We start from the raw sequence: 57671 nt of genomic DNA, 5'->3' as shown, positions 1-57671 counted from the left end.
GATGATAATACAAGCCCATTTGAGTTTCTTCAGGCATGTCTGCAATCAAGCGTAATTTGTAGTCTTCACCACGTGCAGTAAATTCTGCAATCACTTCATCACGAGGCGTCATTTTTTTAATGACGTCATAATCTTGATCGATGAGCTTTTTCATACGCTCTTCAATCGCAGCCATATCATCTAATGTAAATGGACGTGGCATCCAGATGTCATAGTAGAAACCTTCTTCAATGACAGGCCCAATCACCATTTTTGCTTCTGGGAAGAGTTGTTTTACCGCATGTCCAACCAAGTGAGCAGATGAGTGACGAATGATTTCCACACCTTCTTGATTTTTAGGTGTAATAATTTCTAAGGTAGCGTCTTCGGTAATTAAATCACTTGCATCGACTAAGCGACCGTTTACTTTTCCTGCAACTGTATTTTTAGCAAGCCCTGGCCCAATACTTTGAGCGACTTCCATAACAGAAACAGCTTGGTCAAAACTTTTTTGATCGCCATTTGGCAATGTGATAATCGGCATATTTAAAATCCTTAAGGAGTGATGCCCCGTACCATGGAGCATGTCACCGCGAGATTATGATCGAGGAAATTCCTCAAGATAAAATCGGTGGAACAAAATAAAAGTGTGAAAAATTTTACACCTTTGCTGAATATTTATAAACCTTTGTATTCAATTAATCGCTATAAACTTATTCCAAGCAACATTTTTTATATTTTTTACCGCTACCACATGGGCAAGGATCATTTCGTCCAATTTTTTCTTCCGTTCTTTGAAAGGGTTGATTCATTTCATACATGTTTAAAAATGCCGAATGCGGTCTTGGTGGCGGGCTATCTCGTAATCCGAATTCATACTCAATCTCTTCTATTGAGCCTGCATATTGTGGGTCAAAGCGTCCTTTTTGATTGAGCTCACGAATTAAGTCTATACGCTCAACAGCCTTCATATCCATCCATGCCATTAAAACCGCAGTTTCACCATAAAAAATCGCATTCGGATTAAACATTGTCTTTTCAAAACGTTCATGTAATTGATCTAAAGCACCTAAAATTTCTTGACGATAGTGTGGAAATTGAAGAGCTAAGTCACCTAAACACTCTGTAAATACATAAACAATATCTAATTTAATTGTCTGTAAGCCTTGAAGTAAATAAGGAATAACTGCTTCCCCCATGATTGAGAAAACATCTGAAAAGCTACATACCCACTCATCATCAAGATCATCAAGTCGGTAAAATTGAGTAAAAATTTTAGGACATGCTTCTACATACTTTAAGCCACCAAGTGCAAATAAGGCATAATGAACAGCAAAAAATTCAGAAGCTGTACCTGCTAATAAACTTTTATTGGTTGCAATTTCTACAAGCTCTTCAGCATCTGCAAGTGTAATCCCAAGTTGCTCTAATTGTGTTGGAAACTTCTTGAGCCGTGGATAATTCTCTTCAAGCGATGGTAATTGAAGCAACTTTTGCAATAGTGGCGAATCTTTTTTCATAATAAAATCGAATAACAAATATCTTTATTTCTGTGATTCTAACAACAAACAAATCATTCACCTAAATACATGTATGATTTTCTCTACTCTCTAAACGTCTCCCACGCTGCAAATGTCCCATTCTTATAGCAATACAATCTAGCAAACTGCGGAATAATCGCCTCACTTTGTGTCGGTCTTAAAAACACATAATCATCCACATCAATCTGTGTATGTTTTGGAACATTCACCATCTCTTGATTAGAACTGCGTCCATATAACAAATGCGGACGAATACCTTGCGGATAAACATAATCCGCCATCCAATAGCCTCCATAAATAAATAAAGCCTTAGATCGATGTGGAAGCTGATTCAATATTGGCAATCCGGGAAGTTGCGTATATGGCAAAACTTTCAATACTGGCGCTGCAATCCATAATGCTGTTTTGAAAGCACTTAAACGCTCACTGTCAAAATCACTCGGTTTCAATAACATTGAACCAAAAGAAAGATCATTACAGACACTATGTTTCACGTGAAAACTAAAACTGGGACTACCGCCCCCATTAAAACAAAGTTCATTGGTATAAAGATCAGGAAAGTGTTGCTGAATGACTGCAATATACTGTTGATAAATCGCTTGAGATTCTTGATAGGCAAGGTCTGCCTTTTTAATAATTGAAGGCAATTTGGTTACATGTGCGTCATAACCCATTAATCCTGAAAACTGTAAATATTCAGGATAACGACAAATTGTTTTAAGGAGTTGCGATAAATTTTGTAATGAATCTATACCGCCACGATGTAAGCCCACATCAATTTCTATATTAATTTTTAGCTTTAAAGACAAAAGCTTTGCGACTTCAAGATATTGCAATAAACGTTGTTGGCTATCCACCAACCATTGAATATTGGAATCTTGCCAATCTTGGTTGACCTCATAGAAATGCTGAACCGAAATCACTGGCATAGGCTTACCCAACAGCACATCTGCCTCTGAAAAATTTTCGAGAATCGGAAGCAATTGAGGTAAATGAAACACCATGAATCGTTGTGTCATAACTCTTTGGCTAATGCGTTTCAATAATTCCAAACAGGCTAATGATTTCACCACAATTCGAGGTTGCAAATGTGGTGCAGTTTTTAATTGAGTCACAACTGTTTGAAGATTATGTTCAAGTGCTTGATCATCCACAATCAAACGAGGTAAGGCATAAGCTTGCTGTTTCAAATCACGATTTAACTGCTGAAAAAAATGATCCATCTCCCTGCTCCCGATTCATCCTGAGTTTTTAGTGGTTTGATAAAAACAGTGTTTCTAAATACGGATTTAAAAACTTCCGTGTTAGATCAAGTTGTTCACGAATCTGCATAAATTCATCCCACTTTGGATAGAGTGGTTTTAGTTGCGCACTGGTCATGCTATGCATTTTCCCCCAATGCGGACGACCTTGATAACGTTGTAAAATTGGTTCAATCACATCAAAAAGTAATCGTGGTTCTTGTTTGTGGTATTGATGAATGGAAATTGAAATTGAATCCCTTTGATAGAAAGGGCTTAACCAAATATCATCACCTTTAACAAAGCGAAACTCCACAGGAAAAAAGGTCAGTGATTTAGCTCGCTTCATCGCAGCCAAAACCTCTTGTAAGCAAGCCACACCATATTCAGCAGGAATCTGATATTCCATTTCATTAAATCTGGTATTACGAACGGTTGGGAAAATGCGACTAGACCAATCCACACAAGTGGTCGGTTTAATAAATACCCCCAATAGCTTCTGTAATTGTGCATTCAACGCAGGAAATTTTCCTGTTAATTCACAACACATTGTCAATAAAGCATCTTCCGAAGGCCAACCTTCCTTTCGAGGTTGAACGTCTTCATCGGTAACATCTAATGTTTTCAACATGAGCTGCTTTGCATGTGAAAAAGCAAAACATTCAATATGACGATGTTGCGTTTTCCATTGCTCAATATTGTTAATAAAATCATCAACAGAACACAATGCAACATGTTCTTTCAGTTTGTAGCGTGGCTTATTTTGCATGGTGATTTTGGTCAGAATCCCCAAACTACCTAAAGACACACGTCCTGCATTAAAAATAGCGCTATTTTCCTGCGCATTACAACGCAAGATTTCACCTGAAGCGGTCAGCAATTCAATTTCTTCTACATATGCAGAAATACAATGTAAATCAATGCCTGTGCCATGCGTCCCTGTCGATACAGCACCTGCCAAGCTTTGCTGATCAATATCACCCTGTTGCATTAAAGATTGATTCACAGGTTGTAAATATTGATCCAAATTGAATAAACGAGTCCCTGACCAAATACTGGCCTGTGATAATTCAGCATTAACCGAATCCACACCGCTCAAATGATCCAATGACAGCAAAGTTGCATCCGTACATACCAACGGCGTAAAAGAATGCCCTGCACCGACCACTCGAATCTTTGCATGTTCTCGAACCAAGTGTTGTAATTGCTCAATGCTTTGTGGTTTTAGAATATGTTCAGGCTGTGCTGTTTGATACCCAGACCAATTATTCCACTGATTGTTTCCTTGTTGACTCATGTCATTATTCCTTTAACGTACTGCCGTTTTAATACTGCCAAAATTGGTTCTTAGATCGATTTCATGCTGAGGAATCTGTGCAGGCCGTGTGCTTTGATCATAACTTCGCATGGATTTTTCCAAACTGAGTTGCTGCGCCAAGTCTTGAAACTTGTATTGGATAGCGGCTTGCGTCCATTGACCATATAAAGTGTGCCCACCTTCATACGCCTGTTGCTGATATTCTTCATTGGTGGTGATATAACCCATATAATCATTGCAGTACGAAGCAATGCAGACATACTGAGATGACATGCTTGTTGAAGATTGATACACCGTTTGAATCACACGCTGTGCAGAAGTTGTGGTAATTTCCCCCGGACAGCAGACCAATAATAATTGTCCCAGTTTTAAAATCTGTAATGGCACAACACTCGGTACCAAAGGACTGTGTTGAATTGCACCTGCTTTGACTTGACGATTCATCTCCCGAATTAAAGGGTCTAAAAAGCTCGGTTGTACATCCAAGTCCTTCCCAAGTAATTGGTTATCAGGGCTTTCTAAAATAATGTCTTTGGGATGTTGCGAACTGTATAGGGCATGGTATTTGTCATAGTCAGGTGCATTTGGATTGGCCAAACGTTTTTTACGCACTTGCCTAGACAACAAAGACATAGCCATGGTGATGGGTTTTGCAGCACCTTTGCCATCAACAGGTGTTCCGCCAAAAAATGCCACACCATGACAGGCTGCACTGGTCTTGGCATTTTTGACACCTTGAGAAAATTCGACAGGAATATTAACCTGACTCAAATCAACATAAGACAATACGGCATCCAATGTGCCCTCTAATGGCTGGCTTGAAGATGACAAAGCTTGAAGGGCTAAATCACTTTGATAACGACCATTTTGTTGAGCGTATTGATATTCCGCTTCACCTTGAATTTTATTGCGAATTGCATCTTGCTTAGGTCCATGAAAATGCGGTGATACATCCCCCGCAGAAGCTTGAGCAAAAATGGTTACTGGCTGATCTACCCCTTGCTCAGCTAAATATTGTTCACTGATCGTTGCTGCATAGCCTTTATTATCACCATCATAGGCATTCAGTTGATTACTTAGACAGGTTGCATGAACGCCAAATAAAGAAATCAGTCCACAAAGCTGTTGCTGGCGATAGAATCCCAATAACTGCATTTCACGATTCAGTGCCAAATGTGTTTCGTGAATATCTCTTTGAATCACATCAGGATTACGATTGTAAGACTTTAAAGCTCGATTCCATGCAACAGGTGTATTTTCATCAAATTGCCCCGTGCTATAACGAATCTCTGTTTCGTGTTCTGTTTCTATGGCCAATAAAACACTCTGCACTACAGCTTCAACCACAGCACTTAAATGTTCAGGGACAAAACCAGGTGTCGGCATATTGTATAGAGCTTCATAAGCACATCCGCCCGGCCCTGAATGGGTATGTGTCGCCATCAATACCAATTGTTGTTCATCAAAATGCTCTGCTAATTTTTGTTTTAAAACATCTACCACACCGCTACGCATCGCATGGGTAATACAACCAAAATCAAGGCAGCAAATTAAAAGCGGTTGGGTTGCATTCATTTCACGAATAGAAAATGTACGTGCAAACAGTGCTGTCCGTTTTTCATAGGCACGGTGTGTCCACATACCATAACCAAACATGGCATAACCTTTGGGTTGAATAGGTATTTCTTGTTTGCTCCAACCAACCATATACATGTTCAATATTCCTATATTTAAATTTTCATTCTCATCATGAGAAGCACATTGAAAGTTAATCAAAAATATGCGATACCCACTAGGGTTAAACCAACAAAAATAAGGGGGGCTAAACGGACTTTATGCCTATTCAGCAAATGGAACTTGTCGATTCTCAGTTTTTTATTCCGCCGATGCTGCTCAGCAGCTTGATTCATTATGCAGAACAACAACAGTGGTCTTATCAATCATGGTTTGAAAATAATCATTTGAATATAGATCAAATCATTAACAATCAAGGGTTTGTTCATTTCTCAGATATTTGTAATGTCTTTCAACATGCGATCCATGATACTCAGCAACCCAATTTAGGGCTTTTGCTCGGAAGTAATGAAGGTCAAGTTGCGATGGGAATCCTCGGTTTTGCCATGCAAGCCTGTAAAAATGTGGCTGAAGCCATGCAAACAGCGCTACATTACCACCCTATTTCAGGTAGTGTTTTAGACTTAGCTGTGCATATTCAAACTGATTATTGCGAAGTGGAAGTTTTTGAACGCTATCCAAATGGTGCTTTAAATTCTTTAAATGCTGTTTTTTGCGATGAAATCTTTGCCAGTATGATCACCTGTTTAAACATGATGTTAGGTGATCATCAGCAACTGATCTGCTTAGAACTGAGCTATGATGGTTCAGCTTATTTAGCGGACTATCAACGTATTTTCAATTGCCCTATTCAATTCAACTGCGCCCGAAACTTAATCCGCTTTAACAAAACAATCTTATCCAGAACACTGAAAAATTACAGCCCTGCAAATTACCAAACGGCGATTAAAATCTGTGATTCGGCATTTGATCAATTTAAGCAAATCAATCAGCCCAGTTTGGTCAAAGTTTTACAGCATTTGATTGCAAGCCATCTTCCTGAACGCTTCGACATGCAACAAGCAGCTCAACATTTTCATTTAAGTGAAAGACATTTAAGACGTTTATTAATCAATGAAGGCGCAAATTTTCAGTTGATTAAGCAACAGGTTCTAGCAGATAAAGCCAAAAATCTTTTAAATGAAAATTACACCATCAGTGAGATCAGCCATATTTTAGGGTTTAGTGAGTTACGTGAATTTAGGCGAGCATTTAAAAAATGGACTGGATATTCGCCGACAACGTATAAGCAAATTGAAAGCGATAAAATTCAAAAAGAGAAAATTTAAATACAGAAGCTTTGCATAAACCCGAATTAAGCTCAATACTCGACTAAAGCATAACTGCATTCAATCTATGATATGCATATCTTTAAATCGAGAGATTAGAATAATAGACATGGAGTTAAAAATGGTAAGCGCATACGATGAGTTACCACGTACCCCCGCAAATTTTGTTGCTTTATCGCCATTGCGTTATCTGGAACGTGCTGCTTACATTTACCCAAACCAAGATGCCATAGTGCATGGTTCACGGCGTATTTCATGGCGTGAAACTTATATGCGTTGTCGCCAATTTGCACATCAGCTACAAAATTTAGGTATCCAAAAAAATGATACCGTCTCGGTTTTATTACCCAACATTCCAGCAATGATTGAAGCGCATTTTGCCGTACCGATGTCAGGTGCAGTTTTAAATGCACTCAATACACGTTTAGATGCCAAGACCATTGCATTCATGCTTGAACATGCTGAAACCAAAGTGCTTTTGGTTGATCCTGAATTTGCAACGCTAGCAGAAGAAGCTGTTGCCCTTGTACCTCAACAGATTTATATCATTGATGTTGCTGATGCAGAATATGAAAAAAATGACACGACGGCACGTATCGGTCAAATTGAATATGAAGACTGGATCAAGGGTGGTGATGTTAATTTTGAATGGCATTTACCCAATGATGAATGGGATGCCATCAGTCTAAACTATACTTCGGGTACGACAGGCAATCCTAAAGGTGTGGTTTATCATCATCGTGGCGCATATCTCAATGCTGCCAGTAATATCCTTGCCTGTGGCATGACACCTCGTTGTAAATATCTGTGGACACTGCCACTGTTCCATTGCAATGGTTGGTGCTTTGCTTGGACCATTGCAGCCAATGGTGGAACCAATATTTGCTTACGCAAGGTTGACCCTGCTTTGGTTTATCAACTGATTGATCAGCACAAAATTGATTATCTCTGCGGCGCACCGATTGTGTTATCGATGCTGATCAATACACCTAAAGATAAACAAATTAAATTTAATCATCATGTTGAAGTGATGGTCGCTGGTGCTGCACCACCAGCAGCGATTATTGAAGGAATGCATCACATTGGTATCCAAGTTAATCATGTCTACGGCTTAACCGAAACCTATGGTCCATCTGCTTTATGTGCATCTCAAGCAGGTTGGAGTGAATTGTCTATTCAAGAACAAGCGCAGTTACATTCACGTCAAGGTGTGCCATATCCGCTACAAGACAGTATGCGTGTGCTTGATCCTGAAACCATGCAACCTGTTCCAAATGATGGTACGACCATGGGCGAAATCATGTTCCGTGGCAATATCGTGATGAAGGGTTATTTAAAAAACACCAAAGCGACTGAAGAAGCCTTTAAAGGCGGTTGGTTCCACTCAGGTGATTTAGCTGTAAGTCAACCTGATGGTTATGCCAAAATTATGGATCGCTCTAAAGATATTATTATTTCAGGTGGTGAAAATATTTCGTCACTCGAAGTTGAGGAAGTGTTGTACACTCACCCTGCGATTATGACAGCTGCTGTGGTAGCAAAACCTGATACTCGCTGGCAAGAAGTCCCTTGCGCTTTTATTGAGCTTAAACAAGATGCTGAAACCACAGCAGATGAAGTTATTGAATTTTGTAAACAACACTTAGCACGTTTTAAAGTGCCTAAAGATGTGGTGATTTGTGAAATTCCAAAAACTTCGACAGGGAAATTACAAAAATTCATCTTACGTGATTGGGCGAAAGAACGTGCTGAAAGTGAATTAAGTTAAGTCACTCCAAAAATAAAATCCCCTCTCCTTTCTAAGGAGAGGGTCAGGGAGAGGTTTAAAATAAGTAACCTGAGCTCGGAATAAGATATATTCCCAACTATATGATACACGGAAACGTCAGTCGCATTGTTCGAGGCAGGACTACATCTGCAATATACTGTTTTTGCAAAATATTAGATACATGATGGTATCTGTCGAGTTGGCGACTGACAAATGGTTTTGCCTACTTTTCCCGAAAGAAAAGTAGGTCGAACCGAAGGTTAATCCTTATATCTGACTTTAAACGGTAAGACTCTGCTATGCCTGATCTATCTTTTCAATAACGTACATCAGAGTTTATCTCGAACTGACGTTAAATTACATTCCCTCTCCTTTCCAAGGAGAGAGTCAGGAAGAGGTTAAAATAAAAAAACGACCTATTTAGGTCGTTCTTATCATTACAGAATCAATTACTTCGAATTGTCAGAAATCAAAGCCACTTGCTGTGCATAATTCAATAACTTTAATTTAGAAGCAGCCAACTCTTCAGCAGATACCTCTTTGGCAATATCACGATGAATACGCAACACATGCTGACGTAGAGAATGACTTTCTGCTGCATTATAAGACTTACAAAACTCTTTAATCGCAGGGTCACGCTGTTCAATCATACGATCAACCCAACGATCGAGTTGTGCCAACTTCTTAATACCTTGCTTAGGTGTAAGATAAGACAAAATGACAGCCTCATCTTCATTACGCAATAATTTACCAATACGCTGAAACTGACGGCGACGTGCTTCAAAAGACGTAATTAACTGAACATCAAGCAATGCTTCAATCAAACGCTCTTCAACAGGTAAAGCTTCAATTTGTTTCTTTGACAACTCAGCGAGTTGCTCACCTAAAGCAGCCATGCGTTGCACAGCTTTCTTCTGTTCGGTTTTACTTGCACGCCCTTCTAAAGAATCAAAATCATCTTCAGTAAAACGTTGCGGACGACGTGCCACGATTATTCTGCCTCGTAAAATTTATCTGCGAATAGTGCAAGGACTTCAGATGAAGCTTTTTCTTCATCAGGACCATCAACCACTAGACGCAAGGTGGTTCCCTTACCAGCTCCAAGCATAAGTAAAGAAAGGATATTCTTGGCATCGACTAATTTATCGCCCTTACCAATTTGAATAGAACATTTAAATTTAGTCGTGACTTCGATTAGTTTTCCAGATGCACGCGCATGTAATCCTAATTTATTAATTACGTCAACAGTTGTGTCAATCATGACCAGTGCTTCATTTCTCTATGTAATACCTGAATAGGCCATTGAGACTCTAAAGCCTTCTTCAACCTATCCACGATATAAACCGAACGATGTTGACCACCCGTACAGCCGATAGACACCGTAATATAATGACGATGACCTTCTGCAAAAGCAGGCAACCACTTATTTAAAAACTGATAGATGTCTTGATACATCTCATTTGCTTGATCACTGGCTTCTAAAAATTTGCGTACAGGCTCATCCAAACCTGAAAACTTACGCAACTCTAAATCCCAATGTGGATTAGGCAAATGTCTGACATCAAAAACGAAATCTGCGTCTAATGGAATACCATGTTTATAACCAAAAGACTGTAAAATTAAAATGAGTTTATCGGACTGTCCCAATTTGGACAATAAGGTATCCTTTAAATCATGTACACTTTTATCTGTTGTATCAATATGTGCCGTTGCTCTCAGTTGAATAGGAAGCAATAAATTTTTTTCTTCTTGTATGCATTCATTCAAACTTTGAAAACGACTAGATAAAGGATGCGGACGTCTTGAAGCACTAAAACGAGAAATCAGTTCCTGATCTCGCGTCGTCAAATAAATAACGTCTACGCTACCATGTTTTTGCAACTGTTGAAAAACATCATCAAAACCATGTAAATCTTCTTTTGCACTACGAACATCAATCCCCAGTGCAAGTAACTCTAAATTATTTTCTTTATCTAATTTTTCAACGATTTCAGGAAGCAATGCCAAAGGCAGATTATCTATACAGTAATAACCCAGATCTTCAAGCACCTGCAAAGCAGACGATTTACCTGAACCAGATTGTCCTGTCACGATAAGTATGCGCTTCATGGCATGGCGATCCTAAAAAGCAAAGGTTTAAGCAGGAAGTTTAATCTGCAAATTATCAATTAAGCGTGTTTTGCCTAATTTTGCTGCAACAAACAATACAACATCTTGGTCAAACTGATCAACCTTTTGTAACATTGGGCTACGAGCTTCTACATAATCTACAACCAAACCAGCCTCAGTCAAACGTGTCCGAATTTGACTCAGCACATTTGATAAAACCTGACCTGCCAATAAATCATGTTCCGCAGTTTTTAAAGACTGATAAATCACAGGCGCTGTTTGACGCTCTTGCTCTGATAAATAACCATTACGAGAGCTTAAAGCCAAACCATCTTCTGCACGTGCAATTGGGACACCAATCACTTCGATTGGCATATTCAAATCACGAACCAACTGTTTAATCACAGCCAATTGTTGATAATCTTTTTGCCCAAAGAATGCAAAATTTGGTTGAACGATATTAAATAGTTTGGTCACCACAACTGCAACACCATCAAAGTGTCCAGGACGCTGTAAACCGCATAGGTCATTGGTGATATCGCTAACGCTGATATTGGTTAAACGTGTGTGTTTACCATACATTTGCTCAACAGAAGGTGCAAAAACAATATCACAACCGACTTCAGCCAAAAGATGACTATCCTGCTCCAAAGTACGAGGATAATTATCAAAGTCTTCATTCGGTCCAAATTGAATTGGATTCACGAAAATACTGACCACCACAACATCACATAGCTTACGTGCCTCACGAACCAGATTTAAATGTCCTTGATGAAGATTACCCATCGTCGGAATAAATCCAATACTTTTACGTGATGATCGAGCAGGACTAAGCGATGCTGTTAATCCTTGAATGGTAGTTTCTGTTTTCATGTTTACAGCTCGACTTGGAAAGTATGTTCTTGTGCAGGGAATGATTGATCTTGCACAGCAACATGATATGCCTTAAATGCGTCAACAATAGCAGTTTCACCTGCTTGTTCTTTCATAAAATTACGGACAAAACGTGCCACTTTACCGAAGGTCAATCCAAGCATATCTTGTACAACGAGAACTTGACCATCGGTTTCCACACCTGCACCAATACCAATCACAGGTACATGTGGGAACAATTCAGTAATTTCTTTACCTAATTGTGCAGGTACACACTCTAACAGAAGCACTGCTGCACCAGCTTCGACAACGGCTTTACAGTCAGCAATCAGCTGATCTGCTGCTTCACGTGTTTTGGCTTGAAGTTTATAACCACCAAATACATGAACAGATTGTGGCGTTAAGCCCAAGTGTACACACACAGGAATACCATTTCGTGTCAGCACCTGAACAGTTTCAGCCAACCAAGCACCACCCTCAATTTTAATCATTTGAGCGCCAGCTTGCATCACAATTTTAGAATTTGACAACGCATCATTGAGCGTTGCATAACTCATAAAAGGTAAGTCACAAAAGATAAATGAATGCTGATTTGCACGACGCACCGCAGCGGTATGATATGCCATATCAGCTACAGTCACAGGCAAGGTAGAATCATGCCCTTGAATGGTCATCCCCAAAGAATCGCCAATTAAAATAGTATCAATTTCAGCAACTTCCATACCTTTTGCCATACTTGCATCATAGCAAGTTAGACATGAAAATTTACGGTTCTGAGCTTTAAACTGTCTTAAATCACTTAGACTAATCATGACGATATTCCTCTATCGATAAGAGTTCTGGCATATTCAAAAAATCAATCAGCCCAAGTCTGATCTGCAAGAGCGCTGAGTGTTGAATGTTGCACGAGATCTAAACTTTGCAATGACTGCCCTTTCACTTGAAGTGTAGGATCGAGATCTAATAAAGGGATCACCACAAAATCACGCTCTAAAATACCTATATGCGGTACTGTGAGTCGCTCATTTATAATGTTTTTTTCAGCATAAAGCAAAAGATCTAAATCTAAAGTTCTTTCACCCCAACGGCGTAAACGCACACGACCTGCTTCATTTTCAATACGTTGCAACTCATCTAACAATGCTAATGGCTCTAAATGAGTGCTTAGTTCTGCAACAGCATTATAATAATTCGGTTGATCTTGCGGTCCCATTGGTGGACTCCGATACAGTTTTGAAACAGCAACAGCCCCTAAGGTTCGGAGCTTTGCTACAGCTTCACGTAAAATTTGTTCAGAGTCACCTAAATTACTGCCTAAACCAATATAGGCTTTCGTCATCATTGCGTTGGTCCAAAAATCACTTTACTAAGATCACGTTGTACACGTCTACGTTTAGTAATTGGATGGTCCGCATTGATTTCACCCGTATTTGCAGCGGATTTGAAATCATTTCTACTACGAGAATCACTCGATGAATTATGAGAAGTCGGTTTATTACGAGTACGGCGACTACGTGTTTCTTGTTCTTTCACCAATGGTTCAATCTGCGCTGAACTTGCTTTTTCTTCTACAGCAGGCTCTGCAACTTTACGACGACCTTTGGCACGTTGACGATTATAAACACTAATGGCACGTTCTTTTTCATCCGCAGACATGTCTTGATAAGCTTCCCACCAAGCACCCATGCCATTGGTTGACGTATCACCTGACTTTTCTCTCAGCAATAAGAAGTCAAAACCTGCACGGAACCGCGCATGCCCTGAAAGAGCTTCAATTTGTTGTGGTTTTGGATTCAGCAAACGACTTTGCATTTCCCAAACTTCACGAATAAAGGTTTCAGCAAAACGTGGAATAATGGTTCGTGTCGCTTGGCGTTTTAAAACGTCTAAACCTGCTTGAGCACGTGCTTCAGCGGCAACAACACCCTTTGCATGATAAACATCACAACGTGCCAAAAAATTATTCCATAACAACACCGCATAGAAAAATGCAGGGTTAATGGTTTTACCTATTTGGATGCGTTGATCCGTATTTTTCGCAGCTCGTTCAATGAATGGTGTGATTTCAGTGTCAATATCTGCAAATAATTGCTTCCATACACCAAATTCAATCAACATTGGCATAACACGGTGCAAATGTCCCATCGTGAACAGTTTTTGCGATTCATCATAAAGACGATGTGGAGAAACATCTCTTAATAATTGCGTCATATCTTCAGTAAAGATTTCTAAAATTTTAGGATCAATACTGAAATTTAATTTTGCCGCAAAACGTAAAGTACGTAACATCCGTACAGGATCTTCTTCAAAACGTAAGCTTGGATCACCCAGCAAGCGCAATGTTTTATTTTTTATATCATCAATAGCATTGCAAAAATCTAGCACTTCACCTTTACGTGGTTGATAATACATTGCATTAATCGAGAAATCTCGACGAGAAAAATCTTCCTCAATCGTTCCCCAATTATTATCACGTAAAATCATTCCCTGAGCAGAAGTAATCGCTTTTTTGGGTGGCGCTCGGAAAGTTGCAACTTCAATTAACTCTCGGCCTGAATAGACATGAGCCAATTCAAAGCGTCGTCCAATAATCCGACAACGGCGACCAAACACTTCCTTAATTTGAGAAGGTGTTGCATCGGTGACTGCATCGAAGTCTTTAGGGTTGAGACCAAGCATTAAATCACGCACACCACCACCGACTATATATGCCTGATAGCCAGCTTTGGTGAGTGAATCAATAACATCTAAAATGGAAGAAGGTAATTGGGCGGTGGATAATCCACTCTTTGACGCACGCAAAGTTTGCAAAAGACACTGTCTCCTACGTCAGGACGTAAAAATCATAATTGTGCTAATGATATCGCTTACACAGCTAAAGGGCAATTTGATTCTCGTGATCTTATTTTGAAATTTAGCTGCTTATCGCAATTTTCGGCTGAATCAAACCTGATAAAAAAGTTATAGACTCAGCATCGAACGATTTTTTTCAATAAACTTCACACCAATTCCTTTCACCTTTTGTAAATCTTCAATAGTTTTAAATTGTCCATTTTGATTTCTATAATCAATGATTGCTTGGGCTTTCTTTGGCCCTGCACCATTGAGCTGTTGTAACTGTTCAATACTTGCAGCGTTAATACTCACCTTGTTTGTTATAGCAGCACCCGCTAATTTATTGGTTTGGGTTTTATTTGTTTGGGTTTTATTGGGGCTCGTAACTGAAGGACGTGACAAATAATAATTTTCATTCTGTTTGCTCGATTGTTTATTCAGCCGAGCATCTTGCTCTTGTTGATTCGCTTTCCATTTCAAGTAATTTTGATCAAATTGCTGAGCTTGTGCGGTTAACGACAAACTCAACAATGAAAGCAAAAGTATTGTATAAAAAGAAACATTATGTAGTTTTACTAATTTAATTACTGATTGAATAATTTTTAATTCTGCAAAAATCATGAATACCCTAGTGTTTTAATTTTTGCTTTGCTTGATCCCAAAGTTGATCCATTTCTTGCAAACTAACATCTTCTAATCTTTTATTTTTTAAATTAATTTGATCTTCAATATAAGCAAAGCGTGATTTAAATTTATGAACTGTTCCGAGTAGCGCCATTTCACTTGAGATACCTAGTTTACGCCCAACATTGATTAATGAAAATAAACAATCACCAAATTCATCAATTATTTCATCGGATTTTTCCAATTGCATCGCTTCTTCAAATTCAGATAGCTCTTCCTTCACTTTTTCATAAGCTTGCGCAACATCAGGAAAATCAAAACCAACCTTCGCTGCATTTTTTTGAATGTCTTCCGCTTGGTTTAATGCAGGCCCATGTTTTACTTTATCTAAACGAGATCGAGGTTTTCCCTGTTTTTCTTGTTGTTTAATGTCTTTCCATAATAAAGAAACTTGCTCAGGGCTTAAATTTTCAAATTGATCTTTTTGAAAAACGTGAGGATGACGGCGAATTAATTTCTGACAAATCGCATCAACAACATCTGAAAAATCAAAAGCCCCCTGTTCACTGTACATTTGTGATTGAAACACCACCTGTAACAACAAATCGCCCAATTCATTCTTCACTTCATCTAAGTCGCCTGAACGAACTGCTTCTTCTACTTCATACGCTTCTTCAATTGCATATTGCGTTAAACTTTCAGGTGTTTGTTCACGATCCCAAGGACACTCGGTACGGAGTTGCTTCATAATCGCCAATAACTGTTCCATTTTATGTCCTTTAATATCAATAACAAATGACTTATCAGCCCTTGTTCTCACGCACATTTTATGTTCAACTCGCTGCATGTAATAACAAAAACAAGGGAAATTAAATGAGTCAAAGTATCTTCATTAGTGGTGCTGCACAAGGGATAGGTGCCGCAATTGCTCGTCTATTCTACCAACAAGGTTATAAAGTTGGTATTTATGATATCAATGCAGATCAAGCTCAAACCTTAGCTGACCAATTGGGTTCTAATGCTAAAGCTGGACAATTAGATGTCAGTCAATACGATCAATGGCAAACAGCTTTACAAGACTTTGTCACATGGGCTGGTGAACTTAATATTTTGGTTAATAATGCAGGCATTCTCTATTCAGGTGACTTTGAAAAAACAGATATTACTGCTCATCACCGAACCATCAACATTAATGTCAACGGTGTTTTGAATGGTTGCCATGCCGCACTTCCCTACCTGAAAAAAGCAAAATTTGCACGTGTCATTAATTTATCGTCTGCATCAGCGATTTATGGACAAGCAGACTTGGTGTCTTATTCAGCCAGTAAATTTGCTGTCCGAGGTATTACAGAAGGCTTAGATATTGAATGGCAAAAATACGGTATTCGTGTACTCGATGTCATGCCACTATTTGTGCAAACGGCAATGGTTAAAGATATGGATGCAGGAAGTATCAAAAATATTGGAGTACATTTAAGTGCTCAAGATGTTGCGAATCAAATTTTCGCTTTAGCTAAAGCCAAAGGCACGATTCTTACAGCCACACATACCCCTGTAGGGTTAAAAAGCAAAATCATGTTTCAGCTTTCAAATATTAGCCCACAATTTCTCAATCGTTTGGGCAATATAGTACTCACCAAAAGAAAATAAGCTTTTGAGTTAACTTAACGTCAGTTCGGGATAAACTTTGATGTAAGTTATTGAAAAGATAGATCAGGCACAACGGAGTATTACCATTTAAAGTCAGATACAAGAATTAACCTTCGGTTCGACCTACTTTTCTTTCGGGAAAAGTAGGCAAAACCATTTGTCAGTCGCCAACTCGACAGATACTATCAAGTACCAAATGTATTGCAAAAACAGTACATTGCAAATGTAGCCCGGCCTCAAACAATGCGACTGACGTTTCCGCGTATCGTATAGTAGGAAACATACTTATCTCGAGTTCAGGTTACTTAGATTAGCATCTTGAATTTCAACGTTGAATACACATCAAGCCTGCGCATTTCCATGAATTAATTCAAACCAATTAAGACAATAAAAAACCTGCATTTAGCAGGTTTTTTTATTCAACATTTAGTTTCCTTGAACCAAACGTCGTGCACTAATAATACCCGGCTGTTGTTCTAATCTTGCCAAGAGTCGAGAAAGTTGCGCCAAACCTTTCACTTCAATCAACAATTTCATATTGGCAATACCATCTGCTTCAGAAATTGTATTCACTTGGCGAATATTAATTTGATCAGAGAAAATCACTTGAGTTAAATCTTTCAATAAACCACGGCGATCATAAGCTTCAACAACAATCTGTACACTTTGACCACGTGTAGGTTGCATCTCCCAATCCGCTTCTACAGCACGATCAGGCTCCAACTTAATCATCCGAAGATAATCTGGACATGCAACTTTATGAATACTCACACCACGATTTAAAGTGATATAGCCTGCGATGGATTCACCATGAACAGGCTGACAGCATTGAGCAATATGCAATTCAACATTATCTAAACCATCAATCAAAATACCATGAGCAGATAACGTATGACTCGCACGTGGGTTCAGCGTCGGCTTTAACACCAACTCAGGCTCATCTTGATCCAAATGCATATGGCGATTGACTTGATTGATCAAGGCATGAAGACTAATGTCACCACTCACCAATGAAACTAGAATGTCATCACCCGTTTTAACATTGAAATGATTGCAATAATCACTTAAATCAATACTTTTTGGATGAATCGCTAAACGTGAAAGTTCTTTATTGAGAATTTCACGCCCAACTTCTAAGTTCTTACTCCGATCTTGTTGTCTAAACCAATGACGTAACTTATCGCGAGCACGAGCAGTTTTGATATAACCTAAAGAATTCACCAACCAATCACGGTTCGGTTCACGATCTTTTTTGGTTAAAATCTCAACCTGCTCACCTGTTTTCAAGGTATAGGTTAATGGCACATAACGTTGATTCACACGTGCCGCATAGCACTTGTTTCCAACTTCGGTATGTACATGATAAGCAAAATCAAGCACTGTCGAGCCACGTGGTAATTCTTTAATATCACCATCACGACTGAACACATAAATTTTCTCAAAGCCTTCAAAATCTTGAATCTGTTCAAAATTCTCAGGCTCATCATCATTGGCATGCGCACTGGTTTCAGTACGTTCTTGATAATGTTCAAGTACAGCACGTAATGAATGCAAACGATGGTTAAATGAGTAATCTGTGGTCTTAGACCCTTCTTTGTAATTGAAGTGTGAACACACACCCAACTCAGCCTCATTGTGCATCTCTTTGGTACGGATTTGAATTTCCAAAGATTTGTTTTCTGCAATCACAGCCGTATGTAAAGAACGATAACCATTGGCTTTTGGATTGGTAATATAATCATCAAACTGATGCGGAATGTGTCGCCAAATCTGATGTACGATACCCAAAGCGTGATAACACTCGGATACAGATTTCACCAATACTCGTAATGCACGAATATCATAAAGCTGATCAAAACTCAGACTCTTACTCTTCATTTTGCGATAAATCGAATAAATATGTTTTACCCGACCTGAAATTTCAGCGTCAATATCATGCTCAGCCAGTTCATGTTTTAAACGATCAACAACAAACTGAATATACTGTTCACGCTCTAAACGCTTTTCATTGAGTAGAGAAGCAATTTCTTTATAGCGCTCAGGTGCTAAATAACGGAAAGCAAGATCTTCTAGCTCCCATTTTAATTGAGCAATCCCTAGACGATGCGCCAACGGAGAATAGATGGTCAAAATTTCTCGTGCAACACGTTCCTGACGCTCTTTTGGAGAATGCGCCAATTCACGTAGTGCAAAAGTACGTTCAGCCAGTTTAATCAATACAACACGAACATCTTCTGTGACCGAAATCAGCATCTTATAGATCCCGGTCAAATGTTCCCGTTGATTATTATTAAAATGATCCTCTAAGCGCTTATTTTTTTCAATCAATTCAGAAAGTTTACCCATCGCCAAAGTACCTTTGACGAGGTTGTAGACTTGCTCACCGAACTGTTTTTGAATTTCATCTAAAGTGGTTAAGCCTTCACGTACACTACGGTAAAGCACCGCTGCTGCCAGCGTGTCTTCATCGACATGTAAATGTGCCAAAATATCCGCCATCCCAATCCCTGTTGCAAAGGTATTGGTTCGATGATTGACTGTTGTCGCTAATTCTTTTTGTAATACTAATTGCGCGACTTCTTCTAACTGTATTAATTCAGCACCGTCTAAAATTCCACGCACGCGGTCTAGCCATGTCGCTAGAGCCTGTTGCGCTTCATCGGCATGCTCTACAGTCGCTTCGTCTGATAACTCACTGAGTTGATCTGGAAGCTGTTCACGAACTGTGACCATACCCTTCTCCTCTAACTCTATACTTCATTATAAATCGTTTATCTCTAATTTCTTTTCAAACAATGCAATGGATTCAACATGACCCGTATGGGTAAACATATCCATCACACCTGCTTTTATTAACTGATACCCATGTTGTACCAAAATTCCAGCATCTCTAGCTAGGGTCGCAGGATTACACGACACATAAACGATTCTTTTTGCACCAAATTTTGGCACATAATGCATAACTTGTTCAGCACCTGCTCTTGGAGGATCAATCAATAATGCATCAAATCCTTGATTTGCCCAAGAATAATGTGAAAAGTCTTTTGTTAAATCTTGTGAATAAAATTTAACATTGGTTAAACGATTGTTCAGTGCATTTTGTGTACCGCGCTTAGCCATTTCCTCACTCCCTTCCACTGCAACCACTTTACCTGTTGCACCCACTCGTTTGGCGAGCGGAAGTGAAAAATTACCCAGTCCACAAAACAGATCCAGAACACGTTCACCTTGTTGTAAATCTAGCAAATCACATGCCAGTTTAACCATTTGCTGATTTACTGTTGGATTCACTTGAGTAAAATCTGTGGGATTAAACGCAAACTCAACATCAAAATCATTTAAACGGTAATGTAAATGCATCGGTGCTTCAGCATCGTCCACACGATGTAAACTTTCCACACCAAATGGTTGCAAATATAACTGCCACTGCTTCTGTAACGCATATTGTTGCAATAGGTTGACATCATGCGCTTTTAATTTTTCAGTATGACGAATTAAAAGCGAAATTTCTTGATCACCTTTGGCTAATTCTATATGACCAATGGCATGTTTGCCTTTTAGACTTTCGAGTAATACTTTTAACTCAGGTAAGGCTTGATTCAACGCCTCAGCCAAAATATCGCAACTTTGGATTTCAGTTAAATGATTGCTCTGCGCTTCACGAAAACCCATCAACAACTTATTTTGCTTCGGTAAATAGCGCACACCGATTCGAGCTTTATGACGGTAATCCGTTTGCTGCGAACGAATCGGTTCAAGCCATTGCACAGGTTCTAAACCCGCAAAATGACTCAAATGTGATTTTAAAACCTCTTGTTTTAAACGGATTTGCTCATCTGGGTGAATATGCTGCATATTGCAACCACCACATATTCCAAAATGAGGGCAAAAAGGTTCTACACGATTTGGATTTGGCTCACTAATTAACGCAATACTATCCGCCTCTTCAAGCTTAGAAACTTGACGGGTAATCTGTGCTTTAACCGTTTCACCCGGCAATGCATAACGAATAAAAACTTTCTTACCGTCTTTATCACTTGGATGATCAGTATCCGTACCATAGTGTGCAATCCCTCGCCCTTCGTGTGACAATCGCTCAACTTTAAAAATATACTGAGCAAGCTGAGATGGACGAGGTTTAGCTCTATGTTTCAAAGGAATACCTAATTGGGAAGAGAAGAAAAATCTGAAGCAGTAAAATCTGTCCGTTGTGAAGTTTCACGCCAAACATCCAAAAACTCTTGCTGTTGCGGCTGCCCCTGCAAATAGTGAATGGTCGCTTGAATCCAAAGTTGATGATCATTCAATGAAATTTGCCCTTTGAGCAAAGACCATCTTAAATAAATCAACCAAGTATTTAGCACATCACCTTCGCAATAACTGGTGAGTGCCAACCATTGCTGAGTTTTCACATATTCAGGAACAAAATAACCTGAAATACCACGCTTACCGGGATAACCCAGTAAATGAGCAGCATCATCCAACTTCTGAAAATGTCTTCCGTTGAACATTGCCATCACATCCATCAAATCAACATGACGAGTGTGGTAACGGTTCTGATAGTTATTATACCTTTTTTGCGTATCAATCTCACCCTGATCGAACAAACTTGGTGCAGAAAGTCCATGATACATGGCACGGAATAAGATCACAGGAATATCAAATTGTGAACCATTCCAACTCACTAAGGTTGGATGACGTTTATCAAAAATAGATAAAAACTTTTGTAAAATTTCAGCTTCTGAATAATGCTCACGACTGAATGAAAACAGTTTCATTGAACCATTTTCATCGAGCCATAAGCCTGAGATACATACAATTTCATGCAAAGCGAGGCGTTGAAAATCCATGCCCGATTCTTGGCGGCGCAATTTTGCCAAAGCTTGCTCCAAATCAGCTTCAGGCAAATCTAAACCATATAAATGCGCCCCTGATTTAAGATCAGTCAGGGTTTCAATATCGAACACTAAAACAGGAAGGCGCATAAAATTGTTTTACTCAATAATCAGTTTGCCATCATGAAGCAATTCATTACTTGGAAGCAATATTCTATTTGAATTACGGATGTTACGCAGTAGTTTTTCTCAGAGATTTGAGCATTTTGCTTCATATTAAAAGTTGATACGCGTAACCGTCATCCGCAACATGTTTGAGACAGGACTAATTTTAAAAAATAATGTTTTTGCGATAAATTAATCAAAAGATGGTCGTGAACGAGTTTTGCGGTGAGGAGCAATGCTCCGCAAGGTGGTTTTCTTACGAAGCTCCGCTTCTCATTTTGCCGAAACAAAAGTAGGTCGAGCCGAAGGCTTATACTGAAATATAAACTTTAGATATAAGACTCAGCCACTGCTCAAATCATTTTAATTTTTAAATACCCTAAACATATCATACTAAGGACAAATCACTCATCATCATCCACAGAGAACAATCCAGTCGATAAATAACGATCACCACGATCGCAAACGATACAAACGATCACAGCATCTGGATTTTCCTCAGCCAGTTTAATCGATGCCCAAACCGCACCACCTGAGGATGTTCCTGCACTAATTCCCTCTTGACGTGCTAAACGACGTGCCGTTTTTTCAGCTTCAATTTGAGGAATATCCATAATACGATCCACACGTTTAGGATCAAAAATCGTCGGTAAATATTCTTGTGGCCAACGGCGGATTCCTGCAATATTCGAACCCTCAGAAGGTTGTAAACCTACGATTTGAATCTCAGGATTTTGTTCTTTTAAATATTTAGAAATCCCCATAATCGTACCAGTTGTACCCATAGCACTGACGAAATGAGTGATTTTACCGCCTGTTTGCTGCCAAATTTCAGGGCCAGTGGTTAAATAATGTGCTTCAACATTATCAGGATTACCAAACTGATTTAATACCAAACCTTGACCTTCAGCCTGCATTTGCAAAGCCATATCACGAGCGGATTCCATATTGGGAGCTTCAATCAATTCAGCACCATAAGCACGCATCGCATCTTTACGTTCTTGGCTTGAATTTCCCGGCATGATGAGCTTCATTTTATAGCCACGCATGGCTGCAACCATTGCCAATGCAATTCCTGTATTTCCACTTGTCGCTTCAATCAAAGTATCGCCTGGTTTAATCTGACCACGTTGTTCAGCTTTCATGATCATATTATATGCAGGACGGTCTTTTACAGAACCAGCAGGATTATTACCTTCTAGTTTTGCCAATACTGTTGCTTGAGTATGACTTGCCAAACGCTGTAAACGCACTAAAGGCGTTTTTCCTACATAATGGTCTAATAAAAAATCATCGGCTAAGAAATCAGGTTGTGTATTACTCATGAATTGCACCTATATTGAGGTGGACGTATTGTATGAAAAAAAGTGGCTGACTGCACATCTTTCAAGTTCATTTAGCGAACAATGCTCAAACCCGTCGATTTTGGAAATTTCTCAACAAAGAAACAGAAAAAGTTTAATTCAGTAAAATGAATTAGATAGCATCATAGTTGAATAACTTAGCATTAGAAATGATAACCTTATCTTTAAATAAGCATAACTATTCCCCCTACAAAGTTTTTTAATCATATTGTCATACGGGATGAATAAAGCATGTTAATATCCTTCGCATGGGGAATGAGTTGCTGGAACCATGTCGAATTTCAATAAAAAACTCTTTAAACGTTTAAAGCTCAATCACGCGTATGGCCAGCTCATTGCGATGATTTTTGTACCGATCATGATTATGGCATGCGTAGGTACTGCCTTGGTTCTGTCAGAAACATCAGCCGCAGCAAAATCCAAACAACGCTTTGCAGCAATTGCGATTTTAAGTCGCTTTCAATACACCACTGAACAACTCACCAGTATCATTGATCAAAGTCCGACTCAAAAAGCAAAAGCTGAAAACATTTTGCAAAAAATGTTTAATGAAAAATATTTACTCAGTGCTGCCGTTTTAGATGAAAATAATGTTAATCACCTGAGTATTGGCTATCAAAATAAACGTGACTGGCCCAACATTCCTAAAACAGATACTTTCTTCGGGCCAATTTCGAGTAAACATAACAATATCTATGGGCTAAAACTCAATCCTCTCCACTCAACTCAAAATAAAAATATGTGGTTGGTGATTGAACTGGATAATCAACCTTTAGAAATTGCACACTATCGTGTCATGATCGTTTTGATCACGACTGCATTATTCACCTTACTGTTACTATTATTGTGTTTGAATTTTTATTCTCGACGCTGGATTGCACCGATGTATGAAATTCGTATGCAATTACAACGTTTAAATGCAGATACTTTAGATCAACACATGATCATTAACAGTACAGGCGAATTGCGTTTACTACAGCGTGATATCGCCAATGTGGTCAAGCGTTTACATTTCAGCTTTTTAGAACTTAAAGAACATACAGAACAAACTGAAGATGATTTACGTCGTACTTTAGACACGCTAGAAGTCCAAAACATTACCTATAAACAAGCGCGTGACCAAGCGATTTCATCCAATCAGGCTAAATCTGTATTTCTTGCCAATATCAGTCATGAATTACGTACACCATTAAATAGTATTGATGGCTTTATTCATTTGATGTTGCGTCAGGACAATCTAAGCAATGATCAAAGCTTATATTTACAAACCATTCGTAAATCATCAGCTCACTTATTGGCACTGATCAATGATGTACTGGATTTCTCAAAAATTGATGCAGGTAAATTAGAACTCGAAACAGCGCCTTTTGACTTAGAAGAAGCTATTTTTGATGTCATGGACATGCTGTCACCACTGGCGGCACAAAAACATATTGAGATGGCGTTCTATTTTGCCGACAACGTCCATAAATATGTAATTGGTGATGCTTTACGCTTTAAGCAGATTTTGACCAATTTAATTTCCAATGCCATCAAATTCACCCCTGATGGTGAAATTATTGTTCGTGTTCGTATGGAACATGATGATATTGGACAATGCTTACTGCATTTTAGCGTCCAAGACAGTGGTATCGGTTTAAGCGGTACAGATCGTAAAAAACTATTTGAATCATTCTCGCAAGGCGATGCATCTGTCACCCGCCAATTTGGTGGTACAGGTTTAGGTTTGGCTATTTCCAAACAACTTGTACATTTAATGCAAGGTCAAATTGGCTTTGAAGACAACCAAGAACGTGCACCAACGGAAAAAGGCTCAACATTCTGGTTTACTGCCATGTTTGTGGTTAATGAAGATGAAGAAATTGTTCATCCTTCATTTAAAGAGATGAAAGTCGTATCGTTCTTGGCACACCCTGCAACTGCCAATGTATTACGTCATTATTTAGAAGATTACCAAGTCCAACATACAGAAGCTCAATCAATTTTAGATCTGTTTAGTCGACTGAATAGTCTGGATCAGCAGACTGAAAACACATGGCTCATTGTAGATCATAGTGGTGATACCGAAGCTTTATTAAAAGAAATTCGAAACCGTTATCAAGGTCATTTAGCCGTATATGGCTATCAAATGGCACTTGATCCAAATATGCTGAATGAATATAAAGCACGTCCATTATATCAACCACTGAGTCGTAGTTCGGTGATTCAACTGTTAAGTAATCAGCCTGTATTTGACCAAGAACATCATCAAGATTTCAAAGGGCGTGATTTACATATCTTGGCTGTGGATGATCACTTACCGAATCTTATTGTTTTAGAAGCGCTTCTCGGTGAACTCAATGTCAAAACCACCAAAGCACAAAGTGGACAAGAAGCATTAAACTTAATTCAACATCGCATTGATCATGATGAAAAAGCATTTGACTTAATCTTTATGGATATTCAAATGCCTGTCATGTCTGGTATTGATACCACTCGTGCAATCCGCTCTCTTGAGTCAACATTAGACGACTTACGCATGCCAATTATTGCTTTAACAGCACATGCTTTGGCAGATGAAAAGCAAAAACTACTCAAAGTCGGTATGGATGACTATGTCACCAAGCCTATTCAGATTGAGCAAATTATTCAGATTCTGACCAATTGGACTTCAGACACATTCATTCAAACGCATCAACAAGTTGAAAATTCTGTCTATATTGAAGCCTTTGATTCCGATATTTTAGATTGGAAACAAAGTTTAGCACTTGCTGCTAATAAAGAAGACCTTGCCCAAGATTTATTGAAAATGTTGGTCGATAGCTTCCCGACCGAATTGGATGAAATTCAACAATTGGTTGAGCTTGAAGATTTCCCACAGCTTGAACATGTATTACATCGTTTATATGGTGCAACGCGTTATGTCGGCACACCTAAATTGCAACGTGCTACAGGCGAGTTTGAACAATTCGTATCAACACTCAGAAAAGAACGTCGTAAAGCTGATGAAGCTTTTATTCAAGAAGTCATACAACGCCTAGATCACTTACAACTGGTCATCCATGAGGTTGAAACAGCCGCACAACAAATTTTCCCTGCGACCTAAATTGCACGAAAAACTTGAATTTGTGATTTTTGCTAATGACTTTTAACTGCTTTAAATGGCTTTGAAAAAACTTTCCGTGACTCTCGTGTCATGCAACTTTTTTAAAGTCCATGCTATGCTGATGATTAAGGAAAATAAGAGTCTAACTCATGGCACTATTACGTATTGAAAAAAATAATGGCATCGCAACGGTTTATCTAAATCGCCCTGATAAGCGCAATGCAATGAGTTTTGCACTGTTGCGTGAATTGGTCAGCACAGCAAAAAAAATCAAACAAGATCGTTCGATTCGTTGTGTCATTCTGACTGGTGAAGCCAATGTTTTTAGTGCTGGTATTGATTTAGCGGATTTAAATAACCCTAAAAATAAAGCATATGCGGCTTGGGAATTGATTAAACCAGGTCAAAGTATTTTTCAAAAAGCATTTTTAATTTGGCAAGAATTGCCTGTGCCTGTTATTGCCGCACTTGAAGGTTTTTGTTTTGGTGCAGGCATGCAATTGGCACTTGCGGCAGATATTCGTATTGCTCACCCAGACACAAAAATGTCGATTATGGAAAGTCGTTGGGGACTGGTTCCTGACATGGGTTTAACCCGTTCAATCAAGGGTGTTATCGGTATCGATTTAGCCAAAGAACTCACACTAACGGCACGAATTTTTGATGGTCATTATGCAAAAGAAATTGGCTTAATTACTCATATCGATAATTCACCTTTAGCAAAAGCACAAAGTATTGCCGAAGAAATGTTACAGCGTTCACCTGATGCACTGATGGCAGCAAAACGTGTCTTAGATGCAATGGAACATGAACCTAAAAAATCACTTCGTTTAGAAAAAATTTGGCAATTAAAATTACTTATGGGTAAAAATAGTCAAATTGCACGTAAAAAGGATAAACATCCAGAAGTGCAGTTCCTACCTCGCCAATATAAATAGTCTTTTGATCGTCTTTTTAAAATGATTCAAAATCGTTGAGTTGCAAAATGAATTTTGACCGTAACAGTAAAATTGCATTTTTAGGTATGGGACTAATGGGGAGCCGTATGGTCACCCGTTTAGTTCAAGCAGGATTGAATGTTGCTGTTTGGAATAGAACAGCAAGTGCATGTGAGCCATTGATTGATATGGGCGCTCATGCGTTGGATTTGGATCATATTGCAGAATACCCGATTATCCTCACCTGTCTTGCAGACGATCAGGCGGTACAAGCCGTTTTTGACCGTATTCACGACCAATTAAAACCCTCACAAATCATTGTCGATTTTTCCAGTTTATCTGTAGATAAAACCAAGCAACTTGCAGCGCTTGCAGCACAAAAACAAGTAACTTGGATTGACTCTCCTGTTTCAGGTGGAACTGCAGGTGCTGAAAATGGAACTTTGGTTATTTTTGCAGGTGGCGATATTGAAACCATTCAAGATTTAAACCTGATTTATAATGTTCTTTCACAGCGTGTAACCCGCATGGGGGAAACAGGAACGGGGCAAGCAACGAAGATTTGCAATCAATTGATTGTTGCAGCCAACAGCACATTGATCGCTGAAGCGGTTGCACTCGCCAGACAAGCAGGTGTAGACACCACCCTACTTGCTCCCGCACTTGCAGGTGGTTTTGCCGACTCTAAACCGTTTCAAATATTAACACCACGTATGGCAACGCATAACTTTGAGCCAGTTCAGTGGAAAGTACAAACCTTATCAAAAGATTTAAACAATGCCGTTCAACTGGCAGAACAATTTAATCTAGACATTCCCGTTGCAAAAAAAGCCTTAACACAACTACAAGATCATCAACAGCATGGTTTTGCGGAATCAGACTTAGCAACAGTTATTCAGCAGGTTGAACATAAAACAGTTGAAAAATAGTGGATTGCCATCTACATTGAGAATAGAGTCAATCTTAAGCAAGGAGCACTACGATGACTAAACTCGCAGTAAACCTATCGATGATATTTACTGAAGTGCCACTCATTGAACGATTTGCATTGGCTCATTCACATGGTTTTCACAATATTGAAATTCAATTCCCATATGAATTGAGTATTGCGGATATTCAGGCTCAACTGGAACTATATGACTTACATCTTTGCCTGATTAATGTCCCTGCGGGAGACTTAATGCAAGGTGGCTATGGCTTAGCAGGCATTCCAGGACGAGAAATCGCATTTCACCAAGCACTTGAGCTTGCAATTGAATATGCCAATGCGCTAAATATCCCAAGTGTTAATATTTTGGCAGGTAAACAGCCTGAAGATGCAGACTTATTACCGTGTTTAAACACACTCTCTAATAACCTAAAATTAGCATGTCATATGCTGACTGATCATGGGATTCAACCTCTTTTTGAAATGATCAATGGTACGGATATGCCACGCTTTTTGATTCAAAATATTGCCCAAGCCCAAGAGATGTTAGAAGCTGTTCACCACTCTGCGCTAAAAATGCAATTTGATTGTTACCACATGGCAATGATGGATGAAGATGTACTTTCTGCCTTAAAAGAAAATATAGATTGGATTGGACATATTCAATTTGCCGACTGTCCAGGGCGCCATGAACCTGATACTGCACAAATTGACTACTCATCAATTTTTACATGGTTAAAACAAAGCAGCTACACAGGTTACATCGCTGCTGAATACAGACCACAAACCAATTCAAATCAATCATTTGCTTGGAAGGATAAATATTTTTCTAACAACCATACTTACTGAGTCAATCTACTTTAAATAGAATTGGGCGTTCTATAATTTGAATTTTTAGAACAAAAGCGCTATATTAGAGGGTGAGATATTGTTTGGAAAATATACACCCTATGAATTTAGAACCATCGCCCAGCGCTTCTAATTCTCACGAACTTGCAATGAACACCCAAAATCAAGATGTACGCACTTGCTTAAAAGTCGTACAAGAAGCCCTACTTGATGTAAAAGCCAAAGATATAATCGAGCTAAATGTAAGCGCGATCAGCAACGTTGCAGACGCAATTGTTATTGCTAGCGGAACATCTACTCGTCATGTTAAAGCACTTGCTGACAATGTTGCTGAAGAAGCACGTAAAGCAGGTTTCCGCCCAATTGGTGTCGAGGGTGAGAGAGATGCTGAATGGATTCTAATCGATTTAGGATTAGTTGTAGTACATGTGATGCTACCTACCGCTCGTAAATTTTATGACTTAGAAAGTTTATGGCGTACAACACCTGAAAGTGTTGCCTAATTTAAGAAAAGCGACTTTAAAGTCGCTTTTTTATTGCCACGTTATTACCTGTCCTTCCTTAACAATCCACTAAGAAATAAGAGCAATTGCATCGTATGACCATGAGCGATATGAATTATATCTTTAGCAATATTGAATCATTTGATTAAACTGACATTTAAATTTGCCATTTGCTTTCTGGTCGTTATCCAACAAATACTTTTAAAAACGACATAAGCAATCCCAAAGCTCCAAATGAAGTTCACAATAATACCGATACTCTGATCCATTAAACTTGCTTTACCGATCAACTCAAGCGCCGAATTGTGGTTAAAAGCAACTGCCAAAGTTCCCCATATCCCACAAACACCGTGTACAACCAAAACATCTCGAACATATCGAGAATCAATCCATCGCACTAAAATTCGAGGTGTATATAAAGTTAATAAACCTGAGACTAAACCAATAATAAAGGCTGAGGATGGGCTGACAAATGCACAGCTTGCTGTTATTGCAACCAAACCACCTAGAGTCGCTTTGATCAATTCAGACCATGACATTATTTTTTGATTTAGAAATAAAGGAAATAGCAACGGAGAAACGATTGAACCCAATAAGGCTAACACGGCATTCATCACAACCTGACTAATATCAACATGAATTGCAGAAATATAGATTACATTCAAACCTGACCATGCTAACCAAAGTACAAAACCAGCCAAAGCCAAAGATAAAATTTTATAATCTTCGAATATCAGATCTTTTTTAATAATCTCTTGTTTATATTTCGCTTTTAAAGACAGATAAGCTGCCAAAACAATCCACGCTGCGGTTGAATGCACAACCGTTGAACCTGCAAAATCAATAAATCCTAAAACTTTAAGCCAGCCGTCACCAAAAAACAAACTCCCCCAAACCCAAGCACTGAAGAACGGAAAAATCACCATAGCAATCATTAACCCTGTAATCCAATTGACTAGGATGGATGATGTACTTGGAATAATTCTCCCAACAACGGTGGTAATTGTGGTTGCCATCAGCATATAAAAAAATAATAAATTCCAATGCCATCCTTGAATATCATTTAGAACTCTCGGACTATCTCTTATTTCCCAAACCGCAAGTTTTGAAAAAATAATTTCAAATAGAATGGTTCCCAAAATGGCGGAAATATAATTGATCATAAGACGGTAAATAGATCTTAAATTATGCTCATAACCACCTTCAGCAACAGCAAAACCTGCCTGCATGAGAATGACAAAAGCACTACCGTAAAATAAGATTTTAAAGTCTGGAATTAAATTAAATGCGGCAAGATCATTTTCTAACGATGAGGAAAATGCATAACTCGGAAAGGCCAATATGATTAAAATTAAACCCATCAAACACTTTAATTTCAGCATATTTAGACCCAAAGTTACTGTGACCTCCTCATTTAGAAAAATTCACAATAATTATTAATTTCGATAACTATGTATCACTTATGTTAACAAGTATAAAGCGTCTCCAAAAATAAAAAACCTTTTTACATCGGATAGCATATTAGCTATTGTTTTTAAACAATTTATTTCTAATTATTTTACTAACATGCACTTAAATCGTATGAAATATAACTTAATAAATATCACTATATCGCTTGTTTAGTCTTTATCGCGCTTAATCTTTATAGTATTGCTTTACTGGATAATACTTTGTGCTTTCCACCCAATGACCGTTGCTGAGTGTCCGTTCCGTAACTTTTACTTTATCTCCTGCCTCAGCCGTTGCATCCTCTATAAACTCTTTGACTAAACGCAAACCTTTTTTCGGAACAACAACATACTCAGAACGTATGTGATAACAACAACCACTTTTGTTAAACGTTAGAATTCTTTTCTGGTCTGCATCTACCTTAAACATACCCAAACTTTCATGGGTCAATTTCGTCAATTCATCACTCAAAACAAATTTATTTCGAGTTCGATTAAAGACATAAATATCATAGCTTGGGCCACCATAAGCACCAGCATTTCCATTGCGGATTGCGATATCTTCTTGCCCATCGAAATTAAAATCATTAAAAATTAAGGGGCTTTGCTCACCATAGAGTTGCACTACATTTACAGAGGGTTTGAAGTCTTTATCCAAATAAGTCGTCAAATCTGCCGATGAAAAGCTTTGGAATTTCTTTGTTTTACCTTTTTGAAAAAGATCTATTTTCGCTTTACCGCCACATTTATTTTGATCGCATGGTACGTCGATGGCAACATCATAAAGTTTTGATGCTTTTTTAATTTCAAAAATTTGAGCAATCGTATTCTGACTCAACACGAATACACCACAAGTCAAAAAAAGGCTGAACGGCTGCATATTTATTTTCATTGGATAAGTGCTCTTATTTAAGATCAGTTCAATTATCCTAACAAAAGTTCCAAATATAAAAAACCACCCGAAGGTGGTTAGGCACCCTCCTTTATCAAAGGAGGGTTGGGGTGGATTTAATCCGATAGCGGCTTAGTGTCCGCCACCGTTAATTGCTTTTGTCATTTCTTCAACGACTTTCTTCGCATCACCGAAGATCATCATGGTTTTGTCATTATAGAACAAGTCATTATCCAAGCCTGCATAACCCGTCGCCATTGAACGTTTGATGACCATAATCGTGCGTGCTTTATGTGCTTCAAGAATTGGCATACCGTAAATTGGTGAACTTGGATCGTCTTTTGCAGCAGGGTTCACAACATCGTTCGCACCGATGACAAGGACGACATCAGTTGCTGGGAAGTCTGAGTTGATCTCATCCATTTCCAAGATGTCTTCATAAGCAACATCTGCTTCAGCAAGAAGTACGTTCATGTGACCAGGCATACGACCTGCAACTGGGTGAATCGCAAAACGAACTTTTACACCTTGTTCTTTTAAGATTTCACACAATTCTTTTACTGCGTTTTGCGCACGACCTTGCGCCATACCATAACCCGGTACGATCACAACGCTGTCTGCATTCGACATCAAGAAACCAGCATCATCAGCAGAACCTGAACGGTAGTTACGTTGAACTTGCTCGCCTTTATCTGCCGATGCAACTGCCGCACCGCCCATCGCACCACCAAACAATACGTTGATGATTGAACGGTTCATCGCTTTACACATGATGTAAGACAGAATCGCACCCGAAGAACCTACAAGCGAACCAGCAACGATCAACATGTTGTTTTCAAGTGTAAAACCAATCCCCGCAGCAGCCCATCCAGAGAATGAGTTGAGTAGAGATACTACAACAGGCATATCACCACCACCGACTGGTGCAATCCACACCCAACCGAATGCAAGTGCAAGTGCAGTCATCGCCCAGAATGCTGTCATATTACCTGTGGTGAAGAAGTAAACACCACACGCCAGCATTGCTAGGAAAATGATTGCTTGAACAGGTTTAACCCATGCACCAGAAATCGTTTTTGCCCATTTTTTCGCAGCTAACTTACCATAAGCGAATACCGACGCTGTAAAGGTAATTGCACCAACAAAACAGCCGACAAACAATTCAAATAAATGAACTTTACTCATATGCGCATGTTGTACACCCGCAGCAGTTAATGCCGCTTCATTTTCTGCGAATAAAGCAGTCAATTGGTTATTATGTAAAATAGCAGCAATTGCAATTAAAACAGCAGCCAAACCAACTAACGAGTGCATTAAAGCAACAGTTTCTGGCATTTGCGTCATTGGAACAGTACGTGCACGAGCGATACCTACAATCGCACCCAGTACCATTGCTCCACCGATCATCCAAACAACAGGATGATCTGCAACAAAGAAGGTGGTGATTACAGCAATCGCCATTGCGATCATACCGTAACGGTTACCTTGAATTGCCGTTTTAGGACCTGATAAGCCACGTAAAGTTAAAATAAAAAGGACAGCACCTACTAGGTAGAACCAATCCGCATAGTCTCGAATAAATTCCATGTATTAGCCCTCTTTTTTCTTTTGTTTTGGCTTAAACATTTCAAGCATACGCGCAGTTACTGCGAAGCCACCAAAAATGTTAATGCTTGCCAAGAACACTGCTACTGCACCAAGTACACTCACAACATTCACTGATTGGAATTGCACACTTGCATCGACAATACCCGGGATACCGACAGTCTGAATCATTGCACCAACCACAATAATTGATGACAAAGCATTGGTTACCGCCATTAATGGCGTATGCAATGCAGGTGTAACACCCCAAACCACGTAGTAACCAACAAAGATGGCTAAGACGAAAATTGTAATAGTTTCAACCATGATAACTCTCCTTAACCACGCTTGAGCAGTACTTGACCGCCATGAGTTACTAGAAGTGCTTTTTGAATTTCGTCTTCTTGATTGATCGCGAAGTTTTTCTCTTTATCAAATAAAGTTTCAACGAAATTAAAGACATTACGTGCGTACAGTGACGATGCTTCAGTCGAAACTGTAGAAGGAATATTTGGGATACCTAAAATAGTGACACCATTGTCAGTGACAACATTTTCACCGTTTTTAGAGCCTTCAACATTACCGCCCGTTTCAACCGCCATATCTAGGATGATTGAACCCGGTTTCATTTTGGCAACAGTTTCAGCTTTAATTAAACGAGGTGCATCACGACCAGGTAAAAGTGCCGTTGTAATCACGATGTCTGCATTTGAAACCGCTTTATCTACAATGATGGCTTGGTCTTTGATGTATTGCTCACCTGGCATCCATCCATAACCGTTTTTAGCAGCATCAGCAGCTTTTTGCTTTTCTTCATCAGACATTGGAACGTCTAACCATTTACCACCAAGTGATTCAACTTGATCACGTGCAGTTGGACGTAAATCTGTTGCTTCTACTACCGCACCTAAACGTTTAGCTGTTGCAATCGCTTGCAAACCAGCAACACCAACACCCATGATCACAATACGAGCTGGCTTAACCGTACCCGCTGCAGTCATCAGCATTGGGAACATACGTTGATATTCCGCAGCAGCCAAAAGCACTGACTTATAACCAGCAAGGTTGGCTTGAGAAGACAATACGTCCATGTTTTGCGCACGAGACAATGTACGTGGCAAAAGTTCTAACGCAAATGCAGACACTTGTTGTGACGCAAATTGATCAAGTTCAGTATTGCGGTAAGGGTCAAACATTGCAACGATGGTTGTACCAGCTACAAGCTTTTGAATTTCGTCACCATACGGCGCACGAACTTTCAAAATCATCTGACTGCCTGTATAAGCATCGTCTGTAATTTTTGCACCAACCTGTTCATAAGCACTATCAATAAACGCAGCTTTTTTACCAGCTCCACGTTCAATGACTACACTATGACCAGCGCTGATCAACTTTTTTACTGTTTCTGGTGTAGCAGCAACACGGTTTTCACCAGTAACAGTTTCTGTTGGGATACCAATCTGCATGAGCGTTCCTCAAGCTAATTTTTCTTCAAGTAAACATCGTGAAACACGATGTTTTCCTCAGGACGTGTTCTTATGTATTTTTGGATTCTAATTGAACTTAAATAAAATACTACCCAATATTTATTTAATAAATACCCATATTTTGAACTGTGTGGTTCATAAATATAAATCTACGACATACTAGGTATTCATTTTACTTTGCTAAATATTTGAACATTTTTCAACTTTTCTAGCTTATTTATACTTTTAATTGTTAATTTGCTGTTTTTTTATACTCAGCTTTAATCAATTCTTCTTCGACGATGGGTGATTGATTGGCATTTTAGGCATGGCGCGTATTTTCTGATTTAAATTTTTAATCTTTAAATAGCCAAGAAAACAAGCGTCTTGACCATCATCAAATAACATATTCGCCTTTTTGACAAGATATAGCATGATTTTGCAGATCTGAATTGGCTATTTATTCCATAACTCTCGTCAAAAGTGCGATCTTTATTTATTCCTTTTTTTAATTCAGTCCATAAAAAAAAGTATTTGGAACATATGCTTAAATATTTCATCCAAAACGCTAGATTTAATGCATGAAAAGTTCATTTTACTTGCCTAGTCATTTTATCTAGTAATAATGCAATAGAATATTTTAGCTCCAAATTTTAAATGCACCATTTTTGTGCTATTTACCAGCTATTTTTGGCTCTATTTCACCCTTTTTTAATAACTTTGCGATAATCATCATCTATTAATTATTTTGATACATATTAATTGCATTTTAATGAAGCACTTTAAACATTTTCTATTTGTTTTCTATTTATTCAATATAGATGCATTACAATTTTTGATTAGATTGATTCTTTTTTTGCATTTTCCCTCTGTTTCATCTGCAACTATACTTCTCTATAGATTTTGATCTACTTCCACTCTCCACAAAGTAGTTAGCATGAAACTTACTCTCTCCAGCACTCAAGTTGGTTCGCTTTTCGCACTCGGTGCTGCATTTTTATTTAGCACCAAAGCCATTTTCATTAAACAAACCTATGCCCTTTCACCATTGGTGGATGGAACAGTATTAATGGCTTTAAGAATGGCGAGCGCCCTACCTTTCTTTTTACTGCTGTGTTGGTTCAATCGTCATCACAATAAAAATATCAGTGCTAAAGATTGGGGAATGCTGATTTTGGCAGGTTTAATTGGCTATTACTTTTCGAGTTGGTTGGATTTTGCTGGCTTGATGTATATCAGTGCATCACTGGAACGGATCATTTTATTTTTATATCCAACACTGACTGTGATTTTGACCAGTGCTATTTACAAACAAAAACTCAGGTTAAAAACCGTCATTGCCATCGCTTTAAGTTATGGCGGTACAGTGATCGTGATGTTACAAGAACAAAGCACAGTACCTCATGAAGGAAGTTTTTGGCTGGGTGTCAGTCTAGTCTTTGCCAGTGCAGTGTGTTTTGCATGCTATCTATTGATGACGCCACGTTTGATTCAAAAATTTGGTTCTTGGAACTATACAGGCTTAGCTTTAAGTATTGCGTGTTTTGGCACATTGATCCATTTCATGATTGCAACGCCACATCCAATTCAATTACTGACTCAATTACCTATACAAGTTTTATGGTACGGCATTGCATTGGGTTTATTGGTTACGGTTTTACCAACGATCTTAATTGCACAAAGTATTTCACGTTTGGGCGCTGCACAATCTGCCATGATTGGTTCAATTGGACCAATTCTCACCATTATTTTAGCGGTTGCTTTGTTAGGTGAACATATGAATGCGATACAATGGTTTGGCTGCTTGTTAAATATTATCGGTGTTATGATGATCACCTTGTCTAAAAAGAAACTGGCACATTAATACTACTTGGAACATTAGAACTATTGCTATGTACTTCTTATATGTACCCCAGAAAATGAATCGGAACAGATATGCACTTTAAAATTGTATCGCCAAGCGCATGTGTTGATATTGAAAATATTCAATTGGCTCAATCCCATCTTGAATCTTTAGGGCATCAAGTCAGTTTAGGACAATATGTATTTTCCCAATATCGATATTTGGCAGGAACAATTGAACAGCGTGTTGATGATTTAAAGCAAGCCTGCTTAGACCCAACTGTGGACGCAATTTGGTGTGGTCGTGGTGGTACTGGGGCTGGAATGTTACTTCCCTATTTGGATGAATGGATTTTAAATAAACCACTCATTGGTTATTCTGATACAACCGTGCTGTTAAATTATGTCGTCATGCATGGTGGGCAAGCACTACATGCACCTGTTTTCCAAGAAATTGCCGTTAAAAATTTAGATAATAGTTTATTGTCTTACGATGCTTTAAAAACCATTAGTTTATTAAATACTGATCAAAATAAACGACAACATTATGCATTAACAAGTTTGAATGATTTTTCCCAAGATCAAGTCATTGAAGATACAGTCGTTCTAGGTGGCAATTTAACCGTTTTATGTAGCTTACAAGGCACAGCTTATAGTCTACAACTTCATCAACCCAGTGTTTTATTGATAGAAGATGTCGGCGAACCGTATTATCGAATTGAACGTTGTTTGACTCAACTTTTACAGAGTATTGATATCTCTCATTTAAAAGCGGTGGTTTTAGGTGATTTTTACCAATGTCCACAAAAAAATGTTCCGCAAAGCATCGCTGAAATCGCCAATGAACATTTAGAACCTTTAGGCATAGCACTGTATCAATGTGATTGGTTTGGGCACGGACAACATAACCGCCCGTTTTGGATTGGTAAAACAGGCAAAATTATTGATTCACAATTGATTTTATAAAGCAGAGGTTTTGCTTTGGTTGTTTATCAATGTATCGATTTTGCACCCAATACACCGCAAAAGTGCGGTGTTATTCAATGTATATTCATTCTGCTGAAAAGCGTCTTTTTAGCTTTATTGTAAATTGATCAATGTCTTTATAATAAGTTAGAGTGCTACTGATCGTGAAATACAGCGTAATCAACCAAAATAAGAAAGCGGTAAAATGCAATGAATTTTGCGTTGATACAATCATCGATATTGTGATTAACCACCAAATACCCAAGAATAAAAAAGGGGCTTTGCTGTAATTAGCATTAAACTGTAAGTCTTCTTGAACCTTTCTGCGCATTTTCAATTGATAGGTTATGTCTTGAACATCAATATCATTGCGATATTCATGTGCACTCTTAAACACTTTTAAAATTGGAAAGCCTTCTTCTAAGGCGACTTCTTGCAACGTACTGAGTGACATAGATTGATTATTTAATCCATGAGCAATGCTAAACAAATATCTCAATCCTAGTTTTTTCAGATGTTTTAACCTTATTTCATTTAAAACAGCGCTGAGTAATACAATATCCTGCTCAATTTTTTCTAAAATATTTTTTATTTCAGTAATTTTTTCTTTGGTTATGAAAAAAACAAAAAATACAGCAAGCGTTAAGATTGTACCAAAGATCAACATACCCAAAATCAGCAATTTACGCCCCCATTTATTGATTATGTATTTCTATATTTTAGTTAAAAATTTAAAATCATATATTTATATAGAATTCAAATATCTACAATCTTAATTCTCATCTAACTGTTCGTCTATTGGTGTATTCAACAAAGTCATCAAAACATCTTGAAAATGAGCCCCCGCAGATTCCTGTCCTAACTGATCATCAGGATTACGCAAAGGACATTGTTGCAAAGACAAACAACCACAACCGATACATTTATCTAGCTGCTGTCGTAGTTTTAATAAATTGATAATCTGCTGATCCAATTGGGCTTGCCATGTTTGCGACATCTTTTTCCAATCGGCTTTACTGGCAACTTGATGCTTAGGTAAAACCTGAAATGCATCTTTGACTTGCTGCAAACTTATTCCAACTTGTTGCGCAATCTTGATAATGGCAACACGGCGTAACATCGCCCGTTGATAACGCCGCTGATTACCCTGCGTACGTGTACTCCAAATCAAATCTTTTTCTTCATAAAAACGAATTGCTGGAACACTCACATCACTCCGTTGTGCCAATTCTCCAATGGTTAACCACTGCTGTAACTCTTTTTCTTTGTTGCTTTCTTTATGATCCTGATGTTGTTCCAATTTACACTTGACCTCAAGTTAACTTGAGCTTTGATACTAACAAATATTTTAAAACTATTGTGAGTACAACAACGTGAATTCAAAAACTGAATTGTGGAAAATCAAGCCATTCGAAATGTTTAACCCAAATACGCTTTATAATCCAAATGCATTTGCGTATAGTCATGTCGCTGAAGTGCGTCATTATTTGCGTATTCTTCACATATCTGGACAAGGTGGTGAAAACCAACAAGGACAACTATCCAAAGATTTTGCGCAACAAGTTCATCAAGCTTTTTCAAATGTTCAACATGTTTTAGATGAAGTCGATGCATCAATATTGGATATTGCTGTTTTAAGAATACTCGTGGTTGATCACAGCCCTAGAAAACATCAGTTTTTAATTCAGGAAATGCAACAACGTTGGAAAGGTCACGCTTTTCCTGCTTGTACCCTCATTCCTGTCCCGTGTCTTGCTTTACAAGGGATGCTCATTGAAATTGAAGCAACCGCTTATTGTATGTAACTCCAAGAACTAGGAAACCTTTATGAATGCTCAACTCGATATTAGCCAAGATAAAGCATTGCTTTGGTTAATGGCGATTGCCTGTGGTTTATGTGCAGGAGCAAACTATTATTGCCAACCGTTGATTCATTCAATTCAACAATATTTCCAAGTTCCAGAGTCACAAGTGGCGTTAACCGTCACCTTTGCTCAGGTGTCTTATGCACTTGGTTTATTATTTATTGTCCCGATGGGCGATATTGTCAATAAAACCAAGTTCATTCCCCTACTCATGTTTTTTGCGGCGATTGGATTATTGATCTGCGCATTTGCAGTCAATCTTCCGATGCTCTGGATTGGCACGATACTGGTCGGACTATTTTCTGTTGCTGCGCAAGTTTTGATTCCGCTTGCAACCATGGCCGTACAGCCTGAAAAAACAGGAGAAGTGGTCGGTTTTTTAATGAGTGGGCTTTTGGTTGGATTATTGCTTTCGACCAGTTTGGCAGGTTTATTTTCAAACCTCGTCAATTGGAAATTGATTTACATTGTCAGTTCAATGCTTATGTTAATTTTAGCTTTCATGTTAAAAAGCCGTTTGCCACATGTACCGACATCTAAAATGAGTTATGGCAGAATTTTCCACTCGATGGCAATTTTGCTATCGGAAGAAAAACGCCTTATTTATCGCTCTTTGATTGGCGGCTTTGCCTTTGCTGCAATGAGTATCCTATTTTCAACTATTGCTGTTCTACTCACCTCTGAACCCTTTAAATTGCCTGATTTTATGGTCGGTGTTGCAACCTTAATTGGTGTATTTGGTGCATTAAGCACGACTAAAATTGGAAAATTTGCAGACCGAGGTCATACCACTTTATTAACTTGGATTGGAATTGCAATCTTAGCCATAAGCTGGGTGTTCCTATACTTTGGCGGGAAATCACTCATCAGCTACATTTTAGGTTATGGCATTATTAATTTAGGACTTGCCATTGTCCATACCAGTAATCAAAACATTATTTTCCGACTCCGCCCAAATGCAAAATCACGAATTAACTCTATTTATATGACCATTTATTTTACAGGTGGCGCATGTTGTTCGGCTTTAGGTGTTTACGCATGGCATCATGGCGGTTGGACAATGACCTGTATTGTGGGTTTATGTTTAGTGACTGGTTCTGCAATATTTGCATTGTTAGATCGTTTACTCTTATCAAAAACCCAAACCGCTTAAAGATTTAAAAAACCGAATCTGGTCAATAAAAATCCTTCGAAAATCGGGGGATTTTTTATGAGCCTATCTTTTTGAAAAATATTTGAAAAATCTACTCTTAGAACAGTTCATAGCTCAAGATTATTGCTCAAAATATTAAGACATCTGCAATACAGGATAGTACGGTTTATTGAAGTCAAAGATGATCGGATTTTCTAAAATAATGTATATCAATGTCGGTAAGATTGCGCTCAGAATATTACATGCATCCTGAAGTTGTTTACGATTCATTGCACTATTATAGGTTGAACCACCATTGAGTATTTGACTTTGTATGGTTTCCAGCCGATTAAAAATTATGCAGAGTAACGCAAATGTATCTTTGCTTTGCACAACTTGTTGCATCTGCTTTTTCTCTATGTCAAAAGCGTCTTTCCAAGCTGTTTGGCTTATTTCCTGATTTTGATAATCCCAAAATGGCTGAAAGACATAAGGATTTTCAATTGTTCTAACAACGGGTTGGCTTAATTTTTCCCAAATAAGCGAATAGATTTTATGTTCTTGGTCGGATTGTAGAATTTTACTTAGAAATTGTTTAACGTTTTGCTTCTTTTGCGTGCTTTCTTCTACCTCTTCTAAACGATGAATATCAATATCTTGAATATAAATCGCCTTAAAACCAATCCATAAACTGATCAATTTAAGATCCAAATCATCATCTAATAACGTTGCTTTTTTAAACCAACTCAAACCACGTTGGATACGCAAGTTAAATTGATTTGAATTTTCTGGCTTTTTACTTTTATAAATTTCTTCTAGTACAAACATCTATTTTCTCAAAGGCATTTTTTTTCTTATAAAGAACCATACTGAAGGATATTATTTTGAGCAAGCTGTTTTCCTCACTTTTATCCTAGTGACTTCTATAGGAGTGATCAGTAATAAGAATTATCCTATTCATACTGTTTATAAAAGCTCATTTTACAGACTTTATTGATTTTAGAATGTTGATATCTTTTGAGTTATCCACAAATGCATTAAGATGATTGTTGATGATTGCCGTTTTTGCTTAGGTTGTTTAAATATGCTTCAACACCTAAATATTAGAAACGTTTTAGCAACGATCAAACCAAGATCAAGCAAATACACGTCATTCCAATGACTCCAATGTTGAATTACTCATAAAAATCGCTTTTTCCTTTAACATTGATGGCGCAAAATCAACCATGCTACGCAAAGTACGTGTGTAATGAGCTTGATCTGCAAACCCTGCTTCCAATGCAACATCAATCAGGTTATGACCTGCAACCCATAATTTGATGGCATAGCAAATCCGTAGCCATAAAATATAGCGTCGCATCGAAATGCCCAATTGCTGACTAAATAAATGCATCAGTCGAGATTCAGACAAACCAACCTGCAATGCAACTTGCGCTACCGTTGGAATTTGTTGAGGAACGAGCTGTTTAATATAAGTACAAGCTTGCAGAATCCGAGTATCCCAAGGTAACTGTGGCAATTTACCAGAACTTAAAGCACAGAGAACATTGATCAAAAGCTGTTGTGCTTCAACAAGGTTTAAATGTCCTGCAATAAGCTGTTGAAACTGAGGATGGAAAGAATCCAAACAAGAAGCGGGCAAGGAACATATTGCCTCACCGTTTAACAATGGATGTAAATAACAATATAAGGCATGATCAGGATCTATTAACACGGCGATATAGGATTGGTTTTCTGAATCTGTACCATGACTTACATTCGGTGCCATCACAACTATATCGTGATAACTCCGCTCTTCTTGAGCTAAAGTCACAGCAAATGTTGTACCGAAACCAATTTGTAATAATGCAGGAAAATGCGCATGCGCTTTGGTTAAATGCTCACGTGTTACATACATGATTACGCCATCCCAGACATATATCTTACTTTGATTTTCTGAGACTAAATTCAATTCCTTACGTTGTGATAGCATATTCGTTCAAGACCATCCTCGACATACAGTTTAAAAATACTCCTTATCCACACTAAAGGAGTAGTTATATGTTACAGGATACCCAAACACTGGTTAAAAATAGCACCAAAAATCTTATTAAAGATTCAAATTCTACTTTTGAGTTAGTTCAGAGTCCTTCTGTTCAAATCATCGGTAGCGATGGTCGCTATAAAACGTTAAAAGAATTTTATCCGTTCTATCTTTCACAACATGCAGATCCAACTTGTCGTCGTTTACACTTTGTAGGTACAACGTGTGTGATTGGGATCGCAGCTACTGCTGCCATGAGCAAAAATGCGAAACTACTTTGGGCCCTACCTGTCGTCGGTTATGGTTTTGCATGGATTGGGCATTTCTTTTTTGAACACAATAAACCTGCCACATTTAAACAGCCTTTTTTCAGTTTAGTGTGTGATTTTAAAATGTACAAAGACATTCTATTAAAACGTGTTGAGTGGTAAATCAAAAAAATTGCCCTATAAGTATCTTATAGGGCAATTTAAGTAACCTGAGTTCGAGATAAGATATGTTCCCAACTATCTGATACGCGGAAACGTCAGTCGCATTGTTCGAGGCCAGGCTACATCTGTAATATACTGTTTTTGCGATCTATTTGGTACTTGATAGTATTTGTCGAGTTGGCGACTGACAAATGGTTTTGCCTACTTTTCCCGAAAGAAAAGTAGGTCGAACCGAAGGTTAATCCTTGCATTTGACTTTTAAACGGTAAGACTCCGCTGTGTCTGATGTATCTTTTCAATAACTTACATCAAAGTTTATCCCGAACTGACGTTACATACTAAAAATTAGCTTGAACACCGTATTTTCAAACTTAGGCCTAACCCTTTCCATCCATTTCTGAAGTTTCCACCTCTAGATTATTGAGTAATTGACCACTATGTTGTGGTTTCACTAACGGTGCTGTTGGGCGAGGTTTTCGTTGCGTATATTGCATACCTACACCCGCATAGACATCATCAGCTGCGATTTCTGTTTCAAATCTTTGATTATCTAAAGATCGGATGTCATCACTCAATTGTTCAATTTCTTCTGGGCTTACGCCTAATTGCTGTAATGCAATCTGTCCAAAAAGCATCGCAGATTCAAATGTCTCTCGAACCATAAAATCAACATTATGCTTCGCTAAATACAATGAATGCTCACGATCATAGGAACGTACAATCAGTTTGGCTAAAGGAAATTCTACACTGACTAACTCTGCAATTTTATTGACGGTTTCTTTTTTATCAACACAAATCAATATCGCTTCTGCTGTTTCGGCTCCAGATGCATGTAAGATATCTAAGCGAGAACCATCACCATAATAAACATCAAAACCAAATTTCTCAGCGTTTTGAATCATATTGACATCAGTATCAATAATGGTAATGTCTACATTACGTGCCAACATTAATTGACTCGCAACTTGACCAAAACGACCGAAGCCAATAATCAAAACTTTTCCAGTTAACCCATCTGCAACTTTCACTTGATCCGATAATTTCTCATCTTCTGGTGTAGTAAAACGCTTAAAGACAATGCCTATGATTGGTGTAAGTACCATGGACAAGATAACGACTGCCGTCAAATTCGACTTAATTGTATTATCAATAATTTGAGCGGTGGTTGCGGCACTAAATAGAACAAATGCAAACTCGCCCCCTTGAGCCATCAATAACGCACGATCTAATGCTTCAAAATGATTACTTTTGGTTAGACGTGCAACGATATAAATCATCAATGCTTTGGTTAACATCAATGCAACCACACCACTTAAAATGAGTGGCCAGTTTTTAGCGACCACGGCCAAATCCAAAGACATTCCCACGCCTAAGAAAAATAAACCGAGCAATAGACTTCTAAAGGGTTCGATATCTGCTTCAATTTGATGGCGGAAAGTCGATTCTGAAAGAAGGACGCCTGCAAGGAAAGCGCCAAGTGCCATTGATAGACCGCTTAATTGCATCAGCAATGCAGCACCTAATACCACCAATAATGCTGCAGCTGTCATCACCTCTCTAGCTTTGGCTGCTGCTAAAATTTTAAATAAAGGATTTAATAACCAATGACCTGCAAAAATTAATGCTGCAATCGCAAGAAGTCCTATCCCAATCCCTTGCATCCCCACTGAGGCACTTTCGACAGCTTTGTTCGGTGCCATAAAAGCCACCAATGCCAGTAATGGGACAATTAAAAGATCTTCAAATAATAAGATTGCAACAATCTTTTGACCTCGGGGTTGATGCAACTCACCATTATCACTTAATAATTGCATGACAATTGCAGTAGATGTCAGTACAAAACCCGCAGCACCAATAAATGCGATTTGCCAACTAAAGCCAAATAGCATCCCCATGCCTGTGAGTGCAATGACTGAGAGTAGAATTTGCAAGCTACCTAAGCCAAAAATCTCTTTTCGCAAACTCCACAAATGCGAAGGTTGCATCTCTAAACCGATAATGAAGAGATACATCACGATCCCCAATTCAGCAATGTGCAGAATTGACGTAGGATCGTTAAAAAAAGCAAAACCAAATGGGCCAATGATTAACCCTGCGATTAAATACCCTAAAATGGACCCTAAACCAATACGTTTGAAAATGGGTACAGCAATCACAGCTGCACTCAATAACACGACTGGCCCAATTAAACTTATTGAATCTGCTTCCGTACTCATCTTATTCCCATCTTAGCGCCTGATAATCACAATGAATTCGACGATTATCTTGAGTTTATTCAATATATTTCATTCAAAAGTTATGTTGCTTTTGTTTCAATGATTATTTTTCACTTATGACCAAACCCTTAAAATTCACTTCTGACTTACTCAGTATAAGTCACTTTTATTGCGATGATTTGAGAAGTTAGACTCATTAGTCAAAGATTTGAATACTTTGAACTATATACAGCTTTGATATTCGACATCAAGAATTTGTTGTATAAATCATGACAAACCAATATCCATTTAACAAACTAAAAAGCTGACATTGATGATATAGAACTGCACAGTAAAAAGTATTATCCTCTGAACAATCACATAGCTAAAAACTCAGACAAAATAGTGCTATCAATCAGTTAATCTTTCACATTAAAAATGTATAAAATATGCTTATTGCCAATACGGCCAATCTGCCGACGGTTTGAATAAATAATTCTGACTTAAAAAGTCAGGGGAATGGTATTGTTCATTTTTCTCATGAAGCCCCATCAAACTCATCAACGAATTATCTAAATCAGCAGTATTAATTGCCTTATTTACATCGACACCCTTATTTTTCATACCATCATACCAAATCACCAAAGGTACTTGATAACCCGCTTTGGTGTTGGGACTATGTCCTGCAAAATCAATTTCATGACCGACTTCATTACCATGATCAGAAACAAAAATAAAAGAACGAAATTCAGCAATATCATTGTTTTGAAAGGTTTTAAAGAACCGATCAATTAACCAGTCTTGGTAAACAATACTATTGTCATAATAATTTCTTTGTTGCTGTACCCAAAAACCAATATCATTTTGTTCTAATTTTTGTTCCACAATATCATTGGTTTCAGTCGTAAATTTAGAAAAACTCTCAGGATAACGTAACTGATAATTTGGATGTGCACCAATGAAATGAACAATAATCAATTTTTTAGGAAAGGGATCTTTTAAAATTTTTTGATAAACAGGCAGTAAATTTCCATCTAATGAAGCACTACTACGCCCTGAACGATGATTAACATAAACCTGCTCGTCCACAAATGAACCAAACAATGATGAAATATAACTATCATTTTGGTTGCTGATCCAATACACCTTAAACCCTGCGGCTTTGGCATAGGCCAGCATACTTTCCGATGCATATTGCTCTTGTGTACTTTTTTCTGCTTCTGTCAGTGTCATTTTCAATGAGCTAATTGTAGATGCTGCTGGAGAATACGCATTACAAAAAATTTGAAAGGACGAAGCATATTTTTCCAGTGCAGGTGTCGTATGACGCTCATAACCACAAACACTCAAATTTTGACTGGTCACACTGTCTGTAATCATCAAAGTATGTGTTTGAGTTGCATAAGCTTGCTGACTAGAAAGTAGATTATTGTCTGCGTTTTTTTGCCATATTTCCTGAACGTGTTTATGACTTTTAATTTGATCTTTAAATGCTTGAATTTTTGAAAAATAATCAGTCCAATAAAATAGAGGATGCTGCGCCAAAGAAGGTTCAATGACATAGCTCGCCAAAGCCAAAACGGCTAAAAAGATACTGCTATATCGCGTTGCTTTAGACTTAAATGTCTTCTTTGACCATAATTTAGGTAATAGATTAAAAATTCCAAAAAAATAAGCAAGGCTCAGTAAAATAGTCACCATAAAACCAAGTGCTAATGACCATGCATGGAACTGCAAAAACTCCATCGATTCCTGTAAAGTCGTATTCGCTATGGCTTGAATAATAAAATGTGCATCATTATCACTTTTAAACAAGAACCAACTGGAAGACCGTAACAAAGCATCCGTCCAAAATATACACCACCATAAAATCGCAGCAAACTTCCACGCAATATGAGATTTATGGATTGCCAAATACAACAACCACGTCCCTGGTAAAGATAAAAGCCCTAGACGAATGCCATCCGAAAGATTACCTGCAATCGCAAGTACACTTCCTGTAAATATTGCCGGAATGAATAAAAAGGCTAAAACGATAATATTTCGATGATTCATGAAAGATGACGAGCGTGTTTAGGCAGTTGTAATATAAAAATAGTGGACATGTAAAATCAGTCATTAAGCCAAATTACGGCTCACTATACTGCCTTTCATGCTGAAAATGTCAACACTGATCTAAAATAAACACCTTGCGAGGGTGATGTTTCACATTCGTAAATTTAGAAAGCTTTATTCACACTACTTCTTATCGACACAATACAATGTATTTCATTTAATTCAATAACTTAATTAAAAATCTAAAATTGAAAAATAATTGCAAGATATAAATAATTGAATTGATTTAACGAAGAATTGAAAATGTAATTTTCTAAAGCGATAACACTACTGCTTTAATCACGATGATAATTGAAAGTTTAGAAAGAATATTAGGAATGTGTAGCACTAAAAAAACGTAGTGCAATAAAAGGTTAGCTTTTGATTGCTGTACTAGTCATTACTGCATTGGATGAGTTAGAAATATTTAAGTGACTATTCATTATTTAACTCCTATATTGATTGAATTTCGGGCATAGAAAATCCATATCCGAAGATGTGGCTATGATTTCGTGCATTCAATTATTGGGGTATTTAATACTTTACTACTGAGCAATCATGTATTGATGAACTCGTTCAATATGGCGTTATTTGATTTCAAAGTGACGTCATTTGATGATGTTGTCGTTTAAAATTTACACTATATTTTACCTATCCAATCAATATTAGTGAAAACTAACATTGAAGTCGTTGAGTAATAACATAGGAAAATTCAATATGACTGATGATCAAAATACAGCCAAAAAACGCAAAGCGCTTATCTTGCTTTCCTCCGCAACACAACTTCCTCTACGCCTACCAGTCGAAATCGGTTCTATCTCAACTGGTTTTTTCTTGGTCGAACTCGCACAAATATTAAAAGAATTTGAAAAAGATTATGAGTTCACATTTTGTACTCCTGATGGGCATACTCCTCAACTTGATATTAATGGGATGTCTTTGCCTTTTATGGCAACGTCCAAATTGACTAAAGCGACGATTTCTCAGATGCTTTCTCATAAATCTTTTGCAGAATATCATCCTGAACTAGTTGAACGTCGCAGAGAAGAATTAGAACTTGCGTATCGCCATTTAGGTTCACTTTCTGTGTCTGAAATACTTCCTCATACTGATCCCGAAGCAGCATCAATGAGAAATGATTTGGTAACGGCTTTTAGTCAACTTCCGACAAAACAGTATTTATCAGCACAGTCTCTTGTAGAAAAGCATCGTGATCCTAATGATGATTTTTCCATAGCAGATTTTGATTTTATTCACTTCCCTGGTGGTCATGCGCCAATGGTAGATTTTCGAGATTCTCCTTGGTTGGGTGAAATCATCAATCTTGCGTATGAAAATAACGTGATTCTCTCCATGATTTGTCATGCACCTATTGCAATGACATCAGCTCGTTTTCGTATTGATCAATCTGGTCAACCCAAGGATTACCCAAATCACCCATTCGTTGGCGCAACCATTACCATGGTGCCTAAACACGGTGAATTAATTGCGCTTACTGTCAGTTATCCTAAAATTCCTGATCACAAAACTCGATTAACTTACTATGTGGATGTCGCATTAAAAGAAGTTGGCTATAACGTAGAAACCACATTAGATGCAGGCGCGATCAAAGTTATTTGGGATCCAGCACTTAAATTGATGACATCAAATGGCCCTCAATCTATTGATGAACAAGCAAAACAATTGAGAGCTATTGTTGGATAAAACTGTTGGAGTGATCAATGCAACAACGATATTCACTTGACGTAGCATGGAAGGTCCTTTTAAAGGATCTTCAACTTGATGTGATTCAACTCTTACGTCATGCACGATTACCACTAGACTTATTTAATCGTAGCCAACCGACCGTAACTGCTGAAGAGTATTTTCGGTTTTGGGAAAGCTTTGTTCTACTTTTAAATGTGGAAGATTTCCCACTCAAGCTTGGGCAAGCAATTAAAGTTGAAATTTTTAATCCGTTAATGTTTGCATGTCTATGTAGTCAGAATCTGAATGTGGCCTTGTTACGTTTTTCTCGCTATAAACTTTTATTAGGTCCTTTACGGCTTAAAATTGACATAGATGAAACCTATACGTTAGCAACTTTTACAGGTTCAGAAACAAGCATTTCACCGCCTACATCGTTACTCATTACTGAAGTTATTTTTTTAATGCACTTAACCCGTTTAGCGACGAGAAAGCATATTGTGCCAGCTTCAGTTACTTTGCCCGAAACAATATCTTTCCATGAAGAAGCTGAAGCATTTTTTGGTATTCCAGTCGATATTGGTGATTGTGCTGCTATCTCTTTTCATGCCAAAGATGCTGAAACAGAATTTCTAACAGCCAATGAGAGCTTTTGGGATGTATTGGAACCCAGCCTTAAATTGCGACTCGCAGAACTTGTAAAAGATTCTTCATATACCTCTCATGTTAGAGCGAGTATTGCTCAGAATTTGGCAAGTGGACAATGTACGATTGCAAATATAGCCCATCAGTTGGCTGTGAGCCCTAGAACATTACAACGCAAACTCTCTGTTGAAGGGACTAATTTTCAAGCTGAACTGAATCATTTAAGACTTGAACTTGCTCGGCACTATCTGATGGAAATGCAACAGTCGATTATTGAAACTGCTTTTTTACTGGGCTATGACGAACCCAATTCATTTTCACGTGCATTTCAAAGTTGGACGGGTAAGACGCCTGATCAATTTCGTAAAAATAGAGAATCATGAAACTTTGCTTGATCTACTTTTCAGCAAACATAAAAAAAGCCACATCGAGTTGATGTGGCTATAAAAGGTTTATGCTCTGGAGGTGATACAACATAAACTTTGCTTGATTGACAAGATTCAATTTAATCTCAAAAACTTAAAGCTAGCTTAAACCAATAAACATAGTTCTTGTTCCAAGCCATGTTGTTTTAAACCTGCTCCTGCACCAAACTATTCCAAAATCAAGTCTGTGATCTTGACTCATGGCACGATGCTCGTGATAGGTTTCAACTTGAGATAAGGTATTCATCCCTTTCTCAAAGCAACATGCTCAGCCAAATGAACCGATTCCATTTTTGTGATAGTATTGCGCGCTATTGGAAATAGCCTGAATAAAAATGAAGCATCATGTTCCGTTTTATTCGTGTCTGCTCCCACAGATCATTCCACATATTCTTTTGCACCTCGCTTCTGTTTCAAGACATAGCATAGCTATCATGTATTTGCAGACAAAAGCTGATAAACACTGATGAAGAGCCTGATTTTTTAATGAATACTGACAAAACCATTGAAGCCCCTCAATCTCCACGAATCAGTGTTGCACCGATGATGGATTGGACATCATGATAAATTTTACCCTTTAAAAACAATTATTTATAGTATTTTTGAATTTTAGTGGCGTAAATTTGGTGTAAAATATCCAGTCATTATTATTTATTCTGATAATTTAACAGGCAGTCAAAGCTAAAAAAGTTAATAAAATATGCTTGAGATTAAAACACAGCATCCTCAAAGTCTACGAATACTTAAAAAGCAATGCTTATCTCAATTACGTGCCAAGGTGATAATCATAATTTATTGTATAGCATTCACTTGATGCAGCATAATTTGAACAGAAAATAAGGCTTCCCACAAACTAGCAGAAAGCCCTTAGCTCAATTATTTTGCAGGTTGTCCCCATTGGTTTGATTCTTGCTTTGTTTCTGAAACCAACCAAATAAATAGAGGAATAAGTCCAATAATTGTCAATGAAATAAGCATCCACCATCCAGAACGATTCACGTCATGCAGTCGGCGTGCAAGAACAGATAAGTTCGGTAGTAAAAAGACTAAATACATCAAAGCCATAATACCATTCAACCCATCATCACTTAAGTCAAGTATGGCAGCAATTATCCCTAGACCGAATCCGACAATAATCTGGAATAGGTAGAAATACCAATACTCTTTACGTCTTGCACGCCCAGAAAAATCGACATACTTCCGCATACATTTCATTGACCAGTCGAGAAGGTTATAATTTGCTTCATCTTTTAATTCTACAGCTGTGCCTGTTGATGCAGAAATTTGTTTTTTTGCTAGAGCTTGAGCTGGATACTCAAGATAAATACCAACAGCCTGACCAGACTCACTGACTTCAAAATCGACTTGCTGTCCGCGGCTTGGGGAAACATTTTCTTTCCACTCAGCACCTGTAAACTTATATCGATTATTATCTTGACCAGTAATAATCCCTTCATTTGTTTGAATACTAAAATCTAATAATGTACCTTTCATTCTGGTGCTACCCCTTAATTTAATATTTTAATTTTCATTAAAATTTCGATTTTACAAAAAAGTGTTATATTTCATTTAATCAAATTGCTATTTTAGTATTATTTCCTCACTAAAGACAATGAATTATAAGGATAAAAAATATTTTATCCTTATAATTCATTTAAAAAATATGTATGGAGTTTTGGATCATTTACAAGTCTAATATTGATTGAATTTGACTTATCCACTCGTCCAAGCATTCGACAACTGCTCAGCCTGCTTCATCACTAACTCAATCGCTTCAGCTGCTTTATCAGGTGGATACTTCCAACGCTGCAAAGTACGACGTACTAATATTTTCAGCTGAGCACGCACACTATCCCGAACCTGCCAATCGACCGTCGTTGATTTCCGTAGCTTCTCTGTAATCTCTCGTGCGATCTGTTTCAGCGTATCGTCTCCAAGCTCTCTGACAGCACTTTCATTATTCGCCAAGGCATCGTAGAAAGCGATTTCATCTGGATTTAACCCAAGTGATGCTTCACGCTGCATCTCTGCCTGAAATTCTTTTGCCATTTGAATGAGTTCTTCAATGACCTGAGAAGTTTCAATCGCTCGGTTATTGTATTTCCTCAAGGTTTCCTGCAAACGGTCAGAGAAGCGTTTTTCCTGTACCACATTGTTTCGCGTCTTTGCTTTAATGCCGTCATTCAACAACTTTTCTAGAAGTTCAACTGCCAAATTACGATATGGCATCTGCCGTACATCTTCTAAGAACTCATCTGAAAGCAAGCCAATGTTTGGTTTATCTAAACCACACATTGCAAAAACATCTGTTACCCCATCTGCAATGACAGCATTATCCAGAATCTGTTTTAGTGTACTGTCCTTTTCAGCTTGCGACAGTTTACGATCTACAGAGGTATGCTTGCTAATGACCGCTTTAATGGCTGAGTAAAAGGCAATTTCTTTGTGCAGGTTCTTCGCTTCATCCAAGGTGCTGCATAAAGAGAAGGCTTTATTGGTTGCCAGGACTAAATCAAGAAAACGCTTTTTACCATCCTTTAAGCTCAGCACATAGTTAGCTGCGGAGATAATCAGTCGGTGTGCCTGAGTTTCATAAGCACTTAAATCCATGCCTACCTGCTCATTGGTTTTGGCAAACATTCCTCGTATGGCATCCATCTTTTCAGCAAGAACTGCATAGGCTTCTTCTGCACGTAAAGTCGGCTCACCTTTACCTTTGGCATCGGTATAGGTTTTTAATGCTTGCTTCAATTCATTAGCAATGCCGATATAGTCAACAACTAGTCCACCCTGCTTATCTTTAAAAACACGGTTCACACGTGCAATGGCCTGCATGAGGTTATGGCCTTTCATTGGCTTATCGATATACATGGTGTGTGTACACGGTGCATCAAAACCTGTAAGCCACATATCGCGTACAATCACCAGTTGCAGGGGATCGTTTACATCCTTGAATCGTTTTTCCAGACGCTTTTTAACTTGCTTGTTGTAAATATGTGGCTGTAACAATGGTTTATCTGAAGCTGAACCTGTCATCACAATTTTGATTTTACCCTTTTCAGGATCAGGGTCATGCCAATCTGGGCGCAAAGCAACAATCTCATTGTAGAGATGAACACAAATCTCTCGGCTCATCGTGACAATCATACCTTTACCTGCCGTGGCTTCGGTTCGGGCTTCAAAGTGTGTGACTAAATCCGCAGCAATCTGTTTTAGTCGTGGTGTGGCACCCACCAGTTTTTCTAGTCGGCTCCACTCACTCTTGGTCTTTTCTCGGTTACCAACATCTTCTTCATCTTCTACAACTTCATCGACTTGATCAGATAAATCTTCAATTTCAGTCTGATTGATGTCCAGCTTTGCCAAGCGTGATTCGTAGTAGATTGGGACGGTTGCACCATCATCGACGGCATCCTGAATGTCATAGATGGAAACATAATCACCAAAGACAGCTCGGGTGTCTTTATCCTCACTCGAAATCGGGGTTCCAGTAAAGCCAATAAAAGCAGCATTCTTTAAGGCATCGCGCATATGCTTGGCATAGCCGAACTTGTATGTGCCATCATTGCTCAGTTTTGCTTTCAGACCATATTGGCTACGATGTGCTTCATCTGACATCACAACAATATTATGGCGTCCATTCAATAATGGATGCTCACTCTCACCTTCTAGTAATGCGAATTTTTGTACTGTGGTAAAGATGATGCCACCAGACTCACGCTCAGCTAAAAACTTTCTCAGCTCATCACGGTTATTTGCTTGTACTGGCGTTTGTTTTAATAAACCTTGAGCATTGCTAAAGGTTTCAAAAAGCTGTCCATCCAAGTCATTACGGTCAGTTACGATTAACAAGGTTGGGTTGTGCATGGCTGGCTGCTGTAAAATTTTGCCTGCATAGCAGCACATGGAAATACTTTTACCCGAGCCTTGTGTATGCCACACAACGCCTGCTTTTTTGTCCCCAGTTGGATGGGCTGCTGTAATGGTCGCTTGAACCGCTTCCCTAACCGCATGGAACTGATGATAGCCTGCAATTTTCTTAATGGTCTTTTCACCATCAGTTTCAAATAGCACAAAGAATCGGATGTAATCTAGAAACAGCTCTCTATCAAAAAAACCTCGAACAACCGTTTCCAGCTCCCACTCTAAGGCAGGTTTGTCATCTTCATTCTTAATCGTGCGCCACGGTAAAAAGCGTTCTTGGTTCGCCGTCAGTGAACCGACACGAGCTGTTATGCCATCACTGACTACCAAAGCTTCATTAAAGACAAATAAATCAGAGATTTCTTCTTTATAGGTTTGGAGCTGGTTAAAAGCATCCCAGATATCCGCATTTTCATCGGTTGGGCTTTTTAGCTCCAACACGGCAAAGGGAATACCGTTGATAAAGCAGATGATGTCAGGGCGTCGCGGCTGCTTCCGACCTATAATGGTAAATTGATTGACCGCAACAAAACGGTTTTGATGCACATGGTTAAAGTCTACCAAGAAAGCATGGTCATTTATCCAATCATCCTGTTTCTTATACGTGACAGGTACACCTTCCAATAGCATACGGTGAAAGGTACGGTTATTAGTCACCAAGTCTAGACTTTCGGGTTGATTCAGCTTTTGTAAAACTTGTTCAAAACAGTTTATTGGAAGATGTGGATTTAATCGTTCAAATGCAGCATGTAAATCTGACTCAATTAAGACTTGTTTATAGTCTTTGCGTAGGGGATTACTGCTGTCAGGCGCAATATCAATACCATGAACGACCCCCCAGCCATTTTCAGAGAACCAATCAAGGCATAAGTTTTCGAGTTGTGTTTCGTTCATGGATTTCATCTCATTTTTTATTTATAACTTACTTCTGCTTGACGCTTTAAAATTTTCAGCTTTTCCATCAATCAACTCTAAACGGTAACGACGCCGATCCAAAACCTCTAAAAAACCTAACTCAGACCCTCCATTTATAAAGAATTTTCCATCCTGAATAGTTAAACCAACTCCAGTATTTTCACATAATGATTTCAAGCTATCTTTATTGATATTCTTTGTTTCAACTTGTGATTTAATAGATGCAATATACCGAGCCGCACGAGGTCTTTGCTCGGCATAAGCTTGAATGCTAGTAAAATCGACATAATTGATATCAGCTGCAATGGAAGTAATATTTGCAGGCACAGCTTGTAAAATAGCTTCTTGTAACCTACCAGCAAATTCAAAAGCACTTGGTCGAATTATATGTATATTAGAATTATCAATTAAAAGATCAAAGTCAGCATCTAGTTTAAATACTTTTTCTTCAACAATTTTTAATGTGTCATCACATACGCTAATAAGTTTATTTTTCAATACTCCTTTGAACTGAGTAGCTCTGCGTAAGGCAGTTAGCTTTTTCCCAGATTGATCAGAAAACCTAGCGAAATAGCAGAAAATTTCTGTTGGATTTTTTAAAACCTTGCTATTTATCGGTAGGTTTAAAGCCTCATGCAAGTCCTTCATGGTTTGTGCCATTTGGTCAGAAATCGGTAAATATAAATATTCAATACCTGCATGCTTTTCTGACGGTTGATATAAATCAGGACTAGGACTGCTTTTATTCATGATTTCAACAGTTGCCTTAGCCATCTCAACTAATGCTTTCTGAACACTCACATCTACAGGAACAGCCTCAAAAAACTGTTGATTTTGATCTTCTAACTCTCTCCCCACCCCAAATTCAATATTCTTAATATTGTCAAAGTCAAAATCTAGAACCACATTAAATCTCCAAATAAACTGTATTACTTAATCTATACGCTTCTATTTCATCACCATTTAACACTATGGCTCTTTTTGTAATGAGTACCTGAGGTATTTTACCACTGATAGAGTTATCATCCTCCGGCGGACAAATTGTAAAAATGCGATAGCCTTTCATTGCAAATAAAATATTCATGTAATGTAAATTTAAGTGCAAAAACAAGAAAATCACAAAGATCAAAGCAACTAATGTAGTCCCTATATCTCTTAAGCTCTCTATACCAACAGAATAAAAAGGCAATAAGGTAGCAAACAAATAAACTAAAATGTGATCCTTATGATCATCTGCAGTTCCAACCTTTATTATGCGTTTATCATTTTGTTTCTTGGCAACATTAATTCTTCGCCATAAAAATAAATTAGGAACAATGACAAATAAAGCACAAAAGGGAATTAAGTATAAATCAGATACCTCTTGATTCCCCCTTAAAGCCCACAAAATAAATAATGGTGAAAAACTACTTAACACCATCATTACACGTATAAAACCTAGTGACTCATTCTGCTGAATATTCATACTCTGTCTCACTAACTAGATCTGATATATCAAGATCACCAGATAATAATTTTGGTATTAAAGCATCTCTAGTTTCTTTTAATATTTTTGTTTCTTTTAAATTTTTTACTTGTTGAGTCAGCATAGATTTTATTACTTTATCGAAGCTCACTACGAGTTTTTTAGTTGGTAGAATTACTGGCATGGATGCTAATAATTTTGTAGTCAAACTTCCTCTACTACTATGGGAGTCCGATAGAGAACGCATTTCATCATAACGAGGCTCTAAGCAATAATATAACCAATAAGGTGAAACCTTATCATTTGCTCTCAAAGCAACAATTGATTGATTAATATAGCATTCAATCGCATTAAAAGATGTTTGCCCGCGAGTATGCCCTTGTCCCGCACTCGCAATTAGAATATCTCCAAAAAATGCTAACTTTGTTGAAGATTTTTTAACTGCCGTTTCAGTTATAGATTTTTCAGTGGATACAATAATTTTATTTCTGGTTTCCCCAGATGATAGCCACGGTATTTCACCATTCCAATATGTCTCTTCTTTAGTTGAAGGAGTGCCTCCACTAAATATGGAAGCTGTTACAGTAGCTATTTTTGTAATATTCCACCCCTTCGGCACTTCCCCTAATTCACTTTCCACCAATTCATCAGGAAACAGTGCAGCAGTCGCCTGTAATTCAATAAAATCATCATCAGATATTTGCTGAATCTCAACTTCACTTTTACCGCTAATGGCACACATGGCAGCAAGTTCAGTGTCTTTGCCTTCCTGCTTAGCTGCAATTTTGGCACGGACAGGATCAAAGTCGATAAACCAACTTTTAAATATAGCTTGGGCGATGGATTCTAGAGTTTGGTTGATTTGGCTGTTAAGATAAATTTTTTCATCGAAAGTTCTTAAAACTTGAGAAATCTTTTCGCTAGTTAAATAATCTATTTGAGGAAATGGAAGTGCTTCAATAGTTGCACTATTTATATTAGCTTGATTCGCACTACCACTAGAATTAGCAACTAAGTAATTTTGGGATTCCTTAGTACCCAAAAAATAAAAAATAAAATCTTTATGAACAGTTTTATTTTTTTTAGAACAACCCTTCCAACTCGTTGGTTTATCCAAGCTCTTTTTCCTTTATCCCAAAACCGAGCAACCCTACCCACAAGTGAT

Annotated in this window: 49 protein-coding genes (1 of these 49 running past the window's edge); 15 read left to right on the top strand and 34 right to left on the bottom strand. The window is 38.1% G+C overall.

Translation table 11 applies throughout. From position 1 onward, the window contains the following. From thrS to GGG_RS0108320, 5 genes are all read right to left on the bottom strand, one after another. On the bottom strand, positions 1-523 hold the start of the coding sequence (gene thrS / locus GGG_RS0108340) for a threonine--tRNA ligase (protein WP_010113796.1). Its footprint begins 1400 nt before the window's first position; 523 of the gene's 1923 nt are visible here — the first part of the coding sequence; it begins with the start codon at positions 521-523; the stop codon falls past the left edge of the window. Positions 524-692: 169 nt separating this feature from the next. Further along, the gene (locus GGG_RS21565; protein WP_010113795.1) at positions 693-1499 is read right to left on the bottom strand and encodes an SEC-C metal-binding domain-containing protein; all 807 of its coding nucleotides are present in this window, start codon (positions 1497-1499) and stop codon (positions 693-695) included. 83 nt (positions 1500-1582) lie between these two features. Continuing rightward, positions 1583-2743 (bottom strand): alanine racemase, encoded by a 1161-nt coding sequence (locus GGG_RS0108330; RefSeq protein WP_010113794.1) that lies wholly within the window; start codon positions 2741-2743, stop codon positions 1583-1585. Between the two features lie 28 nt (positions 2744-2771). Further along, positions 2772-4058 carry a D-arabinono-1,4-lactone oxidase gene (locus GGG_RS0108325; protein WP_010113793.1) on the bottom strand — a complete coding sequence of 429 codons (1287 nt, stop codon included), beginning with the start codon at positions 4056-4058 and terminating at the stop codon, positions 2772-2774. A gap of 12 nt (positions 4059-4070) precedes the next feature. Further along, a complete protein-coding gene (locus GGG_RS0108320; protein WP_010113792.1) occupies positions 4071-5792 on the bottom strand; it encodes a neutral/alkaline non-lysosomal ceramidase N-terminal domain-containing protein in 1722 nt (573 codons plus the stop codon). Positions 5793-5914: 122 nt separating this feature from the next. Here GGG_RS0108320 and GGG_RS0108315 point away from each other — a divergent pair, with 122 nt between their 5' ends. Further along, positions 5915-6982, top strand: coding sequence for an AraC family transcriptional regulator (locus tag GGG_RS0108315; RefSeq protein ID WP_010113790.1), 1068 nt, complete (start codon positions 5915-5917; stop codon positions 6980-6982). A 121-nt stretch (positions 6983-7103) separates the two neighbouring features. Then, a complete protein-coding gene (locus GGG_RS0108310) occupies positions 7104-8750 on the top strand; it encodes an acyl-CoA synthetase (RefSeq protein WP_010113788.1) in 1647 nt (548 codons plus the stop codon). A gap of 449 nt (positions 8751-9199) precedes the next feature. Here the strand turns inward: GGG_RS0108310 and yjgA are convergent, their stop codons facing one another. The 9 genes from yjgA to mazG form a co-directional block, all read right to left on the bottom strand. Beyond that, the gene (yjgA, locus tag GGG_RS0108305; protein ID WP_010113787.1) at positions 9200-9739 is read right to left on the bottom strand and encodes a ribosome biogenesis factor YjgA; all 540 of its coding nucleotides are present in this window, start codon (positions 9737-9739) and stop codon (positions 9200-9202) included. Positions 9740-9741: 2 nt separating this feature from the next. Then, positions 9742-10011 carry an HPr family phosphocarrier protein gene (locus tag GGG_RS0108300; protein ID WP_010113786.1) on the bottom strand — a complete coding sequence of 90 codons (270 nt, stop codon included), beginning with the start codon at positions 10009-10011 and terminating at the stop codon, positions 9742-9744. Beyond that, positions 10008-10859, bottom strand: a complete 852-nt coding sequence (gene rapZ, locus GGG_RS0108295; protein ID WP_010113785.1) for an RNase adapter RapZ — start codon at positions 10857-10859, stop codon at positions 10008-10010. Before rapZ ends, GGG_RS0108300 begins: the two co-directional genes overlap by 4 nt. 27 nt (positions 10860-10886) lie before the next feature. Beyond that, a complete protein-coding gene (gene panC / locus GGG_RS0108290; protein WP_010113784.1) occupies positions 10887-11732 on the bottom strand; it encodes a pantoate--beta-alanine ligase in 846 nt (281 codons plus the stop codon). Between the two features lie 2 nt (positions 11733-11734). Then, a complete protein-coding gene (gene panB, locus GGG_RS0108285) occupies positions 11735-12544 on the bottom strand; it encodes a 3-methyl-2-oxobutanoate hydroxymethyltransferase (protein WP_010113783.1) in 810 nt (269 codons plus the stop codon). A 44-nt stretch (positions 12545-12588) separates the two neighbouring features. Continuing rightward, positions 12589-13074: a 2-amino-4-hydroxy-6-hydroxymethyldihydropteridine diphosphokinase gene (folK, locus tag GGG_RS0108280; protein ID WP_010113782.1), complete on the bottom strand. Its 486-nt coding sequence runs from the start codon at positions 13072-13074 to the stop codon at positions 12589-12591. Further along, positions 13071-14543: a polynucleotide adenylyltransferase PcnB gene (gene pcnB / locus GGG_RS0108275; RefSeq protein WP_010113780.1), complete on the bottom strand. Its 1473-nt coding sequence runs from the start codon at positions 14541-14543 to the stop codon at positions 13071-13073. The genes folK and pcnB overlap by 4 nt, the downstream gene beginning before the upstream one ends. A gap of 150 nt (positions 14544-14693) precedes the next feature. Further along, positions 14694-15188 (bottom strand): ComEA family DNA-binding protein, encoded by a 495-nt coding sequence (locus GGG_RS0108270; RefSeq protein WP_010113779.1) that lies wholly within the window; start codon positions 15186-15188, stop codon positions 14694-14696. Between the two features lie 7 nt (positions 15189-15195). Beyond that, positions 15196-15960: a nucleoside triphosphate pyrophosphohydrolase gene (mazG, locus tag GGG_RS0108265; protein ID WP_010113778.1), complete on the bottom strand. Its 765-nt coding sequence runs from the start codon at positions 15958-15960 to the stop codon at positions 15196-15198. 104 nt (positions 15961-16064) lie between these two features. On the opposite strand from mazG, the gene GGG_RS0108260 reads away from it, so the two are divergent. After that, positions 16065-16841 carry an SDR family oxidoreductase gene (locus GGG_RS0108260; RefSeq protein ID WP_010113777.1) on the top strand — a complete coding sequence of 259 codons (777 nt, stop codon included), beginning with the start codon at positions 16065-16067 and terminating at the stop codon, positions 16839-16841. 426 nt (positions 16842-17267) lie between these two features. Here the strand turns inward: GGG_RS0108260 and GGG_RS0108255 are convergent, their stop codons facing one another. The 4 genes from GGG_RS0108255 to cysM form a co-directional block, all read right to left on the bottom strand. Continuing rightward, complete coding sequence (locus GGG_RS0108255) at positions 17268-19574, bottom strand: bifunctional (p)ppGpp synthetase/guanosine-3',5'-bis(diphosphate) 3'-pyrophosphohydrolase (protein ID WP_010113776.1); 2307 nt, start codon at positions 19572-19574, stop codon at positions 17268-17270. A 27-nt stretch (positions 19575-19601) separates the two neighbouring features. Next, the gene (rlmD, locus tag GGG_RS0108250) at positions 19602-20996 is read right to left on the bottom strand and encodes a 23S rRNA (uracil(1939)-C(5))-methyltransferase RlmD (protein ID WP_010113774.1); all 1395 of its coding nucleotides are present in this window, start codon (positions 20994-20996) and stop codon (positions 19602-19604) included. 8 nt (positions 20997-21004) lie between these two features. Beyond that, complete coding sequence (locus GGG_RS0108245; protein ID WP_010113773.1) at positions 21005-21826, bottom strand: 3'-5' exonuclease; 822 nt, start codon at positions 21824-21826, stop codon at positions 21005-21007. Positions 21827-22245: 419 nt separating this feature from the next. Beyond that, positions 22246-23166 (bottom strand): cysteine synthase CysM, encoded by a 921-nt coding sequence (gene cysM, locus GGG_RS0108240; protein WP_010113771.1) that lies wholly within the window; start codon positions 23164-23166, stop codon positions 22246-22248. A gap of 310 nt (positions 23167-23476) precedes the next feature. On the opposite strand from cysM, the gene GGG_RS0108235 reads away from it, so the two are divergent. The 5 genes from GGG_RS0108235 to rsfS all read left to right on the top strand — a co-directional run bounded on the left by GGG_RS0108235 (position 23477) and on the right by rsfS (position 29508). Further along, the gene (locus GGG_RS0108235; protein WP_010113770.1) at positions 23477-26290 is read left to right on the top strand and encodes an ATP-binding protein; all 2814 of its coding nucleotides are present in this window, start codon (positions 23477-23479) and stop codon (positions 26288-26290) included. A gap of 149 nt (positions 26291-26439) precedes the next feature. Beyond that, complete coding sequence (locus tag GGG_RS0108230; RefSeq protein WP_010113769.1) at positions 26440-27228, top strand: crotonase/enoyl-CoA hydratase family protein; 789 nt, start codon at positions 26440-26442, stop codon at positions 27226-27228. 47 nt (positions 27229-27275) lie between these two features. Further along, positions 27276-28157 carry an NAD(P)-dependent oxidoreductase gene (locus GGG_RS0108225; protein WP_010113768.1) on the top strand — a complete coding sequence of 294 codons (882 nt, stop codon included), beginning with the start codon at positions 27276-27278 and terminating at the stop codon, positions 28155-28157. 53 nt (positions 28158-28210) lie between these two features. Next, positions 28211-29005, top strand: coding sequence for a hydroxypyruvate isomerase family protein (locus GGG_RS0108220; RefSeq protein ID WP_010113767.1), 795 nt, complete (start codon positions 28211-28213; stop codon positions 29003-29005). 101 nt (positions 29006-29106) lie between these two features. Next, on the top strand, positions 29107-29508 hold the full coding sequence (gene rsfS, locus GGG_RS0108215; RefSeq protein WP_010113766.1) for a ribosome silencing factor: 402 nt from the start codon (positions 29107-29109) through the stop codon (positions 29506-29508). 137 nt (positions 29509-29645) lie between these two features. On the opposite strand, the gene GGG_RS0108210 is transcribed toward rsfS, so the two are convergent. From GGG_RS0108210 to GGG_RS0108190, 5 genes are all read right to left on the bottom strand, one after another. Beyond that, positions 29646-30890: an ammonium transporter gene (locus tag GGG_RS0108210; RefSeq protein ID WP_010113765.1), complete on the bottom strand. Its 1245-nt coding sequence runs from the start codon at positions 30888-30890 to the stop codon at positions 29646-29648. A gap of 253 nt (positions 30891-31143) precedes the next feature. Continuing rightward, on the bottom strand, positions 31144-31836 hold the full coding sequence (locus GGG_RS0108205; RefSeq protein ID WP_010113763.1) for a hypothetical protein: 693 nt from the start codon (positions 31834-31836) through the stop codon (positions 31144-31146). Between the two features lie 144 nt (positions 31837-31980). Further along, a complete protein-coding gene (locus GGG_RS0108200) occupies positions 31981-33435 on the bottom strand; it encodes an NAD(P)(+) transhydrogenase (Re/Si-specific) subunit beta (protein WP_010113761.1) in 1455 nt (484 codons plus the stop codon). Between the two features lie 3 nt (positions 33436-33438). Further along, on the bottom strand, positions 33439-33759 hold the full coding sequence (locus GGG_RS0108195; RefSeq protein ID WP_010113760.1) for a proton-translocating transhydrogenase family protein: 321 nt from the start codon (positions 33757-33759) through the stop codon (positions 33439-33441). Between the two features lie 11 nt (positions 33760-33770). Then, positions 33771-34898 carry a Re/Si-specific NAD(P)(+) transhydrogenase subunit alpha gene (locus tag GGG_RS0108190; RefSeq protein WP_010113759.1) on the bottom strand — a complete coding sequence of 376 codons (1128 nt, stop codon included), beginning with the start codon at positions 34896-34898 and terminating at the stop codon, positions 33771-33773. A gap of 937 nt (positions 34899-35835) precedes the next feature. On the opposite strand from GGG_RS0108190, the gene GGG_RS0108180 reads away from it, so the two are divergent. Further along, positions 35836-36762 (top strand): DMT family transporter, encoded by a 927-nt coding sequence (locus GGG_RS0108180; RefSeq protein WP_010113758.1) that lies wholly within the window; start codon positions 35836-35838, stop codon positions 36760-36762. Positions 36763-36833: 71 nt separating this feature from the next. Next, positions 36834-37706, top strand: a complete 873-nt coding sequence (locus GGG_RS0108175; protein ID WP_010113757.1) for an LD-carboxypeptidase — start codon at positions 36834-36836, stop codon at positions 37704-37706. Between the two features lie 85 nt (positions 37707-37791). Here GGG_RS0108175 and GGG_RS0108170 read toward each other — a convergent pair whose 3' ends face one another. Then, on the bottom strand, positions 37792-38388 hold the full coding sequence (locus GGG_RS0108170) for a hypothetical protein (RefSeq protein ID WP_010113756.1): 597 nt from the start codon (positions 38386-38388) through the stop codon (positions 37792-37794). A gap of 90 nt (positions 38389-38478) precedes the next feature. After that, positions 38479-39006, bottom strand: coding sequence for a redox-sensitive transcriptional activator SoxR (soxR, locus tag GGG_RS0108165; protein ID WP_010113755.1), 528 nt, complete (start codon positions 39004-39006; stop codon positions 38479-38481). A gap of 73 nt (positions 39007-39079) precedes the next feature. Here soxR and GGG_RS0108160 point away from each other — a divergent pair, with 73 nt between their 5' ends. Together GGG_RS0108160 and GGG_RS0108155 are read left to right on the top strand one after the other, a co-directional pair. Further along, complete coding sequence (locus GGG_RS0108160; protein ID WP_010113754.1) at positions 39080-39511, top strand: RidA family protein; 432 nt, start codon at positions 39080-39082, stop codon at positions 39509-39511. A gap of 22 nt (positions 39512-39533) precedes the next feature. After that, positions 39534-40724, top strand: a complete 1191-nt coding sequence (locus tag GGG_RS0108155) for an MFS transporter (protein WP_010113753.1) — start codon at positions 39534-39536, stop codon at positions 40722-40724. Between the two features lie 135 nt (positions 40725-40859). On the opposite strand, the gene GGG_RS0108150 is transcribed toward GGG_RS0108155, so the two are convergent. Both GGG_RS0108150 and GGG_RS0108145 read right to left on the bottom strand, forming a co-directional pair. Further along, positions 40860-41531: a HEPN domain-containing protein gene (locus tag GGG_RS0108150; protein WP_010113752.1), complete on the bottom strand. Its 672-nt coding sequence runs from the start codon at positions 41529-41531 to the stop codon at positions 40860-40862. A gap of 322 nt (positions 41532-41853) precedes the next feature. After that, complete coding sequence (locus GGG_RS0108145; protein ID WP_029574500.1) at positions 41854-42675, bottom strand: AraC family transcriptional regulator; 822 nt, start codon at positions 42673-42675, stop codon at positions 41854-41856. Between the two features lie 68 nt (positions 42676-42743). Between GGG_RS0108145 and GGG_RS0108140 the strand changes: the two genes are divergently transcribed. Beyond that, complete coding sequence (locus GGG_RS0108140; protein WP_010113750.1) at positions 42744-43157, top strand: DUF962 domain-containing protein; 414 nt, start codon at positions 42744-42746, stop codon at positions 43155-43157. A 377-nt stretch (positions 43158-43534) separates the two neighbouring features. Here the strand turns inward: GGG_RS0108140 and GGG_RS0108135 are convergent, their stop codons facing one another. Beyond that, complete coding sequence (locus GGG_RS0108135; protein ID WP_010113749.1) at positions 43535-45373, bottom strand: monovalent cation:proton antiporter-2 (CPA2) family protein; 1839 nt, start codon at positions 45371-45373, stop codon at positions 43535-43537. Between the two features lie 432 nt (positions 45374-45805). After that, positions 45806-47407 carry a phosphoethanolamine transferase gene (locus tag GGG_RS0108130; RefSeq protein WP_010113748.1) on the bottom strand — a complete coding sequence of 534 codons (1602 nt, stop codon included), beginning with the start codon at positions 47405-47407 and terminating at the stop codon, positions 45806-45808. Between the two features lie 756 nt (positions 47408-48163). Between GGG_RS0108130 and GGG_RS0108125 the strand changes: the two genes are divergently transcribed. Together GGG_RS0108125 and GGG_RS0108120 are read left to right on the top strand one after the other, a co-directional pair. Continuing rightward, positions 48164-49150, top strand: a complete 987-nt coding sequence (locus GGG_RS0108125) for a hypothetical protein (RefSeq protein ID WP_010113746.1) — start codon at positions 48164-48166, stop codon at positions 49148-49150. Positions 49151-49167: 17 nt separating this feature from the next. Next, entirely contained in the window at positions 49168-50160 is a 993-nt protein-coding gene (locus GGG_RS0108120) for an AraC family transcriptional regulator (protein WP_010113744.1), read from the top strand. Between the two features lie 918 nt (positions 50161-51078). On the opposite strand, the gene GGG_RS0108115 is transcribed toward GGG_RS0108120, so the two are convergent. From GGG_RS0108115 to GGG_RS0108095, 5 genes are all read right to left on the bottom strand, one after another. After that, complete coding sequence (locus tag GGG_RS0108115; RefSeq protein ID WP_004281638.1) at positions 51079-51696, bottom strand: DUF805 domain-containing protein; 618 nt, start codon at positions 51694-51696, stop codon at positions 51079-51081. A gap of 219 nt (positions 51697-51915) precedes the next feature. After that, positions 51916-55020 (bottom strand): type I restriction endonuclease subunit R, encoded by a 3105-nt coding sequence (locus GGG_RS0108110; protein WP_010113739.1) that lies wholly within the window; start codon positions 55018-55020, stop codon positions 51916-51918. Between the two features lie 21 nt (positions 55021-55041). Continuing rightward, the gene (locus tag GGG_RS0108105) at positions 55042-55947 is read right to left on the bottom strand and encodes a Kiwa anti-phage protein KwaB-like domain-containing protein (RefSeq protein WP_010113738.1); all 906 of its coding nucleotides are present in this window, start codon (positions 55945-55947) and stop codon (positions 55042-55044) included. A 1-nt stretch (position 55948) separates the two neighbouring features. Then, positions 55949-56506: a hypothetical protein gene (locus GGG_RS0108100; protein ID WP_010113735.1), complete on the bottom strand. Its 558-nt coding sequence runs from the start codon at positions 56504-56506 to the stop codon at positions 55949-55951. Further along, positions 56487-57623, bottom strand: coding sequence for a restriction endonuclease subunit S (locus GGG_RS0108095; protein ID WP_010113734.1), 1137 nt, complete (start codon positions 57621-57623; stop codon positions 56487-56489). The genes GGG_RS0108100 and GGG_RS0108095 overlap by 20 nt, the downstream gene beginning before the upstream one ends. Between the last annotated feature and the right edge of the window lie 48 nt (positions 57624-57671).

Source organism: Acinetobacter sp. P8-3-8, from assembly GCF_000214135.1.
Classification (GTDB): Bacteria; Pseudomonadota; Gammaproteobacteria; order Pseudomonadales; family Moraxellaceae; genus Acinetobacter.
The sequence above is the reverse complement of the archived record's forward strand: the minus strand, read 5'-3'. Positions and strand labels throughout refer to the sequence as shown.

Bases quoted from the DNA above. Each gene is read 5' to 3' on its own strand.
- GGG_RS21565 (WP_010113795.1), bottom strand. From the start codon at position 1,499: ATGAAAAAAGATTCGCCACTATTGCAAAAGTTGCTTCAATTACCATCG.
- GGG_RS0108330 (WP_010113794.1), bottom strand. From the start codon at position 2,743: ATGGATCATTTTTTTCAGCAGTTAAATCGTGATTTGAAACAGCAAGCT.
- GGG_RS0108325 (WP_010113793.1), bottom strand. From the start codon at position 4,058: ATGAGTCAACAAGGAAACAATCAGTGGAATAATTGGTCTGGGTATCAA.
- GGG_RS0108320 (WP_010113792.1), bottom strand. From the start codon at position 5,792: ATGTATATGGTTGGTTGGAGCAAACAAGAAATACCTATTCAACCCAAA.
- GGG_RS0108315 (WP_010113790.1), top strand. From the start codon at position 5,915: ATGCCTATTCAGCAAATGGAACTTGTCGATTCTCAGTTTTTTATTCCG.
- GGG_RS0108310 (WP_010113788.1), top strand. From the start codon at position 7,104: ATGGTAAGCGCATACGATGAGTTACCACGTACCCCCGCAAATTTTGTT.
- GGG_RS0108300 (WP_010113786.1), bottom strand. From the start codon at position 10,011: ATGATTGACACAACTGTTGACGTAATTAATAAATTAGGATTACATGCG.
- rapZ (WP_010113785.1), bottom strand. From the start codon at position 10,859: ATGAAGCGCATACTTATCGTGACAGGACAATCTGGTTCAGGTAAATCG.
- panC (WP_010113784.1), bottom strand. From the start codon at position 11,732: ATGAAAACAGAAACTACCATTCAAGGATTAACAGCATCGCTTAGTCCT.
- panB (WP_010113783.1), bottom strand. From the start codon at position 12,544: ATGATTAGTCTAAGTGATTTAAGACAGTTTAAAGCTCAGAACCGTAAA.
- folK (WP_010113782.1), bottom strand. From the start codon at position 13,074: ATGATGACGAAAGCCTATATTGGTTTAGGCAGTAATTTAGGTGACTCT.
- GGG_RS0108270 (WP_010113779.1), bottom strand. From the start codon at position 15,188: ATGATTTTTGCAGAATTAAAAATTATTCAATCAGTAATTAAATTAGTA.
- mazG (WP_010113778.1), bottom strand. From the start codon at position 15,960: ATGGAACAGTTATTGGCGATTATGAAGCAACTCCGTACCGAGTGTCCT.
- GGG_RS0108260 (WP_010113777.1), top strand. From the start codon at position 16,065: ATGAGTCAAAGTATCTTCATTAGTGGTGCTGCACAAGGGATAGGTGCC.
- GGG_RS0108255 (WP_010113776.1), bottom strand. From the start codon at position 19,574: ATGGTCACAGTTCGTGAACAGCTTCCAGATCAACTCAGTGAGTTATCA.
- GGG_RS0108245 (WP_010113773.1), bottom strand. From the start codon at position 21,826: ATGCGCCTTCCTGTTTTAGTGTTCGATATTGAAACCCTGACTGATCTT.
- cysM (WP_010113771.1), bottom strand. From the start codon at position 23,166: ATGAGTAATACACAACCTGATTTCTTAGCCGATGATTTTTTATTAGAC.
- GGG_RS0108235 (WP_010113770.1), top strand. From the start codon at position 23,477: ATGTCGAATTTCAATAAAAAACTCTTTAAACGTTTAAAGCTCAATCAC.
- GGG_RS0108230 (WP_010113769.1), top strand. From the start codon at position 26,440: ATGGCACTATTACGTATTGAAAAAAATAATGGCATCGCAACGGTTTAT.
- GGG_RS0108225 (WP_010113768.1), top strand. From the start codon at position 27,276: ATGAATTTTGACCGTAACAGTAAAATTGCATTTTTAGGTATGGGACTA.
- GGG_RS0108220 (WP_010113767.1), top strand. From the start codon at position 28,211: ATGACTAAACTCGCAGTAAACCTATCGATGATATTTACTGAAGTGCCA.
- rsfS (WP_010113766.1), top strand. From the start codon at position 29,107: ATGAATTTAGAACCATCGCCCAGCGCTTCTAATTCTCACGAACTTGCA.
- GGG_RS0108210 (WP_010113765.1), bottom strand. From the start codon at position 30,890: ATGCTGAAATTAAAGTGTTTGATGGGTTTAATTTTAATCATATTGGCC.
- GGG_RS0108205 (WP_010113763.1), bottom strand. From the start codon at position 31,836: ATGCAGCCGTTCAGCCTTTTTTTGACTTGTGGTGTATTCGTGTTGAGT.
- GGG_RS0108200 (WP_010113761.1), bottom strand. From the start codon at position 33,435: ATGGAATTTATTCGAGACTATGCGGATTGGTTCTACCTAGTAGGTGCT.
- GGG_RS0108195 (WP_010113760.1), bottom strand. From the start codon at position 33,759: ATGGTTGAAACTATTACAATTTTCGTCTTAGCCATCTTTGTTGGTTAC.
- GGG_RS0108190 (WP_010113759.1), bottom strand. From the start codon at position 34,898: ATGCAGATTGGTATCCCAACAGAAACTGTTACTGGTGAAAACCGTGTT.
- GGG_RS0108180 (WP_010113758.1), top strand. From the start codon at position 35,836: ATGAAACTTACTCTCTCCAGCACTCAAGTTGGTTCGCTTTTCGCACTC.
- GGG_RS0108175 (WP_010113757.1), top strand. From the start codon at position 36,834: ATGCACTTTAAAATTGTATCGCCAAGCGCATGTGTTGATATTGAAAAT.
- GGG_RS0108155 (WP_010113753.1), top strand. From the start codon at position 39,534: ATGAATGCTCAACTCGATATTAGCCAAGATAAAGCATTGCTTTGGTTA.
- GGG_RS0108150 (WP_010113752.1), bottom strand. From the start codon at position 41,531: ATGTTTGTACTAGAAGAAATTTATAAAAGTAAAAAGCCAGAAAATTCA.
- GGG_RS0108145 (WP_029574500.1), bottom strand. From the start codon at position 42,675: ATGCTATCACAACGTAAGGAATTGAATTTAGTCTCAGAAAATCAAAGT.
- GGG_RS0108140 (WP_010113750.1), top strand. From the start codon at position 42,744: ATGTTACAGGATACCCAAACACTGGTTAAAAATAGCACCAAAAATCTT.
- GGG_RS0108135 (WP_010113749.1), bottom strand. From the start codon at position 45,373: ATGAGTACGGAAGCAGATTCAATAAGTTTAATTGGGCCAGTCGTGTTA.
- GGG_RS0108130 (WP_010113748.1), bottom strand. From the start codon at position 47,407: ATGAATCATCGAAATATTATCGTTTTAGCCTTTTTATTCATTCCGGCA.
- GGG_RS0108125 (WP_010113746.1), top strand. From the start codon at position 48,164: ATGACTGATGATCAAAATACAGCCAAAAAACGCAAAGCGCTTATCTTG.
- GGG_RS0108120 (WP_010113744.1), top strand. From the start codon at position 49,168: ATGCAACAACGATATTCACTTGACGTAGCATGGAAGGTCCTTTTAAAG.
- GGG_RS0108115 (WP_004281638.1), bottom strand. From the start codon at position 51,696: ATGAAAGGTACATTATTAGATTTTAGTATTCAAACAAATGAAGGGATT.
- GGG_RS0108110 (WP_010113739.1), bottom strand. From the start codon at position 55,020: ATGAACGAAACACAACTCGAAAACTTATGCCTTGATTGGTTCTCTGAA.
- GGG_RS0108100 (WP_010113735.1), bottom strand. From the start codon at position 56,506: ATGAATATTCAGCAGAATGAGTCACTAGGTTTTATACGTGTAATGATG.